The sequence below is a fragment of the Pelagerythrobacter marinus genome (genome assembly GCF_009827515.1).
Classification (GTDB): Bacteria; Pseudomonadota; Alphaproteobacteria; order Sphingomonadales; family Sphingomonadaceae; genus Pelagerythrobacter; species Pelagerythrobacter marinus.
In genome coordinates this window covers 167,501-222,515 of sequence record NZ_WTYO01000001.1, presented here as the reverse complement: position 1 = coordinate 222,515, position 55,015 = coordinate 167,501, and the positions used below count along the sequence as shown (strand labels likewise).

General features: G+C 68.7%; 52 protein-coding genes, 2 tRNA genes and 2 rRNA genes (2 of these 56 cut by a window edge). 24 read left to right on the top strand and 32 right to left on the bottom strand.

The window, feature by feature from the left end; translation table 11 throughout:
- Nucleotides 1-342 carry the start of an N-formylglutamate amidohydrolase gene (locus GRI72_RS01020; protein WP_160732074.1) on the bottom strand. The gene continues 549 nt to the left of window position 1, outside the view, so 342 of the gene's 891 nt are visible here — the first part of the coding sequence; its start codon is at nucleotides 340-342; the stop codon falls past the left edge of the window.
- 219 nt (nucleotides 343-561) lie between these two features.
- Here GRI72_RS01020 and GRI72_RS01015 point away from each other — a divergent pair, with 219 nt between their 5' ends.
- Nucleotides 562-1,617, top strand: coding sequence for an FUSC family protein (locus GRI72_RS01015; RefSeq protein ID WP_160732073.1), 1,056 nt, complete (start codon nucleotides 562-564; stop codon nucleotides 1,615-1,617).
- Here GRI72_RS01015 and GRI72_RS01010 read toward each other — a convergent pair.
- From GRI72_RS01010 to GRI72_RS00990, 5 genes are all read right to left on the bottom strand, one after another.
- Nucleotides 1,614-4,523: an insulinase family protein gene (locus GRI72_RS01010; protein WP_160732072.1), complete on the bottom strand. Its 2,910-nt coding sequence runs from the start codon at nucleotides 4,521-4,523 to the stop codon at nucleotides 1,614-1,616. The two genes, GRI72_RS01015 and GRI72_RS01010, sit on opposite strands and share 4 nt — an antisense overlap.
- Nucleotides 4,524-4,588: 65 nt before the next feature.
- Nucleotides 4,589-8,110, bottom strand: a complete 3,522-nt coding sequence (locus tag GRI72_RS01005) for a TonB-dependent receptor (RefSeq protein ID WP_160732071.1) — start codon at nucleotides 8,108-8,110, stop codon at nucleotides 4,589-4,591.
- Nucleotides 8,111-8,257: 147 nt separating this feature from the next.
- Entirely contained in the window at nucleotides 8,258-9,376 is a 1,119-nt protein-coding gene (locus GRI72_RS01000) for a FecR family protein (RefSeq protein WP_160732070.1), read from the bottom strand.
- Nucleotides 9,363-9,899, bottom strand: coding sequence for an RNA polymerase sigma factor (locus GRI72_RS00995; protein ID WP_160732069.1), 537 nt, complete (start codon nucleotides 9,897-9,899; stop codon nucleotides 9,363-9,365). Before GRI72_RS00995 ends, GRI72_RS01000 begins: the two co-directional genes overlap by 14 nt.
- A 190-nt stretch (nucleotides 9,900-10,089) precedes the next feature.
- Nucleotides 10,090-10,180, bottom strand: a tRNA-Ser gene (locus GRI72_RS00990).
- Nucleotides 10,181-10,441: 261 nt separating this feature from the next.
- On the opposite strand from GRI72_RS00990, the gene GRI72_RS00985 reads away from it, so the two are divergent.
- The gene (locus GRI72_RS00985) at nucleotides 10,442-11,551 is read left to right on the top strand and encodes a peptidylprolyl isomerase (RefSeq protein WP_160732068.1); all 1,110 of its coding nucleotides are present in this window, start codon (nucleotides 10,442-10,444) and stop codon (nucleotides 11,549-11,551) included.
- A gap of 163 nt (nucleotides 11,552-11,714) precedes the next feature.
- Here the strand turns inward: GRI72_RS00985 and GRI72_RS00980 are convergent, their stop codons facing one another.
- Nucleotides 11,715-13,805, bottom strand: a complete 2,091-nt coding sequence (locus tag GRI72_RS00980) for a RelA/SpoT family protein (protein WP_160732067.1) — start codon at nucleotides 13,803-13,805, stop codon at nucleotides 11,715-11,717.
- A gap of 96 nt (nucleotides 13,806-13,901) precedes the next feature.
- Between GRI72_RS00980 and GRI72_RS00975 the strand changes: the two genes are divergently transcribed.
- The 6 genes from GRI72_RS00975 (at nucleotide 13,902) to GRI72_RS00950 (ending at nucleotide 18,513) form a co-directional block, all read left to right on the top strand.
- The gene (locus GRI72_RS00975; RefSeq protein WP_129522828.1) at nucleotides 13,902-14,129 is read left to right on the top strand and encodes an AbrB/MazE/SpoVT family DNA-binding domain-containing protein; all 228 of its coding nucleotides are present in this window, start codon (nucleotides 13,902-13,904) and stop codon (nucleotides 14,127-14,129) included.
- Nucleotides 14,130-14,160: 31 nt separating this feature from the next.
- Nucleotides 14,161-14,523, top strand: a complete 363-nt coding sequence (locus GRI72_RS00970; protein ID WP_419880228.1) for a type II toxin-antitoxin system death-on-curing family toxin — start codon at nucleotides 14,161-14,163, stop codon at nucleotides 14,521-14,523.
- Nucleotides 14,524-14,618: 95 nt separating this feature from the next.
- A complete protein-coding gene (locus tag GRI72_RS00965; RefSeq protein ID WP_160732065.1) occupies nucleotides 14,619-16,064 on the top strand; it encodes a cytochrome ubiquinol oxidase subunit I in 1,446 nt (481 codons plus the stop codon).
- Complete coding sequence (gene cydB / locus GRI72_RS00960; RefSeq protein WP_160732064.1) at nucleotides 16,064-17,059, top strand: cytochrome d ubiquinol oxidase subunit II; 996 nt, start codon at nucleotides 16,064-16,066, stop codon at nucleotides 17,057-17,059. Before GRI72_RS00965 ends, cydB begins: the two co-directional genes overlap by 1 nt.
- Nucleotides 17,059-17,190: a DUF2474 domain-containing protein gene (locus GRI72_RS00955; RefSeq protein WP_160732063.1), complete on the top strand. Its 132-nt coding sequence runs from the start codon at nucleotides 17,059-17,061 to the stop codon at nucleotides 17,188-17,190. The genes cydB and GRI72_RS00955 overlap by 1 nt, the downstream gene beginning before the upstream one ends.
- A 753-nt stretch (nucleotides 17,191-17,943) precedes the next feature.
- Nucleotides 17,944-18,513: a GNAT family N-acetyltransferase gene (locus GRI72_RS00950; protein WP_237486658.1), complete on the top strand. Its 570-nt coding sequence runs from the start codon at nucleotides 17,944-17,946 to the stop codon at nucleotides 18,511-18,513.
- 30 nt (nucleotides 18,514-18,543) lie between these two features.
- Here the strand turns inward: GRI72_RS00950 and GRI72_RS00945 are convergent, their stop codons facing one another.
- The 3 genes from GRI72_RS00945 to hemF form a co-directional block, all read right to left on the bottom strand.
- A complete protein-coding gene (locus GRI72_RS00945) occupies nucleotides 18,544-20,463 on the bottom strand; it encodes a M1 family metallopeptidase (RefSeq protein WP_160732062.1) in 1,920 nt (639 codons plus the stop codon).
- A gap of 83 nt (nucleotides 20,464-20,546) precedes the next feature.
- Complete coding sequence (locus tag GRI72_RS00940) at nucleotides 20,547-21,572, bottom strand: hypothetical protein (protein WP_160732061.1); 1,026 nt, start codon at nucleotides 21,570-21,572, stop codon at nucleotides 20,547-20,549.
- 73 nt (nucleotides 21,573-21,645) lie between these two features.
- Complete coding sequence (hemF, locus tag GRI72_RS00935) at nucleotides 21,646-22,524, bottom strand: oxygen-dependent coproporphyrinogen oxidase (RefSeq protein WP_160732060.1); 879 nt, start codon at nucleotides 22,522-22,524, stop codon at nucleotides 21,646-21,648.
- A gap of 46 nt (nucleotides 22,525-22,570) precedes the next feature.
- Between hemF and pdeM the strand changes: the two genes are divergently transcribed.
- Entirely contained in the window at nucleotides 22,571-23,266 is a 696-nt protein-coding gene (gene pdeM / locus GRI72_RS00930; RefSeq protein ID WP_160732059.1) for a ligase-associated DNA damage response endonuclease PdeM, read from the top strand.
- Nucleotides 23,267-23,418: 152 nt separating this feature from the next.
- Entirely contained in the window at nucleotides 23,419-23,898 is a 480-nt protein-coding gene (gene infC, locus GRI72_RS00925) for a translation initiation factor IF-3 (protein ID WP_202388900.1), read from the top strand.
- Between the two features lie 51 nt (nucleotides 23,899-23,949).
- Here infC and GRI72_RS00920 read toward each other — a convergent pair whose 3' ends face one another.
- The gene (locus tag GRI72_RS00920) at nucleotides 23,950-24,621 is read right to left on the bottom strand and encodes a hypothetical protein (RefSeq protein ID WP_160732058.1); all 672 of its coding nucleotides are present in this window, start codon (nucleotides 24,619-24,621) and stop codon (nucleotides 23,950-23,952) included.
- A gap of 228 nt (nucleotides 24,622-24,849) precedes the next feature.
- Between GRI72_RS00920 and GRI72_RS00915 the strand changes: the two genes are divergently transcribed.
- The 3 genes from GRI72_RS00915 to GRI72_RS00905 all read left to right on the top strand — a co-directional run bounded on the left by GRI72_RS00915 (nucleotide 24,850) and on the right by GRI72_RS00905 (nucleotide 28,652).
- The gene (locus GRI72_RS00915; RefSeq protein WP_160732057.1) at nucleotides 24,850-26,268 is read left to right on the top strand and encodes an SLC13 family permease; all 1,419 of its coding nucleotides are present in this window, start codon (nucleotides 24,850-24,852) and stop codon (nucleotides 26,266-26,268) included.
- Nucleotides 26,269-26,433: 165 nt separating this feature from the next.
- Nucleotides 26,434-27,753, top strand: a complete 1,320-nt coding sequence (locus tag GRI72_RS00910; RefSeq protein ID WP_160732056.1) for a cystathionine gamma-synthase family protein — start codon at nucleotides 26,434-26,436, stop codon at nucleotides 27,751-27,753.
- Nucleotides 27,753-28,652 (top strand): ATP-grasp domain-containing protein, encoded by a 900-nt coding sequence (locus GRI72_RS00905; protein ID WP_237486656.1) that lies wholly within the window; start codon nucleotides 27,753-27,755, stop codon nucleotides 28,650-28,652. Before GRI72_RS00910 ends, GRI72_RS00905 begins: the two co-directional genes overlap by 1 nt.
- A gap of 278 nt (nucleotides 28,653-28,930) precedes the next feature.
- Here GRI72_RS00905 and GRI72_RS00900 read toward each other — a convergent pair whose 3' ends face one another.
- Nucleotides 28,931-29,464 carry a J domain-containing protein gene (locus tag GRI72_RS00900; protein ID WP_160732055.1) on the bottom strand — a complete coding sequence of 178 codons (534 nt, stop codon included), beginning with the start codon at nucleotides 29,462-29,464 and terminating at the stop codon, nucleotides 28,931-28,933.
- Nucleotides 29,465-29,666: 202 nt separating this feature from the next.
- Between GRI72_RS00900 and GRI72_RS00895 the strand changes: the two genes are divergently transcribed.
- A complete protein-coding gene (locus GRI72_RS00895; protein WP_160732054.1) occupies nucleotides 29,667-29,843 on the top strand; it encodes a hypothetical protein in 177 nt (58 codons plus the stop codon).
- A 63-nt stretch (nucleotides 29,844-29,906) separates the two neighbouring features.
- Here the strand turns inward: GRI72_RS00895 and pal are convergent, their stop codons facing one another.
- From pal to GRI72_RS00850, 9 genes are all read right to left on the bottom strand, one after another.
- Nucleotides 29,907-30,419: a peptidoglycan-associated lipoprotein Pal gene (gene pal, locus GRI72_RS00890; protein ID WP_160732053.1), complete on the bottom strand. Its 513-nt coding sequence runs from the start codon at nucleotides 30,417-30,419 to the stop codon at nucleotides 29,907-29,909.
- A gap of 73 nt (nucleotides 30,420-30,492) precedes the next feature.
- Entirely contained in the window at nucleotides 30,493-31,914 is a 1,422-nt protein-coding gene (gene tolB, locus GRI72_RS00885; protein WP_160732052.1) for a Tol-Pal system beta propeller repeat protein TolB, read from the bottom strand.
- Nucleotides 31,911-32,729: a TonB C-terminal domain-containing protein gene (locus GRI72_RS00880; protein ID WP_160732051.1), complete on the bottom strand. Its 819-nt coding sequence runs from the start codon at nucleotides 32,727-32,729 to the stop codon at nucleotides 31,911-31,913. The genes tolB and GRI72_RS00880 overlap by 4 nt, the downstream gene beginning before the upstream one ends.
- Before the next feature lie 10 nt (nucleotides 32,730-32,739).
- Nucleotides 32,740-33,183 (bottom strand): ExbD/TolR family protein, encoded by a 444-nt coding sequence (locus GRI72_RS00875; protein WP_160732050.1) that lies wholly within the window; start codon nucleotides 33,181-33,183, stop codon nucleotides 32,740-32,742.
- Nucleotides 33,183-33,878, bottom strand: a complete 696-nt coding sequence (gene tolQ, locus GRI72_RS00870; RefSeq protein ID WP_160732049.1) for a protein TolQ — start codon at nucleotides 33,876-33,878, stop codon at nucleotides 33,183-33,185. The genes GRI72_RS00875 and tolQ overlap by 1 nt, the downstream gene beginning before the upstream one ends.
- Nucleotides 33,875-34,336 carry a YbgC/FadM family acyl-CoA thioesterase gene (locus tag GRI72_RS00865; protein WP_160732048.1) on the bottom strand — a complete coding sequence of 154 codons (462 nt, stop codon included), beginning with the start codon at nucleotides 34,334-34,336 and terminating at the stop codon, nucleotides 33,875-33,877. The genes tolQ and GRI72_RS00865 overlap by 4 nt, the downstream gene beginning before the upstream one ends.
- A gap of 59 nt (nucleotides 34,337-34,395) precedes the next feature.
- Entirely contained in the window at nucleotides 34,396-34,773 is a 378-nt protein-coding gene (locus GRI72_RS00860) for a histidine triad nucleotide-binding protein (protein WP_160732047.1), read from the bottom strand.
- Nucleotides 34,773-35,087, bottom strand: a complete 315-nt coding sequence (locus GRI72_RS00855) for a phosphoribosyl-ATP diphosphatase (protein ID WP_160732046.1) — start codon at nucleotides 35,085-35,087, stop codon at nucleotides 34,773-34,775. The genes GRI72_RS00860 and GRI72_RS00855 overlap by 1 nt, the downstream gene beginning before the upstream one ends.
- 119 nt (nucleotides 35,088-35,206) lie before the next feature.
- Nucleotides 35,207-35,737 (bottom strand): DUF892 family protein, encoded by a 531-nt coding sequence (locus GRI72_RS00850; protein ID WP_160732045.1) that lies wholly within the window; start codon nucleotides 35,735-35,737, stop codon nucleotides 35,207-35,209.
- Nucleotides 35,738-35,955: 218 nt separating this feature from the next.
- Here GRI72_RS00850 and GRI72_RS00845 point away from each other — a divergent pair, with 218 nt between their 5' ends.
- The 4 genes from GRI72_RS00845 to GRI72_RS00830 all read left to right on the top strand — a co-directional run bounded on the left by GRI72_RS00845 (nucleotide 35,956) and on the right by GRI72_RS00830 (nucleotide 40,744).
- Nucleotides 35,956-36,606 carry an SRPBCC family protein gene (locus GRI72_RS00845; protein ID WP_160732044.1) on the top strand — a complete coding sequence of 217 codons (651 nt, stop codon included), beginning with the start codon at nucleotides 35,956-35,958 and terminating at the stop codon, nucleotides 36,604-36,606.
- Nucleotides 36,603-37,784 (top strand): zinc-dependent alcohol dehydrogenase, encoded by a 1,182-nt coding sequence (locus GRI72_RS00840; protein ID WP_160732043.1) that lies wholly within the window; start codon nucleotides 36,603-36,605, stop codon nucleotides 37,782-37,784. The genes GRI72_RS00845 and GRI72_RS00840 overlap by 4 nt, the downstream gene beginning before the upstream one ends.
- Nucleotides 37,785-37,786: 2 nt before the next feature.
- Complete coding sequence (locus tag GRI72_RS00835; RefSeq protein ID WP_160732042.1) at nucleotides 37,787-38,584, top strand: SDR family NAD(P)-dependent oxidoreductase; 798 nt, start codon at nucleotides 37,787-37,789, stop codon at nucleotides 38,582-38,584.
- A 66-nt stretch (nucleotides 38,585-38,650) separates the two neighbouring features.
- Nucleotides 38,651-40,744, top strand: a complete 2,094-nt coding sequence (locus tag GRI72_RS00830) for a catalase (RefSeq protein WP_160732041.1) — start codon at nucleotides 38,651-38,653, stop codon at nucleotides 40,742-40,744.
- On the opposite strand, the gene GRI72_RS00825 is transcribed toward GRI72_RS00830, so the two are convergent.
- The 7 genes from GRI72_RS00825 to GRI72_RS00795 form a co-directional block, all read right to left on the bottom strand.
- Complete coding sequence (locus tag GRI72_RS00825; protein WP_160732040.1) at nucleotides 40,731-41,639, bottom strand: sugar kinase; 909 nt, start codon at nucleotides 41,637-41,639, stop codon at nucleotides 40,731-40,733. The genes GRI72_RS00830 and GRI72_RS00825 overlap by 14 nt on opposite strands.
- A 25-nt stretch (nucleotides 41,640-41,664) precedes the next feature.
- Nucleotides 41,665-42,420, bottom strand: coding sequence for an SDR family NAD(P)-dependent oxidoreductase (locus GRI72_RS00820; RefSeq protein WP_160732039.1), 756 nt, complete (start codon nucleotides 42,418-42,420; stop codon nucleotides 41,665-41,667).
- 15 nt (nucleotides 42,421-42,435) lie between these two features.
- Nucleotides 42,436-43,734, bottom strand: coding sequence for an MFS transporter (locus GRI72_RS00815; protein ID WP_160732038.1), 1,299 nt, complete (start codon nucleotides 43,732-43,734; stop codon nucleotides 42,436-42,438).
- 2 nt (nucleotides 43,735-43,736) lie between these two features.
- Nucleotides 43,737-44,099, bottom strand: a complete 363-nt coding sequence (locus tag GRI72_RS00810; RefSeq protein WP_160732037.1) for a cupin domain-containing protein — start codon at nucleotides 44,097-44,099, stop codon at nucleotides 43,737-43,739.
- Between the two features lies 1 nt (nucleotide 44,100).
- Complete coding sequence (locus GRI72_RS00805) at nucleotides 44,101-46,314, bottom strand: alginate lyase family protein (protein WP_337191101.1); 2,214 nt, start codon at nucleotides 46,312-46,314, stop codon at nucleotides 44,101-44,103.
- Nucleotides 46,311-48,512, bottom strand: coding sequence for a chondroitinase-B domain-containing protein (locus tag GRI72_RS00800; protein ID WP_202388871.1), 2,202 nt, complete (start codon nucleotides 48,510-48,512; stop codon nucleotides 46,311-46,313). The genes GRI72_RS00805 and GRI72_RS00800 overlap by 4 nt, the downstream gene beginning before the upstream one ends.
- A 181-nt stretch (nucleotides 48,513-48,693) precedes the next feature.
- On the bottom strand, nucleotides 48,694-49,407 hold the full coding sequence (locus GRI72_RS00795) for a FadR/GntR family transcriptional regulator (RefSeq protein WP_251104185.1): 714 nt from the start codon (nucleotides 49,405-49,407) through the stop codon (nucleotides 48,694-48,696).
- Between the two features lie 257 nt (nucleotides 49,408-49,664).
- Here GRI72_RS00795 and GRI72_RS00790 point away from each other — a divergent pair, with 257 nt between their 5' ends.
- From GRI72_RS00790 to arsB, 4 genes are read left to right on the top strand one after another with little or no spacing between them, the layout of a single operon-like run.
- The gene (locus tag GRI72_RS00790) at nucleotides 49,665-50,015 is read left to right on the top strand and encodes an ArsR/SmtB family transcription factor (RefSeq protein ID WP_160732586.1); all 351 of its coding nucleotides are present in this window, start codon (nucleotides 49,665-49,667) and stop codon (nucleotides 50,013-50,015) included.
- Nucleotides 50,012-50,479, top strand: a complete 468-nt coding sequence (locus GRI72_RS00785) for an ArsI/CadI family heavy metal resistance metalloenzyme (RefSeq protein ID WP_160732034.1) — start codon at nucleotides 50,012-50,014, stop codon at nucleotides 50,477-50,479. Before GRI72_RS00790 ends, GRI72_RS00785 begins: the two co-directional genes overlap by 4 nt.
- Entirely contained in the window at nucleotides 50,476-50,883 is a 408-nt protein-coding gene (gene arsC, locus GRI72_RS00780) for an arsenate reductase (glutaredoxin) (protein WP_160732585.1), read from the top strand. The genes GRI72_RS00785 and arsC overlap by 4 nt, the downstream gene beginning before the upstream one ends.
- 60 nt (nucleotides 50,884-50,943) lie before the next feature.
- Nucleotides 50,944-52,008, top strand: coding sequence for an ACR3 family arsenite efflux transporter (gene arsB / locus GRI72_RS00775; protein WP_160732033.1), 1,065 nt, complete (start codon nucleotides 50,944-50,946; stop codon nucleotides 52,006-52,008).
- A gap of 30 nt (nucleotides 52,009-52,038) precedes the next feature.
- Here arsB and GRI72_RS00770 read toward each other — a convergent pair whose 3' ends face one another.
- The gene (locus tag GRI72_RS00770) at nucleotides 52,039-52,569 is read right to left on the bottom strand and encodes a hemerythrin domain-containing protein (RefSeq protein ID WP_160732032.1); all 531 of its coding nucleotides are present in this window, start codon (nucleotides 52,567-52,569) and stop codon (nucleotides 52,039-52,041) included.
- Nucleotides 52,570-52,785: 216 nt separating this feature from the next.
- Here GRI72_RS00770 and GRI72_RS00765 point away from each other — a divergent pair, with 216 nt between their 5' ends.
- Nucleotides 52,786-53,313 carry a copper chaperone PCu(A)C domain-containing protein gene (locus tag GRI72_RS00765; RefSeq protein ID WP_160732031.1) on the top strand — a complete coding sequence of 176 codons (528 nt, stop codon included), beginning with the start codon at nucleotides 52,786-52,788 and terminating at the stop codon, nucleotides 53,311-53,313.
- A gap of 47 nt (nucleotides 53,314-53,360) precedes the next feature.
- The gene (locus GRI72_RS00760) at nucleotides 53,361-53,687 is read left to right on the top strand and encodes a hypothetical protein (protein ID WP_160732030.1); all 327 of its coding nucleotides are present in this window, start codon (nucleotides 53,361-53,363) and stop codon (nucleotides 53,685-53,687) included.
- A gap of 130 nt (nucleotides 53,688-53,817) precedes the next feature.
- Here the strand turns inward: GRI72_RS00760 and GRI72_RS00755 are convergent.
- The 3 genes from GRI72_RS00755 to GRI72_RS00745 all read right to left on the bottom strand — a co-directional run.
- A tRNA-Met gene (locus GRI72_RS00755) sits at nucleotides 53,818-53,894 on the bottom strand.
- Between the two features lie 121 nt (nucleotides 53,895-54,015).
- Nucleotides 54,016-54,130: ribosomal RNA gene (rrf, locus tag GRI72_RS00750) — 5S ribosomal RNA — on the bottom strand.
- Nucleotides 54,131-54,294: 164 nt separating this feature from the next.
- Nucleotides 54,295-55,015 (bottom strand): 23S ribosomal RNA (locus tag GRI72_RS00745); it runs 2,071 nt beyond the window's last position.

The following is a 55,015-nucleotide window of genomic DNA, read 5'->3' as shown; positions in this document are numbered from 1 at the left end:
ATCCTCCGGATCGACGGTCACCGCCTTTTCGACCGGGCGATTGAGATCGAACTCGAAACGCGACCGGTTGCCGCGGACGATCGTGTCGCCGGCGGGCAGGAGGAGATCGGTCAGCGGGTCTTCCTCGCGCAGACGCTCTTCCTCCGCGATCGCGAGCCAGGGGCGCAGCTCCGGGCGGATCGTGTGGCCGGCATGGATCGCGGTGACCATCACCGGGCCGGGCTGGATCACGAGGTCCCAGGGCGGCGTTTCGACCGCCGGGGCTTCGGCGCCCTTCCCGGCGCCGCCGGTGTCGCTATCGGGCTTGCGGTCGGCGGAAGGTTCGATGTCGTGCTGGTACATGCCCAACGAACGGGACGGGCCCCAACCTGTTCCGGCACCCGGCACCCGGCACCCGGCCACGGCACCCGGCGGGAACGGATCGCGCGCGGCGATCTTGATGAAGGCGATGGCGGATTTCGCAGCTGTCCCCAGCCAATGGCCCGGCGACCGGCCCGATCACCGGCCCGATCACCGGCCGCACGCGCGGCCCGGCGGGAATGCCGGCGCGCCGGGCCCGGCATGACGCCCCCCTCGGCCCGGTCTTGGACCGTGCGCGATGCCGCGCGCACCTCGCTCCAGTCCGCGGCGGCGGGCGGCGCGACCTGGCTCGTCATGACCCGGCTCGCGCTGCCGCACGAATCCTGGGCCATCATCTCCGCGCTCTACGTCGTCAGCCAGAGCACCGACGGCACGTGGCGTTCGGCCATTGCGCGGGTCGCCGGGACGCTGGCCGGCACGGCGATCGGGGCTGCCAGCGTCTGGCTGCTGGGCGGCGAGGACACGACCGCGCTTCGCGTCGCCCTCGCCGCGCTGGCCGCCAGCGCGATGACCAGCTTCCGCCCCGGCTGGCGCTTCGGCATCGTCGCGGCCACGATCGTCGCCCTCGAACAGGGCGAAGTGGCGGCCGGCGGCACGCTGGACCGCGTGCTCGCGATCCTCGTCGGAACGACGACCGGGCTGCTGGCGGCGTTCCTCGTCTGGCCCGAGAGCGCGGTCCGGCGCGCGCGCCGGGCGATCGCGCAGGCTCTGCGATCGTGCAACGAACTGCTCGACGCGGGGCTCGACATCGCGATGGGCGCGCACGGCGAACTGGCCGACATCCACCGCCGTTTCCTGCGCCAGGCCGCGATCGCGCGGGCCGCCGCGGGCAGCGTCCGCCGCGGCGGCCAGCGCCGGGCCCTGTGCCGCCAGGTCGAGACGCTCGAACGGCTCTGGCACATGCTGATCGTGATCGATCGGCTGGCGACGCAGGACTGGGGCCTCGCCGCCGAGCGATCGGAGCAGTTGTCGCGCGTGCTGCCCGCCGTGCGCCGGCAGGCTGCCCAGGCGCTCGACGACATGCAGGACCCGTCGAAAACGGCCCCCGACCTCGACGCTCTCGACCACAGCGTCGAGGAGATCGCCCGGCTCGCGCGCGGCGACGGCGGCGGGCGCGAGGACGGCGGCGATCCGTCCGCCCTCGGCGCGCTGGCCTTCGCGCTGGTCGAAACGTGCAAGCACTTGCGCGAACTGCACGCGTTGAGGACGCCGGGCGAGAACCGGCCCCGCGCCGGCGGCGGGAGCGGCGCGGACTAGTCGGCGGCCTCGCCCCCGGCATCCACCGGCAGGATCGCCACCGGGTAGGCCCGCTCGCTGCGGAAGATCCGCTCCGCCAGCGCCGAGACGTCGTCGGCGGTCATCTCGCGGTAGGCCTGCTCGCGCGCGCGGAACCTGGCGAGGCCGACCCCGTCGGTCTGCGCATCGCCGAGGACGTTCATCCAGTACGCGTTGTGCTGCAGCGAACTGGCCAGGTCCTCGATCAGCGGCTGGATCGCGCGCTTGAACTCATCCGCCTCGACCCCCTCGGCGGCAAGCCGCGCGCCCACTTTCTCGGTCTCTGCGATCACGTCGAACGCGGCATCGGGCGCGGTCGTGACATGGGCGAAGATGTAACCGTATCCCTCCGCCTCGTCGCTCGCTTCCACGCCGACGCCGGGCGAATAGGTGCTGCCCAGTTCCTCGCGCAGGACGTCGGTCAGGCGGTTGCGCAGGATGCTGCGAAGCGCCTCGAGCCGGTAGACGGTGACCGGGTCGAACCCGTCGGGGCCGGGCCAGTAGACGCGGGCGAGCGCCTGGTCGGCAACGCCGGAATGGCGCAGCACGACCGGTTCGGCCGGGCGATCGGGGAACGCGAGGTCGCGCGCGCCGGGATAGTCGCCGGGCCGGTCCGCGCGTTCGGGAAGCGCGCCGAACGTGCGGGCGACCTGGTCGACGACGGCCTGCTTTTCCACGTCGCCCACCACGGTGACTTCGATCAGCCCTTCGCGAAGCTGCGGATCGAGCCATTGCCGCGCCTCTTCGAGCGTCGGGGTCATGAACGATTCGAGGTCGCCGTAGCCGTAGCGCTCGTCTCCCGAGCGGACGAGCCGCGGGATTTCCTTGTTCGCGATCGAGATCGGCGTGGAATCGTGCGTCGGGTACCAGGCCCTGATCTGGTCGCGGTACCGGTCGGCAATGGTCTGGCGATAGGACGGCGCCAGCGCATAGGCGGCCATCAGGTTCATCTGGTCGGCGAGGTCTGCGGCATCGGTCGCGCCGAGGATCTCGATCGCGTCCTCGCCCACGCGCAGCATCGGTCGCGCCCCGAGGCGGCGGCCGGCGAAGATCGTCCGCAGGTCTTCGCTCGTATGCGGCCCGACGCCGCTGCGCCCGAGCAGGTTCACGGCCAGCCGCCGCAGCCCCTCGTCGGCCCCCTGCGGCATCGAGAAGAACCCGTCGCCGACCCTGACCTGGACGTAGATCGTCCCGGCATCGAAATCGGTCTGCTTGAAGTTGAGCCGCACGTTGTTGGCGAACTTCACCAGGTGCGCGTCGGCATCCTTGACATGGCGATCCTCGACCACGGTGCCGGGGCCGCCGAAGTCGGTGAAGGCGAAATCGCCGATCTCGCGTTCGGCCGGGGCGCTGACCGGCAGCGTCCGCGCCTGCGCGAGCGCCTGCGAGACCTGCGCCTCGACATCGTCCAGCTCGAGCGCGGTCGAAAGGTAGATCGCGGGCTTGTCGTAAGCGCGCCATGCCCGGCGGAAGGCGGCCTCGACATCGGCCGGAGTCAGGCCCTCGGCAAACGTCTCGAACGCGGCGAGGTTCGCCTGGGGCGAGGTGAACACGCGCTCGCTGTCGAAGGCATCGACCAGCGCCTTAGCATGGTTGTACCCGCGCGAGGCATAGGTCTTGCGCGTGTCCGCCCGCTCGACCGCGGTTTCGAGGCTGCGCCGCCGGCGGGCCAGCTGCTCGTCCAGTTCCGCCTGCGTGAAGCCGAATTCCAGCGCGCGGCGGATCTCCACGTCGGCGGCGGCAAGGCTTTCCTGCCACTTGCCCTCCTCGCTGCGGACGCGCACCGCGACCCCGTCGACGATGTCGCGCTGCGAATAGCTGGCGAGCGAGCCTGCAAGGAACGGCGCCTCGCCTTCATCGACCATCCGGCTGAGCCGGCGCGAGACGATGCTGTTGCCGAGGTCGCGCAGGAAATTGGCCCGCCGCCGCGCGAGCGTGTCGGGCCCCTGTTCGTAGGGGTATAGCGAGGCGAGCGTGACGTAAGTCAGCACCTCCGGGTCCTGGTAGTATCCGATCCGGCCCGGCTCGATCGTCGCGGGGACCAGCGGCCGCGCGCTCCCGGCCGGCGGCGCCGGGCGCCAGTCGCCGAAATGGCTTTCGATCTTCGCGATCGCGACCGCCGGATCGACGTCGCCGACGAAGACGATGAAGGTGTTCTCCGGCCGGTAGTAATCGCGGTAGAAGCGGACGAACTCCTCGCGCGGCATCGAGGCGATCGTCTCGTCCACGCCGATCGGCAGCCGATCGACCCGCCCGCTGCCGTGGGTGAAGAAGGCCAGGTTGTCGACCGCGGAGCGGAAGCCGACCGAATCGCGCGCGCTTTTCTCCGACGCGATCACGCCGCGTTCGCGTTCGATCGCCTCGGCATCGAGCAGGAGGTTGCTCGCGGTCTCGCGCATCAGGAAGAAGGCTTCCTCGATCACCTCGTCGCTCACCGTCGGCAGGTTCAGCTTGTAGACCGTCTGGTCGAAGCCGGTGCTGGCATTGGTATCGGCGCCGAACGCCAGACCGTGCCGTTCCAGCCGCTTGACCATTTCCCCCTCGGGCACGTTGCGCGACCCGTTGAACGCCATGTGTTCCAGGAAATGGGCGATGCCGCGCTGTTCCTCGGTCTCGTTCCAGGAACCGGTGTCGATCCGCATCCGCAGCGCGGCCACGCCCTTGGGCGTCTGGTTGCGCATCACGGCATAGCGCAGCCCGTTGTCGAGCCGGCCGTAGATGACCCGGGGATCGGCCTCGAGGTCGCTCGCCTGCTGCGGGAATGCGGCCTCGGCCCCGGTCGGGGCGGCCTGCTGCTGTTCGCGCGCGCCGGCGGCCCCGGCGGTGAGGGTGAGCGCCGCCGCGGCGATCGCGAGGGCGGATGCGGTCTTGCGAAGCTTGCTGTTCACGGGTGAATTTTCCTTCAGATGTGGTCGCGGCCCGCCCGAGGGCGGGCCGGCAGGGGCCAGGCGGCTCAGAAGCGCGCCCGGATCCCCGCGGTGATCGTCCTGCCCCCGGTGAACTGGAAGCTGTCGGGGTAGAAGAAGTCGGCCGAACCGTCGTTGAACTGCGAGCTGATCGCGCTGCGCAGGCTGGGTTCGTCGGCATCGCGCAGCAGGTCGTCGCCCTGCAGGTAGACGGTCAGCCCGCCGAACGAGACCGGGATGTCGTAGCTGAGCCGGAGGTCCAGCGTCGCGTAGTCCGGCTCGATCGTGTCGAGACCGTGCACCTCGAACGACTTCACCGAGGCATCCTGGTAGGTATAGATCAGGCGCCCCTCGAACCCGCCGCTCTGGTAATTGAGCGACGCGTTGTAGACCCAGGCCGCCTGGTCGGCGAGCGCGCGGTCGATCGAGAAGGTTTCCGATTCCCCGGCATCGTTGCGGCCGAGGACCAGCGTCGGGAAATCGCCCTTGGTATAGGTCAGGTTGCCCAGGACGCCGAAGTTGCCGAGGAAACCGGGCAGGAAATCGAGCTGCCGGATAAGCTCGAGCTCGAAACCGTAGATCTTGCCACCTTCGCCGTTCTGCGGGCGATTGCGCAGGAACTGCGTATCGTCGTTGAACGCGACCAGTTCGGGCCGGGCGGTCGCGAGATCGCCGAAATAGTCGAGCACTTCCTGGCGAACGCTGGTGTCGTCGGCGTCGTTGAAATAGACATTGGTGAAGTTGTTGGAAGTCTTCTTGTAGAAGACGCCCGCCCGCACCAGGCCCGGCGTGTCGCGGAAATAGTACGCGACATCGAATTCGTAGTTGTCGGTCTTCGTCGGCTTGAGATCGGGATTCGCCTCGCGCAGGATGACCCGGTTCTGCGTCGGCCGCAGGTCGATATAGATCGCGCGCGGCCGCCGGATCAGGCGCAGGCTGGGGTTCACCGTGGTCTTGTTGTAGCTGAGCCGCGCGACGATATTGTCCGCCGGGCGATAGTTCAGCAGGGCGCTGGGGGTCCAGGTGGTCTGCGTACCCGCGAGTTCGCTGAACTCGACCAGGCCGGCTCCGACGAAAGTATCGCGCGGCTCCACCACGTTGTCCGCCGTGCGGACGGACGGCGCCGAAAGCGTGGTGCCCGAACGGCGGACGCGTTCCATCCGCACGCCGCCGATCAGGTCGAACCGGCCGAACTCCACCTTGCCTTCGACATAGGCGGCGAGGCGCTCCTCCTCCGTCCGCGCGGGCGTCAGCGCGTCGGGATTGAGGATCGGGTCGAGATCGCGGGTATCGGTATAGTTGAACCGCGCCTCGTCGAACGGGGTCGAGGGATCGTCCTGCGCCAGGCTGGGCAGGACCTCGAAGATCCGGTCGACCGAGCTGCCGAGCAGGAAGGGCAGCGTCAGCCCGCCGGCGCCGATGTCGCCGAGGGCGAGGTTGCCCGCCAGCCCGGACCCGAAGTAATCGATTCCCGTCTCCTTGCCGAAGATGCGGTAATAGCTCTCGATCGAGGCCAGGCTGCCGACCGAGGTGCTGGCGAACAGGTCGTCGGCGCTCTTGCGCGAGCTGCTGTCGTACTTCGCGCCGACCTCGATATAGTCGAGGATGCCCGACTGGGAGAGATAGCGCGCACTGCCTTCGAGCAGGTAGGATTCGGTCGGGCTGTTGGTGATCGTCCGCGTGGCGGAGGTCAGGTTGTACTCGCCCGGCGCGTTGAGCAGCTCGCTCCCGAACGCGGTCAGCGACGGCACGGGCAGGCCGTTGGGCAGGAAGACGAACGCACCGTCGACATAGCGCGACCCGCCCGCGCCGTCGGGATGGATCACCGCGCTATCGGGGTCGATGATCAGGTCGAGATCGGTCTGGGTATTGCCCAGCGCGCTGAGATTGGCGTTGTTCGATTTCGACCGGGCGAAGGCGTAGCCGGCCTTGTACCGGAAATCCCACCGGTCGAGCTGGGTCGTGCCGCGCAGGCTCAGCGTGTTCTGGGTCGTGCGGATATCCTTGCGGTTCAGCGCGAGGTTCGGGCGCAGCGATGCGAGCACCTGGCGGCGGCGCACTTCGCCGCCGAGTTCCTCGATCGGCATGTCCACCGCCGTGGCAAGGAACGAGGCGGTCGTGCGCGCGATATCGGTGAGCTGGTCCACCTGGATCCGCTGCGCGTCGAAGCGCAGCGTGGTCGTGTCGCTCACCTCCCAGGCCGCGTTGAACGAGACGGTGAGGTTGTCCTCCTCGCGCGAGCGGCGCAGGTAGCTGGTGCCGTTGACCAGGCGGCCCGACAGCGCCTCGTCGAAGGGAAACTTCATGCTTTCGGGGACGTAGAAGATGTAATTGTACCCCTCCGGCAGCACGGGGGGCAGGTAATCGCTGACATTGGCGTTGTAGTTGAGCCGGTCGGTCTTGCGATACTGGACGGTCGCGGCCACGCCGAAGCTCGGCGTCAGCTTCTTGGCCAGGACGGCGTTGACCTGGTATTCCTCGCCGAAATCGCGATCGAACCCGGTTTCACCTTCGAGCCCGAGCGAGAACTGGAAATCGCCGTAGTCGAGGCCCGACTTGGTTTCGATTTCCACCAGGCCGCCCGAACCGTTCGCCTCGTGACTGGGCAGGAGCGACTTGTGGATCGTCACCTGCGAGATGTTGTCGGCCAGGAAGCCGCTGAGGTCGATCGTGCGCTCGAACCCGGTGCCCTGCAGCTCCAGCCCGTTGAGCTGGATGTTGATCGCCTCCGAACTGAAGCCGCGAACCGTGATCCGCGACCCCTCGCCGCTGTCGTCGCCGCGGCCGAAGGCCACGCCGGGAACGCGCCGAAGCGCCTCCGAAACCGTCTCCGCCGGGAAGCTGCCGAGCAGGTCGGCGGAAACGACGGTCGAGTTGTTGGGCGCGTTCAGCTGCTGGTTCAGCGCCTTGGCCAGGCTGCCGCGAAAGCCCCGGACCACGATCTGTTCGGCCTCCCGCCCCAGCGCGATCGCGAAGCTGCGGCGCTGGTCCGGGTCCGCCGGCACCATCACCGTCTGCGGCGGCTGGCCGAGATACTCGACCCAGACCTCCCGCTCTCCGCCAGGGACGGCGGGGAAGTGGAAACGCCCGTCCTGGTCGGCAATCGCCTCCAGCGAAGTGCCGACGATGGTCAGCCGCGCGCCGGGAAGCCCGGCGCCCGATGCGGCGTTGATCACGCGCCCGCCGAAGGCGGAGGCGCGGCCCGCGTCACCCTGCCCGGCCGAAGTGCGCGCGGGCACCTGGAGGGCGAAGACGTTGCGCGAGACCTCGCGATGGACCAGCCCCGTCCCGCGCAGCAGCCGCTCCAGCGCCTGCGAGATCGTGAACCGGCCCTTGGCCCCGGCCGACTTGCGACCCTTCACCAGGTCCGGCGCATAGAGGATGTCCGCGCCCGACTGGCTGGCGAACTGCTTCAGCGCGGCGTCCAGCCTCTGCGCCTCGATATCGACGGTCACCGCCGTTTCGGCCGCGACCTCGGCAGTTTCCTGCCCGCTGGCGGGTGCCGCCGTCGCGATCGCCAGTCCTGCTGCGCCCGCCAGCAGAACGCCGTGAATGATCCCCTGTTGCATCGTGTCTTGCCCCCACAGTCTTCACCAGATCGCCGCCCGTTTCGGGTCGGCGAAAGGGTAAGACGCGCCACCGGGCATCTGCCTCAATAAAAACGTCACAAAATGTTGCGGCCGAAGGCGGCCGATACCCGCCCGGAGCCACCAACCCTATCTTTTCGCGGAACTTTCGGGCTGGGCGCGCAGGACGATCGCGCCCTCCTCCTCGTCGACCGAACTCGTGATCGGCAGGGCCACCGACAGCGCCCGTGCAAAGGTTTCGGCCGAGCCGGTCCGGAACGCGCCGCTCACGCGCATGTCGGCCAGCTCGGCATCGCCCAGCGTGATCTTGCGCGCGGTATAGCGATTGAGATCGGCAACGACATCGCCCAGGCGATCGTCGTCGAACACCAGCCGGCCCGATCGCCAGCCGAGCGCCTTGGCCTCGTCCAGCGCGGAGACCTGGAAGGCGGGCGCATCGTCGCGCGAGACGAGCTGCTGGCCGGCCGCGAGCCGCGCCGAACGGACCGCCGGCCCCGGCGCGCCGGGCGGCGCGTCCAGCCGGTCCACCTGCACCGCCCCCTCGATCAGCGACACGACGACTTCCCCCGCCCGCTTGCGGACGGAGAACACGGTGCCCAGCGCAATGACGCGTTCGTCGTCCGCGGTGACGACGAAGGGCCGGCCGGGGTCGCGTTCGACCTCGAACAGGGCCTCTCCGCGCACGAGGCGCAGCGCGCGCCGCTGGGGGCCGAAATCGACTTCGACCAGGGTATCGGTGTTGAGCTCGAGCGTGGACCCGTCGGGCAGGTCGATCCGCGACCGCTCGCCCACCGCGCTGCGATAACGCTGCGCGAACCGGCCCTGTCCCGCGCCGGCCTCGGCCGGGCCGGCGACGGGCGCGTCCGCCGCGGCGACCTGCGCGCCCTCGCGCCCCGCGTCCCGGCCTGTCCAGTACGACAGCGCGGCGAGGCCAACCGCGACCATCAGCGCGATGCTGGCGGCCAGGGGGACCAGCCAGGCCGGCCGGGATCGCTCCGGCTCGGCGGCCAGCGCCTCGAGACGCATCTGCATGATCGCGGGGTCGCCGGCCAGCTCGCCGAGCGCCGACCACTCCCCGGCGTAGCGGGTAAAGGCCGCCTCGTTGCGGCTGTCGGCGTCGCGCCACTCGCAGAACCTGCGCCAGTCCGCGTCGGAGCAGTCTTCCGCCTGCAGCCGGGCAAGCCATTCGGCGGCGCGCTGCTCGGGCGCGGCGCCGTCGGCTCCTTCTTTCGGCTCAGTCGTGACCATCGGTCTTTCCCATACGCTCGACCACGTGCCTGATCGCGGACATCATGTGCTTTTCGACCGAGCTGGCCGAAATGCCCAGACGCCGGGCGATCTCGCGATACTTGTACCCTTCGAAGCGGTGCAGGAGGAATACCGTGCGCGTCCGCTCGGGAAGCTCCTCCAGCGCAGCGCGCAAGGCCCTGACCGCCTGCTTACCCTGTAGGACGCGGTCGGGCGAAAGTTCCTCAACCTGATCTTTGTTGTCCAGCGCATATTGCCGGGTGAAGGCATCGCGGGTCATCGCCCGGCGCGCCCGGTCGCGCAGCAGGTTGGCCGCGACCTGGAACACGTAGGCCTGGGGATTTTCGGGCCGCTTGCCCTCCTCCAGCGTGCAGAGCCGGCAGAAGACCTCCTGCACGTGATCGTCGACTTCCTCCAGCGAATCGAGCCTGCGCGCGAAGAAGGCGCGCAGCGGCAGCCGGTAACTGCGGAAGAGATCCTCGTCCTCCCGGCCCGCCCCGCTGGCCCCGAGCCCGGCATTCACGGGCGCTCCCCCGGTCAATGGCTGTCTCCCGATCCCCGATCCACCGCCAGGGCATAGCGACTGCCGGCACGACAGGGAACCGCCCGATGGGCCGGGATCGTCTTCGCCGGCCCGGCGCCGCATCTGGATGGACGGCCCGGTTGGATGGACGGCCCGGTTGGATGGACGGCCCGGTTGGATGGACGGCCCGTGGCGGAGCGGGTGGGATTCGAACCCACGATACGGGGTTACCGTATACACACTTTCCAGGCGTGCGCCTTCGACCACTCGGCCACCGCTCCGCATGCCCGACGGGCAGAGGCGGGCACCTAGCGGGCGAAAGGGGGCAAGGCAAGGCATGGCGCCTCCGGCTTGCGACGAGAGGTTGCCGGGCGCGGCCGCGGGCCATGCGCGCGGCGGAGAATCGTGGTAAGGGAATCGGCGACGGCGGCGCTGCGCGGATCGGCATTCCCGGCGAACGCCGCCGCAGAAGCCCCTTTCCGCCCCCGAAAACGCGTGGAAAGGGGCTTTTGCTTGGCCGCCGCCGCTGGCAAGCTCGCCCGATGAGGACCGCCGCCACCGCGCTGGGCGCCGCCGCGCTCGCACTCGCCCTTCCCGCCGCCGCGCAGGATGCCGCGCAGAACGGGGCAGAGCCGCCGCCCGGCCCGGGCGGGATCGTCGCCGCGGCCGACCCTGCCGAATGGATCGCGATCGCGCCCGAAGACCTGCTGGTGATGACGCTCGCGCCCGGGGCGGACGGGGCAGAGCGCAAGGTCGTGATCCAGCTCATGCCGCCGCCGTTCTCGCAAGGCTGGGTGGAGAATATCCGCACCCTCGCCCGCGCCGGCTGGTACGACGGGATCGCCGTCACCCGGGTGCAGGACAACTACGTCGTCCAGTGGGGCGATCCCCATGCGGAGGACGAAGCCAAGGCGAAGCCGCTGCCGGACGGGCTGCGGGTGATGGCGGAGGCTGAATATACGACCGACACGCTGTTCACTCGCGAAATTGCGGCCGCCAACAGCATTGCCTGGCAAACCCTGGGCTATCACTTTCTGGTAAATGCAATGAACGCCGCCGATGTCGAAATGGCTGTTCCGCCCGGATATCGGGATGCTCTGGAAAGTGGAAACATCGACGACATTCCTGAACCGGAGTTGCCGGATGTCGGCGATCGCTACGCCGACGTGGCGAGCCATATTCTGGGTTGGCCAGTAGGCAATAACAATGTCATCGAGGATCAGAGATTCTGGCCCGTCCACTGCTACGGCATGGTCGGCGTGGGGCGCGGTTATTCACCCGATACCGGGTCGGGGGCGGAGCTTTATACGGTAATCGGCCATGCGCCGCGCCATCTCGACCGCAATATCGCGCTGGTCGGGCGGGTGGTCGAGGGAATCGAGCACCTTTCCAGCCTGCCGCGCGGGACCGGGCCGCTGGGCTTCTACGAAGACCCGGCGCAGAACGTCCCGGTCCGCTCGATCCGCGTCGCGAGCGACCTGCCTGAAGCCGAGCGGCCGCGGTTCGAATATCTTTCGACCGAAGGGGAGACCTTCGCCCGCTATGCCGAGGCACGGGCCAACCGGCGCGACCCGTTCTTCATCGTGCCCGCCGGCGGCGCGGATATCTGCAACATTCCGGTGCCGGTCCGGCGGGTGGCGGAAGACGGCTGAAGCGCCGGCCCCGAAACGCCGGCCAGAGGCGCCTCGCGATCCCGGAGGCGTTTTCATCGAGACGGCGCCGGCCTGCACCGGCCACCCATGGTATACCCTGCCGTTGGCTGCCGGGTGGGGGTGCGGGCCGGCGCCGCTTCAGCCTTGCCGAAAACGCCTCTTTCTAGATCCGCTCCGCCTGGGCCACGGCGTCGCTGGCGCGCAGGGCGCTGAGGATGCGGGTCAGGTGGGCGAGGTCCTGCACCTCCAGGTCCAGCTCGTAGGACTGGAACGGGGTGTCGCGCTGCACCTGGTCGAGCGCGACGACATTGGCGAGGTTCTGCGCGAAGATCGCCGCCATGTCGGCCAGGGTGCCCGGCCGGTCGTAGAGGATGACCCTCAGCCGGCCGACCGCCCCGGCGGAGCGCCGGCCCCACGACAGGTCGAGCCAGTCGGCATCGATCCCGCTCGCCAGTTCGAAACAGTCGATCGCGTGGACTTCCACCCCCTCCCCCGGCTTGCGCAGCCCGACGATGCGGTCGCCCGGGATCGGGTGGCAGCAGGTGGCGAGGTGGAAGCCGACCCCCGGGGTCAGCCCGCGGATCGAGATCGCGCGCTCGCGCTTCGGCCAGCCGGCATCCTCTGCCATTTCGGCGGTGCAGCCGGGCACGAGGGCTTCCATCACCTCGCGATCGTCGAGCTTGGCCGAACCGATCGCGTACATCAGGTCTTCCTCGTCCTCCAGCTCCAGCCGGGCGACCGCGTCGCGGATCGCCTTCTTGCCGATCTTGGCCGGGACGCGGGCGGCGATCTCGTCGAACAGCTTGCTGCCGATTTCCGCCACTTCGGCGCGTTCCTTCAGCCGCACCGCGCGGCGAACCGCGGCGCGCGCCTTGCCGGTGACGACGAAGCCGAGCCAGGAGAGCTGCGGTTCGGCGTTCTTGCCCTTGATGATTTCCACCACGTCGCCGTTTTCCAGCTGCGTGCGCAGCGGCATGTGGCGGCCGTTGATCTTCGCGCCGACCGTCTGCGCGCCGAGGTCGGTGTGGACCGCGAAGGCGAAATCGACCGCGGTCGCGCCGATCGGCAGCTGGAACAGCGCGCCCTTGGGCGTGAAGGCGAAGATGCGATCCTGGTAGATCGCCATGCGCGTGTGTTCGAGCAGCTCCTCCGCATCGTGGCTGGCATCGACGATCTCGATCAGGTCGCGCAGCCAGCCGACCTGCCCGTCGGGGCGGTCGCCCTGCTTGTAGGCCCAGTGCGCGGCCAGGCCGAACTCGTTGGTGCGGTGCATCGCGCGGGTGCGGATCTGCACTTCGACCCGCATCGAGTTTTCATAGATCAGCGAGGTGTGGATCGAGCGGTAACCGTTGGTCTTGGGGGTGGAGATATAGTCCTTGAACTTGCCCGGAATGAACTGCCACGTCGTGTGCAGCACGCCCATCGCGGCGTAGCAATCGGCCTCGCTCTCGCAGATCACGCGGAAGGCCATGATGTCGCTGACCTGTTCGAACGGCAGGTGCCGCTCCGCCATCTTGCGCCAGATCGAATAGGGGTGCTTCTCGCGGCCCGAAACCTCGACCTGCAGCCCGGCTTCGGCCAGCGCCTGCTTGATCGTCAGCGCGATCGCATCGACCTGTCCCCCGCCCTCCCGGCGGATCTGTTCCAGCCGGCCGGTGATCGTGCGATAGGCCTCCGGCTCGAGCTGCTCGAACGCCAGCAGCTGCATCTCGCGCATGTATTCGTACATCCCGACCCGCTCCGCCAGCGGGGCGTAGATATCCATCGTCTCGCGCGCGATGCGGCGGCGTTTTTCCGGGCTCTTGATGAAATGGAGCGTGCGCATGTTGTGCAGCCGGTCGCCCAGCTTGACCAGCAGGACGCGGATGTCCTCGCTCATCGCCAGCAGGAACTTGCGCAGGTTTTCCGCCGCGCGCTCGTTCTCGGGCATGGCCTCGATCTTCGAAAGCTTGGTCACCCCGTCGACCAGCCGCGCGACTTCCTGGCCGAAGTTCGCCTCGATATCGTCGATCGTCGCCAGCGTGTCCTCGACCGTGTCGTGCAGCAGCGCGGTGACGATCGTTTCCTGGTCGAGCTGCAGGTCGGTCATCAGCCCGGCGACCTCGACCGGGTGGCTGAAATAGGGATCGCCGCTGGCGCGTTTCTGCGTCCCGTGTTTCTGCACGGTATAGACATAGGCGCGGTTGAGCAGCGCCTCGTCGGCGTCGGGGTCGTATTCCTTGACCCGTTCCACTAGTTCGTACTGGCGCAGCATCGCGCCAACGATGTGAGGATTACGCGGGTCGCCGCAAGTGTTTTCGTGTGAGCGCAGTGGATTGCGATTCCGTGCGACAGGCGTTATAACACGAGTATGAACGCGACACTCAAGATCACCCGCATCGGCAATTCCGCCGGAATCATCCTGCCGAAGGAGGTGCTCGCGCATCTCGAGGCGGAAATCGGTGCCGATGTTGCGGTTGTGACCACGCCTCGCGGCATTGAACTGAGCCGGCCAGACGACGATTTCGAAACGCAAATGGCAACTGCGCGCGAAGTGATGATGCGGCGCAAGCGCGCGCTTCGCGAACTCGCAAAATAGGCTGATGGCAGGTCAACCGACGTGGGTTGCGATGGCTGTCGCGCAGGCTGCACACGCTGAGCAACTTGCAGAGCACGGCGGCGGTGAAGGAGTGCGCGACCTTCAGTTGCTCGAAAGCGCAATGGCTCGGCCGCGAAACCTCGCTACTTGCGGCCAACCCGATATCGCAGCTCTAGCGGCAGCCTATGCCTATGGAATTGCGCGCAACCATCCGTTCGTCGACGGGAACAAGAGAACGGCAGCGGTCGTAAGCGAGACCTTTCTCGCTCTGAATGGGCATGCGCTCAATGCGACCGATGCGGAACTCGTAGTCGCATTTCTCGCACTTGCAGCAGGCGAACTCGCCGAGGAAGAACTGGCGGACTGGTTCCGAGAGCGGGTGGTCACCGGCTGAACGTCGCCGTCTGCAAAGTTGCACCGGGCGCAACCGTTGTTTCCCGGAAGCGCGATATACGCCGCCGGCTATCTTCGCTATGTCTTCCAGCCGCGATGTTGCAGGAACTCGACGCCATCCTCCTCGCGAGGATCCAGTTCGCCTTCACGGTGAGTTTCCACTTCATTTTCCCGGCCTTCTCGATCGGGCTCGCGAGCTATCTCGCGGTGCTGGAAGGGCTGTGGCTGAAGACCGGCGAGCAGCGATACCATGACCTGTTCAAATACTGGGTGAAGATCTTCGCGGTCGCCTTCGCCATGGGCGTCGTCTCGGGCATCGTCATGTCCTACCAGTTCGGCACCAACTGGGCGGTCTTCTCCGACAGGGCCGGGCCGGTGATCGGGCCGCTGATGGCCTACGAGGTGCTGACCGCCTTCTTCCTGGAGGCCGGGTTCCTCGGCGTCATGCTGTTCGGGATGGAGAAAGTGGGGCGCAAGCTGCACTTCGCCGCGACCTGCATGGTCGCGCTGGGCACGTTCATCTCCGCCTTCTGGATCCTCAGCGTCAATTCGTGGATGCACACGCCGACCGGCTTCGTGATGGGCGACAACGGGCAGTTCCTGCCGGGCGAAAGCTGGTGGGACATCGTGTTCAACCCCAGCTTCCCCTATCGCCTGGTGCACACGGTGATCGCCGCCTACCTCACCACCGCCTTCGCCGTCGGCGGCGTGGGCGCCTGGCACCTGCTGAAGGACCGCACCAACGCCCATGCCCGGACGATGTTCTCGATGGCGATGTGGATGGCCGCGCTGGTCGCCCCGGTGCAGATCTTCGCCGGCGACATGCACGGGCTGAACACGCTGGAGCACCAGCCGGCCAAGGTCATGGCGATGGAGGGGCATTACCGGAGCCATCCCGAGGGCGCGCCGCTGATCCTGTTCGGCATTCCCGACAGCGAGGCGGAGACGGTCAGCTACGCGATCGAGATTCCCAAGGCATCCTCGCTGATCCTGAAGCACGACCCCGACGCGCCGCTCGCCGGGCTCGACACGATTCCCGAGGAAGACCGGCCCCCGGTGGGGATCGTGTTCTGGTCGTTCCGGGTCATGGTCGGGATCGGCTTCGCCATGCTGGGCATCGGGCTGTGGAGCCTCGTCGCGCGCTGGCGGGGCAGGCTCTACGACTGGCGCTGGCTCCACCGCGGCGCGCTGGCGATGGCGCCTTCGGGCTTCGTCGCGGTGCTCGCCGGGTGGATCACGACCGAGGTCGGACGCCAGCCCTGGACCGTCTACGGCCTGCTGCGCACCGCCGACAGCGCCAGCCCGCTCGACGCGCCGGCGGTGGCGACGTCGCTGGTCGCCTTCGTCGTCGTCTACTTCGCGGTCTTCGGCGCGGGGACCTGGTACATCCTGAAACTGATGGCGAAATCGCCGCACCCGGGCGAACGCGGGGTCAAAATCGGCGAGCGCGGGCCGATCCGCACCGCCGGCATTACCCCCGGGCCGACGCAGAACCCGGGCGATCCCGACAGCCTGCCGCGCAACCGGAAGGAGGCCGAGTGATGGACCTGCCGCTGATCTGGGCCTTCATCATCGCCTTCGCCGTCTTCGCCTATGTCGTGATGGACGGGTTCGACCTCGGCATCGGCGTGCTCTTCCCCGGCTTCGCGGTGGGGGAGGAACGCGATAGCGCGATGAACTCGATCGCGCCGGTGTGGGACGGGAACGAGACCTGGCTGGTCCTGGGCGGCGGCGGCCTGTTCGCCGCCTTCCCGCTCGCCTACGCGGTCGTCCTGCCGGCGACGTACCCGCTGATCATCGCCATGCTGCTGGGCCTGGTCTTCCGCGGGGTCGCGTTCGAGTTCCGCTGGCGCGACCCGGCGCACCGCGCGTTCTGGGACCTTGCCTTCACCGGCGGCTCCCTGCTCGCCGCGATGACGCAGGGGATGATCCTCGGCGCGCTGTTGCAGGGGATCGAGATCGACGGGCGCAACTATGCCGGGAGCTGGTGGAACTGGCTGACGCCCTATACCCTGCTGACCGGGCTGGGCACGGTGGCCGGCTATGCCCTGCTGGGCAGCACCTGGCTGGTGTGGAAGCTGGAAGGCCCGGCGCAGGACCATGCCCGGCGCATGGCCTTTCGCGCCGCGATCGCAACCCTCGCCATGCTCGCCGCGGTCAGCCTCTATACCGTCTTCCTCGACGCGCAGTATTTCGACCGCTGGTTCTCGATGCCCAGCGTGCTGTTCGCGGCCAATGTCCCGCTGCTGACCGCGATCATCGCCTTCCTGCTGTTCCGCGGGCTGGCGAAGGGGTGGGAAGTCGCGCCCTTCTGGCTCAGCCTGGGATTGTTCTTCCTCGGCATGGCGGGGCTCGGCCTGTCGATGTATCCCTATATCGTGCCCGACCAGATCACGATCTGGGACGCCGCCGCGCCCGACAGCAGCCAGGTCTTCATGCTGGTGGGCGTGGCGATCACCCTGCCGCTGATCCTGGCCTATACCGGCTGGGCCTACTGGGTCTTCCGCGGCAAGGTCGGGCACGAGGGATATCATTGATGGATGAACCGGGGCGCGAGGCGGAGCGGCGGCCGCTGTGGCAGCGGCTGGCCTGGCTCGCGGCGATCTGGATCGCCAGCGTCGCCGTGCTGGGCGCGGTCGCCTGGGTGCTGAGGTTGTGGATCACCTGACCCGGGCCCCTGCTTGGCCGGTCGGCGGGCGAAGCGCGGGAGCGCGGCCACACCCCGTCCTCCGGCGGCGAACCCGGATCGATCACGCCTGGCACTCGGATCGCGCGGCCGGTGCGACACGCCAGGGGCGTGTACGCGCGGGGCGGGCGGTTGGCGGTATTGTCTTCGCGAGCGACCGACGGGCGCGCAAGCCGGCGTGAGGTGCGCCGGCCCGGCCCGCTTGCCTCCCCGCCGCCACGGCCGGAGGCCCGGTTCGATCCTGCGGTCCCGGGCGGGCGGGCAAGAGCGGCCAGGACTCGCCAGAAGTCCGCCCTCGCCCCGTGGCTGATCGGCCACGCCAGCGGGCGATGCAGGCTGCCCCCGGGGCCGGCCCGCTTCGATGCAGGCCGGCATGGGTGGGCAGGACGCGCACCGCCATCATCCCTGTCCCGGCTTCCGGCGGAAGGGAGCGAGCTTCCGGCTCCTGTGCAGGTACGCACCCGCAGCCGATTTGCGTCGCACGCCAGCCGCACCGGCCGCGCCGCCGTGACGGGAAGGCAAAGGCCGGCCCGCCCGGCGGAAGAGAGGCCTGCGCGCCGTCGACAAGACGCCGGGCCCCGATCCTCGTTCGCCCGGCGTTGAGGTCCACCGGGCGACGGGAGTGATAACCTATATGGTTTTAAATGTCAAGATCGGTGTGCCGTATCCGCTCGCGCGGGCCGGGCGAAGCGCCGCGCGCTTGCCGGGCCGCGGCGGCCGCGGCACAAGCGCGGCATGAGTATGGCGCACGATGACAGGGTGGACGACGGCAGCGGGAAGCCCGTACTGGCCCCGATGGGCGGCGCGGACGTGGCCGAGGCGCTGGCGATCCAGGCGCGAATCTACCCGCCCGCGCTGGTCGAGAGCGAGGCGGTCTTTCGCGACCGGATCGCGCTGCCGGGCGGGTTCTGCCTCGCCGCGCGGATCGCGGGCCGGCTGGCCGGCTACCTCCTCGCCTATCGCTGGCGCGCGGGTTCGCCGCCGCCGATCGACGCGCTGGCGGGCGGCGCGCCGGCGGATGGCGGGGCCCTGCGCGAAGTGTTGTTCATCCACGATCTCGCGGTGGACCCGGCCGGCCGCGGGCTGCGCCTCGGCACCCGGATGGTCGAACGCGCCCTTGCCGCCGCAGCGGACGCGGGCCTGCGCGAGGCGCAGCTGGTCGCGGTCGAGGGGGCGCACCGCTACTGGCAGCGGATGGGCTTTACCCAGCCGGCGCCGACCGGCGCGCTGCGCGCCAAGCTGGCGAGCTACGGCCCGCAGGCCCGGTGGATGACGCGCCCGATCTCCCCCGGCGGCGGCCGCTGAGCGCGGCCCGCGCGCCCGGCGGGGCGGGGATCACTCCTCCCAGCCGAGCACCCGGTCCACGCTGCCGCGCGTCACCGCGTGGTAGCCGGGGCGGGTTTCGGCGTAGATGCGCCGGGCGATCGCCTGGCCCCAGTCGCCTTCGCCCATCAGGGTGACGAACAGCGGGCGGACGAACTTGGCCCGGCCGACTTCGGCGAGGAAGCTTTCCGCCTGCGGCACGGCGGGCGCGTAGCGGTTGGCCAGCGCGAGATCGAGCCACAGGAACAGTTCCTCGTTGTTGCCGGTCGCGGCGAGGCCGAGCTGCCGGTCGAGCGCGGCGAGCTGCTGCGCCGTGCGGTCGCGCGGCACCTGGCGCAGGAAGCGCTGCCGCTCGGCCGAAGTCCAGCCGCGCCAGGTCGCGGCCGCGGGGATCGTCGCTTGCCCCGCATAGGCGGCCGACGCGGCATCGACCGCGGCGAAGGCCGCCGGGTCGGGCTTCGCCACGTTCGCGGGCAGGCCGGGTTCGAAGATCCATTCGCGCAGCATCAGCCGCTCCGCCTCCGCCGCATTGCGCGCGAGGTTGGTGCGCATGTCCTCGTAGATCATGTTCGAGGTCGCCGGCTGGAAGGCGTGGTTGTCGAACCACTGGCGCAGCCAGGCGTCGAAGCGTTCGCGCCCGACCTCGCGCTCCAGCGTGCGCAGGAAGGCCGCGCCCTTGTTGTAGACGATCGCGCTGCCCGCGCTGTCGGTCCCTTCCGGGTGGTGCAGCGCGGTGCCGGGCGCGTCGCGGCCGACCTCCTCCAGCGTATCGAGGATCGCCATGTAATCGAGCGCGACCTCCTGCCGGGCGCGCTTCTCGCCGTAGATCGCCTCGACGATCCGGTTTTCGAAATACGACGTGACGCCTTCGTTCAGCCAGCCGTCGCCCCAGACGGCATTGGTCACCAGGTTGCCCGACCACGAATGGGCCAGCTCGTGCGCGACCAGCCCGGTCAGGCTGCGGTCGCCGGCGATGAAGGTCGGGGTCAGGAACGTCATGACCGGGTTTTCCATCCCGCCATAGGGGAAGGCCGGGGGCAGGACGATCATGTCGTAGCGGCCCCAGCGGTAAGGGCCGTAAAGCTCCTCCGCCGCTTCCACCATGTCCTCGGTATCGGCGACCTCGTGGTGCGCGCGGTCGAGCACCTCGGGCTCCGCCCAGACGCCGGTACGCGGGCCGATCGCGCGGAAATCGATGTCGCCCGCGGCGATCGCGATCAGGTAGGGCGGGACAGGCTTGTCCATCAAGAAGGTGAAGGCGCGGCGCCCGTTACCGAGCGCCTCGGGCTCGCCCTGCGCGACGCCCGACATGACCACGTCGAGCGGTTCGGGCGCGGTGATCCGCGCGCGCCAGGTCTGGCGGATGCCGGGGCTGTCCTGGGTCGGGATCCAGCTGCGGTTGAGGATCGCCTGCCCCTGGCTGAACAGGAACGGGTGCTCGCCCCCCGCGGTCTGTTCGGGCGCGAGCCACTGCAGCGCGTTCGCCTGCGGGTTGGCGGCATAGTGGATCACGACCTGCCGCGCCTGCCCCTCGTCGGTGCGAAGCGAGACGGTGACCGGCTCCCCCTTCCCCTCGACCCGGTCGCCGACCTCGAAGGCCAGCGCCCGGCCCTGCCCGTCGGTGACCCGGTCGATCACCAGGCCATTGCTGTCGAGCACGATTTCCCCGGCATCCGCGCGCGCGAGCACGTCCAGCGTGGCGGTGCCGGCGACGCGCTTGCGCTCGAAATCGAGTGCCAGGTCGAGATCGACGTGCGTGACCCGCGCGACCTGCGGCCGGGCGAACGTGGCGCTGTCCACCGCGTCGGGCGTGGTCAGGATCGGCGCCACCAGCCGCTCAGCCTGCGCGGCGGCGGGGGCCTGCGCCTCCAGCGTCGGGGTGCAGGCGGCGGTGGACACGGTGGCAAGCAGCAGGGGCAGCGCGAAACGCATGGGGGAAACTCCGGCCTGGGGGGAGGGAAACGGTGGCGGCGGGGTTAGTCCATTTCCATCGGCCACGGCAAGCCGCCCGGCGATCAGCCGGTTCGCGCGCGCAAGGCCGCGAGGAAGGGGGACGCGTCGTCCAGCCGCAGGCCGATCGTGGTCACGCGACGCGGCGGGCCGAACATCGTTTCGCGCGCAAGGGGCCGCGCGAGGTGCAGGACCGCGTTCGGGGTGGAGAGGATCGACAGGTCGAGAACGCCCTTCCCTTCCGGCTTGCAGCCCGTCCAGCCGCCCTCGACGCGAGCGATCGTCTCGTAAGGCACGAAGATCTCGACCACGAAGCCCGACCGCACGAGAACGCCGGAACCGAGCAGCAGGACCGGCCGCAGCCGCAGGCTCTTGAGGAAGGCCACGACAAACAGCAGCCCCCAGGCCCCGAGCGCGAACAGGACCCAGGCGGCCAGGGTATTGAGCTGCATCACGACGAAATGGACGACCGCGATCTCCAGCACCTGGAGAACGGCCAGGGCCGCGATCACCGGGACGGCATAGCCGTGGCAGGCGAAACCCTTGGCGTTGTCGGGGCAGTGCGGCGCGCGGTTCCAGGCGAACAGCGCGATCCCCAGCATCTCGGCCTCGCGCCGCACCACCCGGAGCAGCCCGGACGGAAGGATCGCCCCGGCGGCGGCGCCCAGGCGCTGCGCCGCAGTGCCCGCCGCCGCGCGGTAGGCGGAAAGCGCAAGGGCCGCCTTCCAGCCGCAGAACGCCAGCACCGTCAGCGCCATCGCCACGCGCAGGGCCGCGACATCGAGCAGGGCGCTGCGAACCGGCCCGGCCGATACGAGCGGCACGATCACGCAGGCCAGGGCCGCCGCGGTCAGGACGAAACCCGCCCCGGGCCGGCAGCGGGGCGCGCGAAGGATCAGCGTGAAGCCGATCGCCTCGCAGCAGAGCCACAGGAACAGCGCGGCGTAAGGCAGGGGGTTGGCCGCCGCCCACTCGCCATGGCTGAAGATCCGCCCGGCGAGGACGACCGCAAAGGGCAGGAGGAGGATCGCAGCGCGCGCGGGCACCCGGGGGATGCCGCGGGAAAGGTCCGGCGCGATCGATCCGCTCATGCCCCGATCATAGGCCCGGGGCCGGGCGGGCACAATCGCGGATCGCGCGGCGCCGGATCGCCCCGCCGCGGGCTCAGCGCCAGACGGCCTGCGGCGGCAGGCTCATCAGGATCGCGTCGATATTGCCGCCGGTCTTGAGGCCGAACAGCGTGCCGCGGTCGTAGACGAGGTTGAATTCGGCATAGCGGCCGCGCCATTCGAGCTGGGCCTGGCGGTCCGCCTCGGTGAAAGGCTCGTCCATGCGCCGGCGCACGATCCGCGGGAACACGTCGAGGAAGGCGCTGCCGACATCGCGTGTGAAGGCGAAATGGCGTTCCCAGGCCGCGGCCTCGCCGCCCTCCTCGCCGTCCTGCGCCGAACATTCGAGGTGGTCGTAGAAAATCCCCCCGACCCCGCGATGCACCCCGCGGTGGGGGATGAAGAAATAGTCGTCGGCCCACTTGCTGAACCGTTCGTAATAGGTCGGGTTATGCGCGGCGCAGGCGGCGCGCAACGCGGCGTGGAATTCCTCCGTGTCTTCCGCCCGCGGAAGCGGGGGGTTCAGGTCCGCCCCGCCGCCGAACCAGGCCTTGGCCGTGGTCAGGAACCGGGTGTTCATGTGCACGGCCGGGACATGCGGGTTGGCCATGTGCGCGACCAGGCTGATCCCGGTCGCGGTGAAGGCGGGGTTTTCCTCCGCCCCGTGGATCGTGCGCGCGAACTCGGGCGCGAAAGTGCCGTGGACGGTGGAGACGTTCACGCCGACTTTCTCGAACACCTTGCCTTTCATCACCCCGCGCACGCCGCCGCCGGGGTTGTCGTTCCCCTCCTCCTCCCGCTGCCAGGGAACGTATTCGAACGCGGCCTGCGACCCGGCCTCGCGCTCGATCGCCTCGAACTCGGCGCAGATGCGATTCCGCAGGTCCTCGAACCAGTCCTTCGCGCGGGCGGTGTGGGGCGTCCAGTCGGTCATCGCCCCGACCCTTGCCAAGCGCGGCGGCGTGGGGCAAGAGCGGACCATGGTTCCCTTTTCGTTCGCAGGCGAGGAATTTGCCCTCACGCGCACCAACGCGCTCTACTGGCCGCGCGAGCGGGCGCTGCTGGTGGCCGACCTGCACCTTGAAAAGGCGAGCTTCTACGCCCGGCACGGGCAGATGCTGCCGCCTTACGACAGCCGCGAGACGCTGGAACGCGTCGCGCTGGCGATCCGCGAGACCGGTGCCCGGCGCGTCTACACCCTGGGCGACAATTTCCACGACAGCCAGGGCAGCACCCGGCTGGAAGATCACGCGGCGGGAATGCTCGCCGCGCTGACCCGCGCGACCGACTGGGTCTGGATCACCGGCAACCACGACCCGGCGATGGAAGCGCGCAGCGGCGGCACGATCGCGCAGGAGCTGGAAATCGCCGGGATCGTCCTGCGCCACCAGGCCCGCGCGGGCGAGACGCGGGCCGAGCTGTCGGGCCACTATCACCCGCGCCTGCAGGTCACCGTGCGCGAACGGCACATCCGCCGCCCCTGCGCGGTCCTGTCCGAAGGGGGCGAAGGCGGCGGCGGGCGGATGATCCTGCCCGCATTCGGCGCGCTGACCGGGGGCATGAACGCGGCCGATCCGGCGATCCGCGCGGCGATGCAGCCGGCCCGGCGGATCGACGCGGTCCTGCCGCTGCGCGGGCGGCTGGCGCGCTTCCCGCTGTGGCGCCAGGCGGCCTAGCCGCGCCTCGCGCCAAGGCCCCTAGCGAATCCCGGCGTTTCGGCTTACATGGGGCGCTTCGACAACGGCAAACACCAGGAGACTGCCCCATAGCCCGTCCACCCCGGCGCTCATTCCAACCGCCCGTGAAGAGCGGCCCGCGCTTTGACAAGATGATCCAGTCCGACAAGGTTCGCGTGATCGATCACGAGGGCGAAAACCTCGGCGTGATGTATACCCGCGAAGCGATCGAGCAGGCCGCCGACGTCGGCCTGAACCTTGTCGAGGTTTCGCCCAACGCCGACCCGCCGGTGTGCAAGTTCCTCGACGTGGGCAAGTACCGGTACGAGGCGCAGAAGAAGGCGAATGCCGCGCGCAAGACGCAAAAGACGCAGGATATCAAAGAGATAAAGATGCGTCCGAACATCGATGACCACGATTACGATGTGAAGATGCGCAACGTGAACAAGTTCATCGAGAACGGCGACAAGGTGAAGGTCACCCTGCGTTTCCGCGGTCGCGAGATGGCGCACCAGCAGCTCGGCATGAACCTGCTCCGCCGCGTCCAGGAAGACGTGGAGGAAATCGCCAAGGTCGAGGCTTTCCCCCGCCTCGAAGGGCGCCAGATGCTGATGGTCCTGGCACCGAAATAGGCGCGACGCCGCCGCTCCCGGCCGGGCCGGGGCGGCGCGGGAGGACGCCTTCTATTCGACCCGGAAATCGAGAATCGTGAAGCGCGCGGGCGCGGTCGCATAGACGCCGTGCCCGCGGCCGCCGCGCGAACCGAAGACGAAGCCGACCCGTGCCGCGTTGTCGAGCGCATCGGCAAAGGCCCCGGGCGCGGTGTGGCTCGTGGCCCCGAGCACGGCGACCCAGTTCGCATCGAGCGGCACGCGCACTTCGTGCGTGCCCGGCGTCACCGGCCCCATCATCCCCTCCGGCGCATACCAGCGATAGGTGGCATAGCGGCCGCGCGCCTTCCAGTTGTCGCCCCGGCGCTGGAAATAGAGCGACAGCGTCGCCTTGCGGTCCGGATGCTCCTGCGGGTGGAAGCGCACGCCGCGCTCCCCATCGATCCGGTAACGCAGGACGATTTCCCGCGCCCCGGTCAGCGGGCCGGTCGGCCGCGTGACGTAATGGACATGGCCGGCGCGCGCATCGGGCCAGGGAAAGTCGAAATAGGCCGTGTCCCCCGCCTGCACCGCGCGCGCGGGCATTCCCGGCGACCGGCTGCGCCCCTTGTAGAAAGGGCCGATTTCCCAGCCTTCCGCCCGCTGGCGCACCAGTTCGGCGAACTGGGCCCCCGCGGGGGTGGGAACGAGCGCGGCCAGCGGCAGGATGGCGAGCGTTGCGGCAATGGCAATCGTGCGGATCATGCCGCCGGGCATAGCAGGCGGGGGTTTAGCATTGGCTGAACGCGCACCTGCCATTCCCCGGCCGCCTGCCCTCCTGCCCCGCCTGCTCGGGCAAGGTCGCCCCTTGCCGGAACGCGACGACCGGTCGCGGTGCCAGATTGCGGTTGCGCCCGCGCTGCGCGCCCTGCACTCTGCCGGCAACGGGATGGCGCCCCGGCAAGGGGCCACGAGGAACGGGAGCTGGGGGTTTTGAGCGCAGGGCGTATCGGGCTGGCCGTGGGTGCCGCGGCCCTGGCGGGGAGCGTGTTCGCGCCCCTGCCCGGCGGAATGCCGCGCGAGGCGATGATCGTCGCCGGGCTGGTCGTGCTGATGGCGGCCTGGTGGATGACCGAGGCGATCCCGCTGACCGCGACCGCGCTGATGCCCTTTGTCGTCCTGCCGCTGGCCGGGATCATGACCGCGAAGGAAGCGGCCAGCGCCTATTACGAGCCGATCCTGTTCCTCCTGCTGGGCGGGGCCTTCATCGCGCTGGCGATCGAACGCACCGGCCTGCACCGGCGGCTGAGCCTCGCGATCCTGAAAAGCGTGGGCGGCAGCGGCCGCGGCGGCGCGGGGCGCCTGCTGCTGGCCTTCATGGTCAGCGCCGCCCTGCTCTCGATGCTGATATCGAACACCTCGACCGCGCTGATCATGATGCCGATGGCGCTGGCCGTGCTCGCCGGCGGGGGCCTTCCGGGCGAAGACCGCGAGGGGCTGGCCGGCGCGCTGCCGATGGGGATCGCCTTCGCCGCCAGCATCGGCGGGCTGGGCACGATCGTCGGATCGCCGACCAACGGGATCGCGGTCGCGCTGGTCGACACGATGACGGGGACGCGGATCACCTTCGCGCAATGGATGCTCTACGGCGTGCCGGTCGTCCTGCTGGGCGTGCCGCTGGCCGCGTGGATCGTCGGCCGGGTGCAGAAGGTCGCCGATCACCCGTTCGACATTGCCGCCGCGCGCGCCGCGATCGACGACCGCGCGCCCTGGACCGCGGCGGAAAGGCGGCTGGTCCCGGTCATCGCGATCACGTTCCTCGCCTGGCTGACGCAGCTGCTGGTCGCGCCCTTGCTGCCCCCGGGATCGTGGACCGACGGGACGATCGCGATCATCGCCGCGCTGGCGCTGTTCGTCCTGCCCGACGGGACCGGGCGGCCGATGCTGCTGTGGAAGGAAGCCGACCGCGCGCCCTGGGGCGTCATCATGATGTTCGGCGGCGGGCTGGCGCTGGCGGCGGGGATGCAGGCATCGGGTCTCGCCGACTGGCTGGGCCAGGCGCTGCTGCCGCTGGAGGCGCTGCCGCTGATCGTGATCGCGCTGGCCATCGTCGCGCTGGTCGTGCTGGTGACCGAATTCGCCAGCAATGTCGCGACCGCGAGCGCGATCGTCCCGGTCGTCGCCAGCCTCGTGGTCGCGCTGGGCGCCGATCCGGTCCTGCTGGCCATGCCCGCCGCGCTGGCGGCCAGCTGGGGCTTCATGCTGCCCGCGGGCACCGGCCCCAACGCGATCGCCTGGTCCACCGGGCACATCCGCATCACCCGCATGGTCGGCGCCGGCGTGCTGCTGGATATTGCCGGGATCTTCCTGATCGTCGCCTGCGTATGGGGAATGGCCGCGATCGTCGGCTGAGCGCCTGCCCATGCGAGTTGAAACCGCGCAGGCGCGGCGGTATTCGCGGCGATGTTATCGGCACCGGGCGGAGATGCGTTCCTGCGGAGGTTAGGAACGGGCGCCGCGCGGTCGCCATTTCGGCTCCTGCCTTCCTGGGAGCGTGACGCAAGGAAGGACATTCCCATGCCCGACGCGATCGATTCGACCGACAAGCCCACCCCGCGCCGCAACCCGAAGCCGGAACCGACGCGGATCGACGGCCGCCAGCTCAAACCCAGCACGCTGATGATGGGCCACGGTTACGACCCGGCCCTGTCCGAAGGTTCGCTGAAGCCGCCGATCTTCCTCACCAGCACGTTCGCCTTCGAGAGCGCGGCCGCGGGGAAGCGCCATTTCGAAGGGATCACCGGCCTGCGCCCCGGCGGGGCGGAAGGGCTGGTCTATTCGCGCTTCAACGGCCCCAACCAGGAAATCCTGGAAGACCGGCTGGCGATCTGGGACGGGGCGGAAGATGCCCTGTCCTTCTCCAGCGGGATGACCGCGATCTGCATCCTCATGCTCGCCTATGTCTCGGCCGGCGACGTGATCGTCCATTCGGGCCCGCTCTACGCCGCGAGCGAGGGGTTCGTGGCGAAAGTCCTGTCGCGCTTCGGCGTCACCTATGTCGATTTCCCCGCCGGCGCCACGCGCGAGGAACTGGACGACGTGCTCGCCCGCGCCAAGGCCCAGGCCGATGAACAGGGCGGCAAAGTGGCGATGATCTACCTCGAGAGCCCGGGCAACCCGACCAATGCCCTGGTCGATATCGAGGCGGTGCGCGATGCGCGCGATGCCGCGCTGGATGGCGACGTGACGCCGATCGCGATCGACAACACCTTCCTCGGCCCGCTGTGGCAGCGCCCGCTCGACAACGGGGCGGACATCGTCGCCTATTCGCTGACCAAGTACGTCGGCGGTCATTCGGATCTCGTCGCCGGCAGCGTGGCCGGGGCGAAGCGCTGGATGGACCCGGTCCGGACCCTGCGAAACACGATGGGCGGGATCGCCGATCCCAACACCGCGTGGATGCTGCTGCGCTCGCTCGAAACGGTCGAACTGCGGATGCAGCGCGCGGGTGAGAACGCGGCGAAAGTCTGCGAATTTCTGGCCCAGCATCCGAAGGTCGTCGGCCTCGGCTATCTCGGCATGATCAAGGACGCGCGGCAGAAAGACATCTACCAGCGCCACTGCTTCGGCGCGGGGTCGACCTTCTCGCTGTTCATCGAGGGGGGCGAGGCCGAGTGCTTCCGCTTCCTCGACGCGCTGAAAGTCGCCAAGCTGGCGGTCAGCCTGGGCGGGACCGAAACGCTCGCCAGCCACCCGGCCTCGATGACGCACCTCTCGGTGCCCGAAGGACGCCGGGCGGAACTGGGCATTTCGGACAACCTCGTGCGGATCTCGATCGGGATCGAGGATGCGGACGACCTGATCCGCGACTTCAACCAGGCGCTGGAAGCCGTCTGATGATCCAGGTCGGTTTTCTCGCCTGCGCCGATACCCTGCCCGGCGACGGGCCGCGGCGCGGCGACGCGTTCGAGCACGATCTCGAGGTCGCGGCGCTGCGCCCGGCCCTCGCCGCGCGGGGGATGGAACTGGTGGAGATCGACTGGCGCGCGCCGGTCGAACGCTTCGCCCGGATCGATGCCGTCCTGCTGGGCACGGCCTGGGACTACCAGGACCGCGCCGACGCGTTCCTCGCCCGGCTGGAAGACCTCGAGGCGCGCGGGCTGGCGGTCCACAACCCGCCGGCGGCCGTGCGCTGGAACCTCGACAAGCGTTACCTGCGCGAACTCGAGGCGGCCGGCGCGACGACCGTGCCGACGCTCTGGCACGACGATGCCGGCCGGGCCGAAGTGGCCGCGGCGATGGACGCGCTCCAAACCGACCGGGTGGTGGTGAAGCGGCGAATCGGCGCCGGCGGGCTGGGCCAGCACAGCTTTACCCGCGACACCCTGCCCGAAGACGGGTGGACGATGGGCCGCGCGGCGATGATCCAGCCGTTCCTGCCCGCGATCCTGGAGGAAGGCGAGTTCACCTTCGTCTTCGTCGGCGGGCAGTTCTCCCACGCGGTCAACAAGCGCGCGGCCGCGGGCGAATACCGGATCCAGTCGCTCTATGGCGGGACGGAGACGCCCTATGCCCCGGGGGCCGACGATCTCGCGCACGCGGCGGCGGTGGTCGCCGCCCTGCCCTTCGACGACCTGCTCTACGCCCGGATCGACATGGTGCGCCTGCCCTCGGGCGAACTGGCGGTGATGGAGGCGGAGCTGATCGAGCCCTACCTCTATCCCGAGCAGGGGCCGGAACTGGGGGAGAGGCTGGCTGCGGCGCTGGAGGAACGCCTGGCGGTGGGCGCGGCCTAGGACGGACCGTCATTGTCTTCTTCGGACAGCTGCGCTTCCAGCCCTGACGGCCTGCAAATGGCAGCTTTTCGGCTCACCATCATCTGAATGTCGATCCGTCTAGTCACCTGGAACTGAAGCCCATCGCACCAAAGCATCGTCATGCTGAACTTGTTTCAGCATCCATCGCGCCTCCCAGAACCTTCGGTGCGGGAGGGGAAATGGACCCTGAAACAAGTTCAGGGTGACGAGCTTTTCAATGATGTGAACTTCGTTTCCACCATACTAGACTCAGAAACCTACCCCCGCCACTCGCGGCGTTCTTCCGCCTTGCGCAGCACCTCGTAGGCGACCTGGAGCGCCTGGAACCGGCGCGCGGCCTCGGCATCGCCGGGCTTGACGTCGGGGTGCACTTCCTTGGCGCGGTTGCGGTAGGCCTTCTTGATCGCGGCGAAATCGGCGTCGGCCTCCAGGCCCAGCAGGTCGAGCGCGCGCATTTCGTCGGCCGAGCGCGAACCGTCGCCGCTGCCGCTCCAGCCATAGTGCTGCGCCTCGGCATAGCCGGCGTTCTCCGCCCGCTCCGCCTTGGCGCGCGCTTCCTTCTCGGCCTTGTCCAGCCCTTCGAAATAGTCCCACTTGGAATTGTATTCGGCGGCGTGGCGCTGGCAGAAATACCACCGGTCGGGGCTGTTGGGCGCCTTGGGCGCAGGGCAGTCGCCCGGCTCCTCGCACCCGTGGCGGTCGCACAGGCGCACGGTCGTCGCCTCGCGCGCGGAGCCATATCCGCGCCAGCGGGGAAACCCCCAGTCGAGGGATCGGCGGGCGCGGCTCATGCCGGGCCCCGGAAAGACGTTCGTCGAATGGTCATCGCTGCCAGTCTAGGCATGGTTGCACCGGGTGGGAAGCGCGGGGGACATGGCGGGACGCGGCATTTTTTTGCTGCAATGCAACAAACCGTTCATCTGCGCCCGGCTAGGGCGCGAGCCGAGCCGGCGATCCGGTCGCCGCCGACACGATCGAGGAGCCTTGCGAACGATGAGCCGCCAGTTGACCTTTTCCGCCGTGGTGAGCGTGCTGGTCATGGCCCTGTTCGCGATGGCCAGCACCCCCGGCCCGCTTGCCGCCCCGCACCGGGACGCCGGGCCAGACGCGGCCGGTTTCGCGACCGGTTTCGCGACCACGGGCGCGATCCAGCCGGCCATCGCGCAGTAAGCCGATCCGGCCGCGCCGCGATGCACCGGTATGCCGATGCCGCGGGCGCGACCGAGCCGGGCCTCAGTTGACGACGACGCTGACCGCGCGGCGGTTCTGCGCCCAGGCCGCCTCGTTCGAACCGAGCGCGACCGGGCGTTCCTTGCCGTAGGAAACCGTGCGGATGCGGCTGGCCGCCACCCCCAGGCTGACGAGGTAGTTCTTGGCCGCGTTGGCGCGCCGTTCGCCCAGCGCGAGGTTGTATTCGCGCGTGCCGCGTTCGTCGGCGTGCCCTTCGATCGTGATCGAGATGTTCGGGTGCTGCGCCAGGTATTGCGCCTGGGTCTGCAGTGCGGCCATGTCGGCACTGTCGATGTTGTAACGGTCCGTGTCGAAATAGATCACGTTCTGGCCGTTCACCGCGTTTTCGAAATGGGCCTGCGTGCCCAGGACCGGGCCGGCCGGCTGGGTCGGGCCGGTCGGCGCGCTGGTCGTCGGCGCCGGTTCGGGCGGCAGCGATTCGGGCGGTTCCTTCTTGCAGGCGGCCAGTGCCGCGGTGCCGGCGAGAAGGGCGACGGTTGCAAAGCGTAGTTTCATCGGCGTTTCCTCATGCCAAGATTGGGTTGCGACCCCAACGACCCGTCAAAGGGTGACACAGCAAAGAATGCACTCAGGGAAGAATCGGTCCCCAGGCCGGGTCCGACGCGTCCACCGGCGTCGGCAGTCTCCTTTCGTTGCGGCCGGTGAGATCCACCTGCCAGAGCGACGTCCGCCCCGAACCGCGCTCGGTGCGGAAGAACTGGATGATGCGGCCGTTCGGGCTCCAGGTCGGCGCCTCGTCCTGCCAGCCGTTCGTCAGCGTCCGCAGGTTGCGGCCTTCCGGGCTCATCACCGCGATGTTGAAATCGCCGGCGATGCGGGTGAAGGCGATCTGGTCGCCGCGCGGGCTCCATTCCGGCGTCGCCGCGCGCCCGCCGAAGAACGTCAGCCGCCGCTGGTTCGAACCGTCGGCGTTCATCACGTAGACCTGCTGCGATCCCGAACGGTCGCTTTCGAACACGATCTTGCTGCCGTCGGGCGAATAGGACCCGCCGATGTCGATCCCCGGCGCATTGGTCAGCCGCACGCTGGGCCCGCCTTCGGACGAAACGCGGTAGATGTCGGTATTGCCGCCGACCGCCATCGAATAGAGGATCCAGCGCCCGTCGGGGCTCCAGCGCGGGGCGAAAGTCGGGTTGCTGTTCTCGGTCACCAGCGTCTGCCGGCCCGAGCCGATGTCGTAGACGTAGATCCGCGGGTTGCCATCGACGTAGGAGAGATAGAGCAGCCTGCGGTAATCGGGCGAATAGCGCGGCGTCAGCGCGGTCGAACGGCCGGTGGTGATGAAACGGTGGTTCGCCCCGTCCGAATCCATGATTGCGAGGCGCTTGACCCGGTTATCCTTGGGGCCCGTCTCGGCGATATAGGCGATCCGGCTGTCGAAGAACGGGTCTTCGCCCGAAAGGCGCGAATAGACGAGATCGGCGCACTTGTGCGCTGCGCGCCGCCAGTCCGCCGGCGGGACGACCCAGCCTTCGCGCACCAGCTCGCTCTTCAGCGCCATGTCGTAGAGATAGCAGCCGACCACCAGCTTGCCGTCGCCGCGCGCGCGGACATAGCCGTGGACGAGCATTTCCGCCCCCCGGCTGGACCAGGTCGGCCAGTTGGGCGCGGTGATCTGGGTGAAGGTCGGCTGGGGCAATGCATCGGGCCCGACCGGGCGGAACAGCCCGTTGTTCTTCAGGTCGTTATAGACCACCCGCGCCAGTTCCCTGCCCAGCGCGGCCGTGCCCGAGGCATTGGCCGGCGTCGGCGCGTCGCGGTCGGTCGCGAAACCCGGGATGGCAATGCCGAGATCCTGCCACTCGCTTTCGTCGGTGACGGTGAAGGTCAGGCCGCCTTCCTCCGCCTCGGCATGTTCGATCGTCTCCACTTGCCCGCCGGTGGGCACGGGCGTTCCGAGATCGCTGGCCGAGGGGGTCGGCGGGGCATCCTGCGCCGCCGCGGGCGCGGCGGCAAGGGCGAGCGTGAAAAGGGCAAGGATCGGTTTCATCGCGAAAGGTTCCTGTCGAATCTGGCGCCGTCGATGGATTTCCAGGCGTTGTAGTATTCGGGCGGCAAGTCGAACGGCGCCGCGAGCTGGACCGCGCGGATCGCGCGTTCGGCGTGGAGCGCCTTCTGCGGCCGGTTGGCCGCCGTTTCGCCCGACTGGCTTACTACGCGCGGGGTGCCCGCAAGGCTCCCGTCCTCGTTGAGGCGGAAGGAAAGAACCGTGACCAGCCGGTCCGCGTCCACCCCCTGCGGCGCCGACCAGTGCGGCTTGATCTGGCGGGTGATGGCCTGGATCAGCGACGCCTTGGCGCTGGCGCCGATCCGGCTGGCGGGAATGCGGGTTTCCTCGGTCGTCGTGCTCGATCCTGCGCCGCCCAGGAAATCGCTGCCTATCCGGCTGCCGCCGCTGCGCTGCGGCTCGCTGCGTTCGGGCGGGCTTTCGCGCCGGGGCTGTTCGCGGGGGGGCCGCTCACGGGACGGCCGCTCGCGCGCGGGTGGAGCCTCGGCCCGCGGCTGGGGGCGTTCGGGCGGGGTCGGCCGCTCCAGTTCCGCCGGGCGCGGGATTTCGAGCGGCGGCGCGGGCACCGGCAGCTCGCTCAGCCTCGGCGCGATCGCCGCGCGGCTTTCCGCCACCGGGTCGGGCGCGACCGACACCGGGCCGACGTCTTCGGCTAGGCTCACGACCATGCGTTCGGGGATCGGCGGCGGGTCCGATGCGCGCGGCTGGACCAGCAGCACGGCGACCAGCGCGGCGTGCAGCACGACGGCAAGGCCGAGGCCGATCTTCTCGTCGCGGGTCAGGGCGAAGCTTGCCATTTCGGACCAGCTATGGGGCCGAAACTGAACCGTGGGTGACCAGCGCGATGCGGTTGCAGCCGGCCCGGTTCAGTTCCCCCATAACCGCCATGACGCGCCCGTAATCGAGTGCGCGATCGGCGCGCAGGGTCATCTGCCGTCCCGCCCCGACGCCGCAGCCCAGGTTGGCCAGCCGGTCGGGCAGCTCGCCCGGGGCGAGCGGGCTGTCGTCGAGGTAGATCGTGCCGTCGCCGGTGATCGAGACGGTCACTTCCTGCCGGTCCTGCGGCAGGGCATTGGCCCGGCTGTCGGGCAGGTCCACCGGCACGCCGGCGGTCAGCATCGGGGCGGTGACCATGAAGATGATCAGCAGCACCAGCATGACGTCGACCAGTGGGGTGACGTTGATTTCCGCCATCGGCGCGCGGCGGCTGCCCCGCGCGCGCCGCGCCGGGCGAACGAGCCCCATCGCCATTACATCCGCTCCAGTTCGCGGCTCAGGCTGGCGTGGAAGCGGTCGGCGAACCGCTGCAGGTGCGCCTCGAACGCGTTCACCGCGTGGCTGAAGCGGTTATAGGCGATGACCGCCGGGATCGCCGCGAAGAGGCCGATCGCGGTGGCGAAAAGCGCCTCCGAAATACCGGGGGCGACGACCGCGAGCGAGCTCGATTCCTGCGCCCCGATCTGGAAGAAGCTGTTCATGATGCCCCAGACCGTGCCGAACAGGCCGACGAAGGGCGCGACCGACCCGACCGTGGCGAGGAAGTTCAGCCGGCGGGCGAGGTCGTCCGCCTCTTCGGCCACCTGGCCTTCCATCGCCAGCGCGACCCGGCCGCGAAGGCCCTCGCGGTCCTTGACCCCGCCCTTGGTCGAGCGGCGCCATTCGGCCATCCCGGCCCCGGCGATCCGCGCGATCGGCACGTTGCGCTTGGCATGTTGCTGCATGAACCCGTCGAAATCGTCGGTGCGCCAGAAATCGGCCTCGAACGCGTCCGCCCGGCGGCGCACGCCGGCCATGCGCATGGAGAAGGAGACGATGATCATCCAGGTCCAGATGGAGGCGGCGAGCAGCCCGACCATGACGAGCTGGACCACGATGTCGGCATCGAGGAACAGTTGCACCGGGTCGAGCCGGTTCGGCGCTGCCGCCGCGAGTTGCGATAGGATCATTGCGGTTCTTCTTCGCTGGAGAGGAGGGACTTGAAAGCTTCCTGCCACGCGCGCGGCTGGCGCCGGGGCCGGCCGTCGGGGGCGACGAAGCCGACCCTCAGGTCGGCCTCGGCCAGCAGCTCGTCGCCGCGCAGCGCGCGCTGGTGCATGCGGCAGCTCGCGGCGCGCAGCTGGGTGCAATGGGTCTCGATCACGATGTCGTCGTCCAGCCGGGCCGGGCGCAGGTATCGGATCGAGAGGTCGGCCACCGCATAGGCGCCTTCGCCCGATTCGACCGCGGCGCGCTGGTCGATGTCCAGCCGGCGCAGCAGGTCGGACCGCGCGCGTTCGAACCAGCGCAGGTAATTGGCGTGATAGGCGACCTGCGACAGGTCGGTATCCTCGTAATAGACGCGCACGGCGTAGAGGTGCCGGGTGCCGTCGATCAGGCCGTCGGGCGGGGTGGGACGCAGCGTCATCGTGGCGCGCGCCTTAGCGGATCGCGGACTCGCCAAGCAAACGAAACTGTCAGCCGTGGCTATTTCGCGATCATCCGCCCCAGCGGCTCGCCGCCGAAGACATGGACGTGAAGGTGGGGCACTTCCTGCCCGCCGTGCCGGCCGAGGTTGGCGAGCAGGCGATAGCCGGGCTCCACCAGCCCCTTGTCCCGCGCGACCTTGCCCACCGCGCGCACGAAACCGGCGATCTCGGCATCGCTCGCGCGCTGGCTGAAATCGTCCCAGCTGACGTACTTGCCCTTGGGGATCACCAGCGTGTGGACCGCCGCCTGGGGGGCGATGTCCTCGAAGGCATAGGCCCATTCGTCCTCGTAGACCCTGGTCGAGGGGATTTCCCCGCGCAGGATCTTGGCGAAGATATTGTCGTCGTCGTAAGGCTGGGTCGCGTCGATCGGCATCATTCGCTCCTGGAAGCTTTTTCGTCGAGGCCCGAAACCCCCTCGCGCCGGTCGAGTTCGGCCAGGACGTCGGCCAGGGCGATATCGCGCGCGGAGAGCAGGACCAGGAGGTGGAACAGGACGTCGGCCGCCTCGCCCACCAGTTCCTCGCGCGAGCCGGAAAGGGCCGCGACGGCCGCTTCGACGCCTTCCTCCCCCACCTTGCGCGCGATCACCGGCAGGCCGCGATCGTGCAGGCGGGCGACGTAGCTGGCATCGGGATCGGCGTTGCGCCGCCGGGCGATCGTGCGTTCGAGACGGGCCAGTGCATCCATGCGGCCATGCCATGCGGATGGCGGCGCGCGCGGTCAATCCCGCGCGGGCGATCGGGGGCCGGTTTGCACCGGGCTGCAAGTGTGAAAGCGGCCTTGTCCGGGCCAGCGTCCGGGCGAGCCTAGCCCGCGGCCCCTACCCGGCGTCGGCGGCCCCTCGCCCCGCCCCGGCCGCCGCGCGCGGCCTGGGCCGCGAGGCGATCGAGCAGGTCGGCCAGTTCGCGATCGTGAACCTCGGCCTCCGCCCGCGAGAGCTTGAGCGCGGCGCCGCTGGTCGAATCCTCCAGCGCCCGCGCGGTGGCATGGGCGGTGTCGATCGAGGCAAGCTTGGCCTGGAGCGCCTTGCGAACGGCGCCCACGATCGCGAGGTCGAGCAGCGGCCCGGGGGCGATCGTGCGCGTGTCGCGCTCCGCATCGTCGAGAATGCCCGCCATCCACAGGTTGTCCGGCCCGGAATGCTTGCCGCCGGTCATGAACAGGCGATCGGCGCACATCCCCGCGACCGATGCCAGTTCGCTGAGCACGAGTTGCAGGCCCGCGTCCTCGGCATTTTCGGCGACGCCGGGAAGACGCCGGTAAAGTTGCCGCGCACCGGCGGCGATGTCCCACATGCAAAGCTGCAGGAACTGGTCGAGATCTTCGGGCGAAGACATGCAACAAGGAATGGAAACGGGCACCGAACGTTCCCGTTTTTCATGGCCGCCGAACATATATTGCACGCCGCCGGCGCGCCGCGGCGGGCCTGTTGCAGGGTTTTTCGATCCCGTCCTGTCCCGGCCACGCTTCGTCGCATCGGGCAGCTGCCGCCGGCCCGGGCCCGGAACGGATCGTGCCGCTCTCGCCTCTCTTGGTCAGACAGGAGACGATCGACATGACTGACAGCAAGCGACAGATCGCCGGGGCGGCGGCCGGCCTCGGCCTCGCGGTCGGCGGGCTCGTGCTCGGCCTGCGCGCCCACCGGCGCCGCCAGGGCAGCGACCGCGCCCCGGGCTATACCGCCCGCCACGTCCACGGCCCGCTGGACATTGCCGGCCGGTCGGTGACCATCCGCCGGCCCCGCAACGAACTCTACGCCTTCTGGCGTTCCTTCCCCAACCTCGTGGACGTGATGGAGAACGTCGAGCGGATCGTCGTGAAGGACGACGACGGGAAGCGTTCGGTCTGGACGATCAAGGCCCCGGGCGGGACCACGGTCGATGTCGAGACCGAGGTGGTCGAGGACACGCAGGACGAACGGATCGCCTGGCGATCGGTCGAAGGCTCCGACATCGAGACGCAGGGCGAGGTTTCCTTTGCCGACGCCCCCGGCGACCGCGGCACCCGCGTCACCCTGGTCGTCGCCTATGACCCGCCGGGCGGAAAGGCGGGCAAGGCGATCGCCAAGCTCTTCATGCGCGAACCGCAAGTGCAGGCGCGCCACGATCTCAAGCGGTTCAAGATGCTGATGGAAACGGGCGAGATCGCCACGTCCGCATCGCGCAAGGAAAACACCCGCGCAGCCGAGAAGGAGAAGGCGGCATGAAGGCACTGACCTGGCATGGAACCAAGGACGTGCGCGTCGAAAGCGTGCCCGATCCGGAAATCGTCAACCCGCGCGACGCGATCGTCGAAGTGACCGCGACCGCGATCTGCGGTTCGGACCTCCACCTCTACGACGGGGTCATTCCCGGCATGAAGGCGGGCGACGTTCTCGGCCACGAGTTCATGGGCGTGGTGGTCGATACCGGCAGCAAGTCCACGCTGAAGAAGGGGCAGCGCGTCGTCGTGCCCTTCACCATCAGTTGCGGCGGGTGCTTCCACTGCGCGGTGCAGCAGTATTCGGCCTGCGAGAATTCCAACCCTGCGGAAAAGCAGGACATGTCGGCCACGCTCTACGGCCACCCGATGAGCGGGCTGTTCGGCTATTCGCACCTGACGGGCGGCTATTCGGGCGGGCAGGCGGAATATGTCCGCGTGCCCTTTTCCGACGTCGGCCCGATCGCGGTGCCCGATCACCTGGAGGATGAGAAGGTCCTGTTCCTTTCCGACATCCTGCCCACCGGCTGGATGGCGGCGGAGAACGCGCAGATCCAGCCGGACGACACGGTCGCGGTCTGGGGCTGCGGCCCCGTCGGCCTGTTCGCGATCCAGTCCGCCATCGTCATGGGCGCGGCGAAAGTCATCGCGATCGACCACTACCCGCACCGGCTGGAGCTGGCGCGCGAGCTGGGGGCGGAAACGATCGATTTCCGTTCCACCGACGTGCGCGAGGCGCTGCTGGAAATGTCGGGCGGGATCGGCGTCGACGCGGTGATCGACGCGGTCGGGATGGAGGCGCACGGCTTCGCCGTCGACAACATGCTCGACATTGCCAAGCAGACCGTCGGCATCGGCGCGGACCGCGCGCGCGTGATCAAGCAGGCGCTCCTCGCCGTGCGCCCCGGCGGGCGCGTCTCGATCCCAGGCGTCTATGGTGGGATGACGGACAAGTTCCCGCTCGGCGCGCTGATGGAAAAGGGGCTGCAGGTCCGCTCGGGCCAGACCCACGTGCAGAAATACACCGGCGAACTGCTCGACAAGATCGAGGACGGCACGCTCGATACGACTTTTCTCATCAGCCACCGGCTGCCGCTGGAGCAGGCGGCCGACGGCTACAGGAACTTCAAGGAACAACAGGACACCTGGACCAAGGTCGTGCTGAAGCCCGGGATGGAGCACTGACGATGGCGGACAGGATCGAACGGCTGGCCGGCTTCGTCCTCGTCACCGGCGCTTCCAGCGGGATCGGGCTGGAACTGGCGCGGCTCGCCGCGCGCGACGGGTGCAGCCTGCTGCTCGCGGCGGACCGGCCGCTCGACGAGGCGGAAGCCGCCGCGCGCGACGCGGGGGCGCCCTCGGTCGAAACGGTGCAGGCCGACCTCGCCACGCGCGAGGGCCTGCAACAGCTGATGGCCGCGATCGGGGATCGCGAGGTGGACGTGCTGATCGCCAATGCCGGGCACGGGCTGGGCCGGGCCTTCGTCGAACAGGACTGGGCCGACATTGCCCACGTGATCCACACCAATGTCACGGGGACGACCTGGCTTCTTCACGCGATCGGGCGGAAGATGGTGGCCCGCAACGCCGGCCGGATCCTCGTGACCGGGTCGATCGCCGGGCACATCCCCGGCGCCTATCAGCTCGTCTACAACAGCACGAAAAGCTACATCGACTATTTCTGCTTCGGCCTTCGCAACGAGCTGAAGCACACCGACGTCGCGGTCACCTGCCTGATGCCGGGGCCGACCGACACGCGCTTCTTCGCCCGCGCGGGGATGGAAAACACCGACGTCGGGCAGGACGACGACAAGGCCGACCCGGCCAAGGTCGCGCAGGACGGATACGAGGCGCTGCTGGGCGGCGACGCGCACACGGTCAGCGGATTCATGAACAAGGTGCAGGATACTCTCGCAGGGATCATCCCCGATACCGTGCTGGCGCAGATGCACCGCCGGATGGCGGAGCCGGAGGATGCGCGCTGAGACCTTCCTGCCCTCCATACTCCACGGCGCACCGGGTCGCCCCCCACCCTACGAGCGGAGACGAACATGAGCGATGATTTCAAGCTGTCGAAAGGCGGCGCCAACCACCAGGAGCCGCGCGGCGACGACGACGTGATGACCACCGCGCAGGGCGCGCCGGTGGCCGACGACCAGAACTGGCTGACCGCCGGCCCGCGCGGGCCGCAGCTGGTCGAGGACCAGGTCGCGCGCGAGAAGATCTTCCATTTCGATCACGAGCGCATTCCCGAGCGCGTGGTCCACGCCCGCGGATACGGGGTTCACGGCCATTTCGAGCTGAAGAAGGCGATCCCCGAATATTCGCGCGCGGCGATCTTCAACGAGGTCGGGGTCAAGACGCCCACCTTCACGCGCTTCTCCACCGTCGCGGGGAACAAGGGTTCGCCCGACCTGGCGCGCGACGTGCGCGGCTTCGCGACCAAGTTCTACACCAGGGAAGGCAACTGGGACCTCGTCGGCAACAATATCCCGGTCTTCTTCATCCAGGACGCGATCAAGTTCCCCGACCTGATCCACGCCGCCAAGCCGGCGCCCGACCGCGGCTTCCCCCAGGCCCAGACCGCGCACGACAATTTCTGGGACTTCATCTCGCTCTCCCCCGAATCGATGAACATGGTCATGTGGATCATGTCCGACCGGACGATCCCGCGTTCCTTCCGCTTCATGGAAGGTTTCGGCGTGCACACGTTCCGCCTCGTCAACGAGAAGGGCGAGGCGCATTTCGTCAAGTTCCACTGGAAGCCGCGGCTGGGGCTGCAATCGGTGATCTGGAACGAGGCGCTGAAGGTCAACGGGATGGACCCGGACTTCCATCGCCGCGACATGTGGGACGCGATCGAGGCGGGCGATTTCCCGCAATGGGACCTGGGCATCCAGGTGTTCGACGAGGAATTCGCCGAGCAGTTCGAATTCGACGTGCTCGACGCGACCAAGATCATTCCCGAGGAACAGGTCCCGGTCGAGATCATCGGCACGCTGACGCTCGATGCCAATGTCGACAACTTCTTCGCCGAGACCGAACAGGTCGCCTTCTGCACGCAGAACATCGTGCCCGGCATCGATTTCACCGAGGACCCGCTGCTGCAAGGGCGCAACTTCTCCTATCTCGACACGCAGCTGAAGCGGCTGGGCAGCCCGAACTTCACCCATATCCCGATCAACGCGCCCAAATGCCCGGTGCGCCATTTCCAGCAGGACGGGCACATGGCGATGCACAACCCGAAAGGGCGTGCCAATTACGAGCCGAATAGCTGGGGCGATACCGACAAGCCGAACGAGGGCCGCGGCCCGCGCGCCTGCCCGGAGCGCGGCTTCACGTCCTACCCCGCGGATGTGGGCGGGCCGAAGGTCCGCGTGCGGAGCGAGACCTTTGCCGACCACTACAGCCAGGCGCGCCAGTTCTACGTCTCGCAGACCCCCGTCGAGCAGACGCACATGGCCAATGCGCTGACCTTCGAACTGTCGAAGGTGGAACGCATGGATATCCGCAAGCGCATGATCGGCCACCTGCGCCATATCGACGAGGGGCTGGCGCAGGAGGTGGCCGACGGCATCGGCCTGGAACAGCTGCCCGAGAAAGTGCCGGCCGCGCGCGAACCGATCACCGACCTGCCCGAGAGCCCCGCGCTGTCGATCGTCAGGAACGGCCCCGACAGTTTCGAGGGACGCAAGCTGGGCATCTACATCGCCGAAGGCGCCGATGCCGATGTCGTCGCGGCCTTGAAGCAGGCGGCGCAGGATGCTGGCGGCATGGTGGAAATCGTCGCCCCGCACGTGGCCGGGGCCAGGCTGTCCGACGGCAGCATGATGGAAGCCGACGAGAAGATCGATGGCGGCCCCTCGGTCACCTATGACGCGGTGGCCGTGGTGATGAGCGAGGAATCGGCCCGCCGCTACAACACCGACAAGCCGAGCGTCGATTTCGTCTACGACGCCTTCGCCCACGCCAAGTTCGTCGCCTATGTCCCCACGGTCCAACCTCTGTTCGAAACGGCCGGGGTGTGGAACTGGATGGACGACGGTTTCGTCGATGTCTCATCGGGCGAGAAGGCAGCGAAGGCCTTCATCGAGAAGTGCGGCCAGCTGCGGTTCTGGGACCGCGAGAGCGTCAAGCAGGATTGAGCGCGCGGCGGCGGCCGACTTCGATCGCGCCGAGATGGCCGAGCGTTTCGGCCGCCAGCGCCTGGCCGGCCGCGATCGCGCGGTCGCGGTCGGCGCCGGTCAGCCGGGCGTGGAGGTAGCCGGCATTGAAGGCGTCGCCCGCGCCGCTCGAATCCACCACGCGCACCGGCGCGACCGGGAAAGCCTGCGCGCAGTCCGGCCCGGAATGGAAACAGCCGCGCTCCCCCGCCTTGACGATCACCTCGTCGCAGCCCGCGGCGTGCCAGCGCGCGGCGATCGCCGGCTCGTCCGCCGCGTCGGCGAACAGCTCCCGCTCGTCGACGTTGGTCGGCAGGCCGATGGTCGCCGCCCCCGCCGCCGCCAGCGAGGCCGCCTGCGCCTGGCCGGCATCGGGCCAGAGGCGCGGGCGGTAATTGCTGTCGTATGCGACCGCCCGCCCCGCCGCCTTGCGCGCGCGTGCCAGGCCGAGCAGCGCCTCGCGCCCGGCATCGCCGATCACCGCGAGCGAGATCAGGCTGAAATAGACAAGGTCGCAGTCCTGCGCTGCCGCCAACGTGCGCTCCATGCCGGGTAGCGCGAACATCTCGCGCGCGGCGCTGGCGTCGCGCCAGTAGAGGAAGCTGCGCTCCCCCGCCGCGTCGAGATGGATTGCGTAGATGCCGGGCGAACGGTCGGGATGGCGGTGGACGTGGGTGACGTCGATCCCCTCCTCTGCCCAGGCCCGGACGAGCGCGTCGCTGACCGGGTCGGTCCCGACCGCAGTGACATAGGCCACGTCGAGGCCGCGCCGGGCCATGTGGATCGCGGTGTTCAGCGTATCCCCGCCATACCGCAGCCCGGTGCCCCCGTGACTGTGGTATTCCAGCATGGCCTCGCCGACGATGAACGTCTTCATCCCGTCCGTTCCCCAGCCTTCCCGCTCAGGAGAAGAACGTGCCGCCGTTGATGTCGATGTTCGCGCCGGTGACGAAGGCGGCCTCTTCACTGGCGAGCCAGGCGACGGTGGTGGCGACTTCTTCCGAGTTGCCCTGGCGGCGCAGCGGGGTGGCCGCGGCGACGTTGGCGCGCACTTCGTCCTTGGTGAAGGTGTCGTGGAACGTGGTCGCGATCATGCCCGGACACAGCGCGTTGACGCGAATGCCCTTCGGCCCCAGTTCCTTCGCCATGGCGCGGGTGAAGGTCATCACCGCGCCTTTCGACGTGGCATAGGCGCAGGCGCCGGGCCCGCCGCCGTCGCGCCCGGCCTGGGAGGCGAAGTTCACGATCGCCCCGCCTTCGCCCATGTGCGGCACCGCCGCCTTGGTAACGAGGAAGGCCGACGTCGCGTTCAACTGCATGACGTGGTTGAAGAAATCCTCGTCCATCGCATCGAGCGGGCGACGTTCGACCATCCCGCCGGCGACGTTGACGACGATGTCGATCGCCCCGCCGAAGGCTTCGCGCGTCTGCGCGACCATGGCATCCACCTCGGCCGCCACGGTCACGTCGGCGCGCACTTTCACGGCTTCGCCGCCGGCCTGGCGGATCGCCTCGACCACCGCCTCTGCCGCCGCCTCGTCGGAGCGATAGTTGACCGCCACCCGCGCGCCGCACTTGCCCAGCTCGATGGCCACCGCCTGGCCGATGTCGCGGCTCGCGCCGGTCACGATGGCCACCTTGTTCGTCAGATCCGTCATGTTTCGATTAGCCTTTCACGAAGGGGTAACGGCGCTGGGCCGCCCCGTTTTGGGATTGAGGGGTTTGATCCGCGGGCACAGGAAGAAGACCGATGCCACGGTCAGGATCGCCAGCGCCGCGCCGACCGCGAAAGCGGGGGCGTAGCTGTCGGCGGTGATGATCGGGATCAGGAAGTTCAGCCCGACCACCGCGAGCTTGGCCGCGGTCCCGGCATAGCCGGCCAGGGTGCCGACCGACTTGCCCGAATAGAAATCGCTCGGCAGCGTCTGGATATTGCCGACCGCCGTCTGGAAGCCGAACAGGATCGCCGCCATCAGCAGGACCGCGACCAGCGGGGTCGAGGCCTGGATCGTGAGCAGGAGCGAGACGAGCATGATCGCCCCGCCCAGCGCGATCACGCTCTTGCGGGTGCGGTTGACCGACCAGCCGGCCTTGATCCGGTTCTGCGCCAGGATGCCGCCGAACCAGGCGCCAAACATCGCGCCGACATAGGGCACCCAGCCGTAGAGGCCAATTTCGGCGACCCCGAAGCCGTAAGTCTCGGCCAGGTAGAGCGGCAGCCAGCCGACGAAGAGCCACCAGATCGGATCGAGGAAGAACGAGGCGAGGATCACGCCCCAGCTTTCCTTGCGCGACAGGATTTCCCCGGCCGAAGGCGCGTAAGTGACGACTTCGTTGGTTTCCAGGTCGCGCTGGCCGGTCAGGATATAGTCGCGCTCTTCCGCGCTCAGCCAGGGATGCGCCTCGGGCCCGGTCTTGTAGACGATCAGCCAGGGCACCAGCCAGAGGAAGCCGAGCGCGCCGATCGCGATGAAGGTCGCCTGCCACGATTCGAGGAAGACGAAGAGATAGGCGACGACCGGCGCCGAGACGATTCCGCCGATCGCGGCCCCCGAATTGAAGATCCCCTGCGCCAGCGCGCGCTCGCGGATCGGGAACCATTCGGCATTGGCCTTGGTCGCGCCGGGCCAGTTGCCGGCCTCGGACACGCCCAGCAACGCGCGAAACAGCGCGAAGCTGAACAGGCCGCGGGCGAAGGCATGGAGGATCGTCGCCGCCGACCAGACGACGATCGACAGGACAAAACCCAGCCGGGTGCCGATCCAGTCGAAGATCTTGCCGAACAGCGTCTGGCCGAAGGCATAGGCGAACGTGAAGACGTTGAGGATGATCGCATAGTCGAGCTTGCTCATCCCCAGGTCCTGCGAGATCTCGGGCCAGAGCAGGCCGAGCGCACCGCGGTCGATATAATTGATCACGGTGGCCACGGCGACGAGTGCGACGATGGTCCAGCGGAAGCGGTTGCGAAGCATGGTCAGCCCTCCTCGCCCAGGAAATCGGCACGCGCCGGGTTGAAGGTGTCGAGCAGGCAGCCCGCTTCGAGGCAGACCGCCCCGTGGTCGAGGAACGGCGCGACGTAGAAGCCGTCGCCGGCCTCCAGCTCGCGCTCCTCGCCGTCGATCGTCACGCGGAAGCGGCCGCTCTCGACGTAGGAAGACTGGCTGTGCGGATGCGAATGGACCTGGCCGATGGCGCCCTGTTCGAACCATACCCGGCAGACCATGAGATCGGGGCCATGGCCCAGGATCTGGCGGCGGATGCCGGGATCGACCTGTTCGATCGCGGCTTCGGCCGCCGGGGTGAAGGCCGGCGAGCGGCGCTGGATATCCCGGTACATGTCAGTTTCCTCCCCGCCCGATCTCGACGATCGCGGCAAATCCCGACCAGGCGATCTCGCGCCCGTCGACCGTCGCGCTGTGGCGCGCGCCCGGATCGGGGTCGTGCGAAACGGCCAGCGCGACCTGCCCGCCGTCCTTCAGCGTCAGCACGACGATGTCCTTCCCGCCCTGCCGCTCGTGACGCATGGCGGCCACGCGGCTGCGGCTGGCGACGGTCTGTTCCGCCGCCCCGTCGTAGCGGCCGTGGCTTTCCAGCAGGGTGGCGAACGTCGTCCCGCCCGCGCTCTCGCGGCACAGCAGGACCAGCGGCTCGCGGCGCAAGTTGAAATCGGGATCGTTGGCCCCGACCTGCCCCAGGACCGCGCGGGTCGCGCCGTCGGTGGCGAAGCGATAGGTGTAGAAACGCCCGTCGAGCAGCCAGGTCAGCGCGCCGTCGCCCGCCGCCGGCGTGGCCTCCGCATCGACCCAGACATGCTGGTAGCCGTGGCCTTCGCCCAGCACCGGGCGCGCGGCGACGTGGCTTTCGACCGGGAAGCCCAGTTCGATCACCGCGCCCTGGTAATGCAGCGGCAGGTCGTAGGAATGCGTGCCCTCGCTCTCCGCGGTGACGAGATCGAACACCACCGGGCTTTCCAGCCCCGGTACGTCGGTCATCACCAGCGTGCGGACGATGCCCACCCCCGGATAGGCGCCATCGACGCGGGCACTGGAAACCTGCAGGCCGGGTTCGACCGAGAAATGGAGCTGTTCGGGCGCGACCGCGCTCGCCGCCCTGACCTTGCCGTCGAAGTGGCTGCGCCCGTCCACGACAAGGGTGTTGTGCGCCAGGGTCTGCTTGGCCCAGGTCTCGTTCTCGGGCAGGTAGCGTCCGCCCTCCTTGGCCTCGATATTGAGGAACCGCGCCGCGCCGTAATCGCGCACGATCTCGTGCCCGTTGTCGTAAAGCTGCCAGCTGAGCTTGTCGAAATGGCCGTGGCCCATGCCTTGCGACGAATTCTTCGCCACCAGCGCGGTGTGTCGTGGCCCCTCGCCTTCGCGCAGGATCGCGACCGCCCCCTGCTCGCCCTCCGGCCCGTCGCGCAGCAGCATCGAGCGGAAGGGAAACGGCTCCGCCCGCCCGGCGGCAAGGTCCGCCGCGACCATCCGCCCCGCCGGGGTCAGGACCGTGCGATCCTGCATCCGCGCGATCGAGAGGAGGCTCGGGTCGCGGGTCTGGGCATAGGCGATGGCGATGCCGTGGTAGAGTTCCTCGGTCCGCAGGCTCTTGTCCTTCAGCGCATCGTTGAAGGGGAAGAAATAGCCGCCGTATGTCAGCTGGATCGTCGTCCGCAGGGCCTTGAGGAGAATGCCGTCGCGATGTTCGAAGATGCGCCGCTGCGGATCGTTGCGCGCGATCGCGTCGGCGAAGACCATGAACGGCATCAGGGCATAGCGCTGGTAATAGGGGCCTTCGGCGTAATAGCCGTCGGGGGAGAAGAGCAGCTCGGTCTGGCGCAGGAACCCGGCCTGGCCGCTCTTGTCCGAACCCAGCAGCGCGCGCTCGACGAGGTCGCGGTCCCCCAGCAGGTAACCGGTCATCCCGACGCCGGCGGTCGCCCAGGTCGCGTGGTTGTGGATACGGTCGAACGTGGCCTGCGATTCGACCGAGAGGAAATGCGCGGCGCGGCGGAAGACCTGGCTGTCGATCCGCTCGCGGTCGGCGGCGCTCAGCGTATCGCGGATCTCGGCATAGCCCTGCACCGCGTGGACCAGCCAGACCGCGTCGTTGAGCACCTGCCAGAACAGGCGGCCCGCGTTCTGGTTGCTGCGCGCCGGGTGGTCGCCGAGCGTGGGATAGAGATCGGCATAGGCGAGCAGCATCGCGCGCACGTAGTCGGCATAGGCCTGGTCCCCGGTGATCCGGTAAAGCTGCCCCGACAGCAGGATCGCGCGGTAATTGCGCTTGTGCTGCTCGTGCGTGTAGCCGCCGCCCGGGTCGCGCGGCTGCGGCACGACCACGCCGGCTTCCATCATCCCGGCGACGAAAACGCGCGCCCGCGCGAACTCGTCGGCATAGAGCGGCGGCAGGTCCGCCGCGGGCGTCGCCGGCGCCGATGCCGCATGCTCCGGCGCGACGGGCGCCTGGGCGTGGGCCGGCGCGGCGGGAAGGGCCAGCGCCAGCGCGCTCGCCGGTACCGCCGCCAGCAGGGCGGCGCGGCTGGTCAGGTGGTTCACAGGCTTTCCTCCGGGATCGTTTCATTGTCGCGCAGCTCGGCCCGCGGCTCGCCCGGGAAGACCAGCTCGCGCACGACCGGCGGCGGCGTCTGCGCAAAGCGGTTGCCGACGATCGCGGTCGCCGGCGTCCCCACCGTATGCTCGACCACAGGCGGAGCCGCGTTCTCGAAGCTGTTGCCCGCGAGCGAGGCAACCTGGACGCCGTGGAGATGGAGCGACGCGTCCTGCCCCGCCCCGGTGCGGCCGACATTGCGGAAGGTATTGCCGGAAACGGTGACGATCGGGCCGAACGTGCTCTCGTCGGTGCCCCCGCGATAGACGGCCGCCGCGGGGCCGCCGACGTCGGCGAACGTGCTGTCCGCGATGTCGAGATACTCGACGTTGTAGCGGCCGAAATCGTCGGTTTCGGCCTGGGCGGAGACGATCGGCCCGGTGATGCCGGCGAAGAGGCTGTCGCGGATAATCACGCGGTCGGCCAGCGCGCCCTTGCCGATCGCGAGCACGGCGAAGGACTTGTTGACCACGAGATCGCGGACCGTCACCGCGTCCAGCTCGACGCGGAAGTTCGCCTTGAGCGGGAAGGCGCTGGTGCGGATCACCGCGTTGCCGACCGAATCGGGGGCCAGCGCGCCGTCGATCACCAGGTTGGCGAGGCGCAGGTTGCCGCCCTCGCGCAGCTCGACCAGCGACGGGCGGGTGAAGCGGACGATCGCGCTTTCGCGTCGCTCGGCACCGGCTGCCTCGGGCCCGCGGATGGTCAGCATCTTGTCCACCGCGATCACGCGGTTGGCGATGTGGACGCCCGGCTCCAGCAGCAGGACGTCGCCCGGCGCGGCCGCGGCCACCGCGCGGGCCAGCGTGTCCTCCCCCGGAGCGACGCGGGTGACGGTGCCGGAAAAGCCGAAGTCTGCCTGCGCGCCGGGTTTCGGATACCAGTCTACCCCGACGTCCGAGAGCGCGATCGGCGCCAGGTCGCGCGGGGCGCCCACGTCGGCCAGCGCCGGATCGACCGGGTAGAGCAGGCCGTTGGCGGCCCGCTCCATCCGGGCCTGGACCTTGCGCAAGTGCGCGGCGGCGCTGTGCACCTCGCCGCGGACCACCGCGTTGCGATCGACGGCAATGCCCGAGATGTCCGAATCGACCTCGACGAAAGTGCCCTCGCCCGCCCCGCCGAGCAGGTTGCCGGCGAAGACCGAGTTGACCGGCGCGGCCGAACGCTCCTCGTCGGCGCCCGCGCCCAGCGTGATGCGGGCGCTGTCGATCACCGTGTTGCGCTCGATCCGCGCGTTGTCGACCTGGACGTAGCGGTTGACCGGCGAATTGGGCACGCCGTTCATCACCGTCAGCGCGCTGGCGAAACCGCTGCCGCGCAGCCCCTCCATGTAATTGAAGCGCACCGTCTGGTTACGGTTGATCACGCGGATGCCGCCGGTGTGGTCCTTGCCCCCGCCGAGGAAGACGTTGCGTTCCACCAGCGTGTCGTCGCCGTGGCGCAGGGTCAGCGCACCGCGCGAATTGAGGAAAAGGTTGCCGCGATAGACATTGCCGTTCGACTTGTTCGAGATGATCTCCACCTCGCCGTCGCACCGGTCGAACACGTTGTTCTCGACGATCGTGCCCGAACGGAACATCGAGTACTTGCTGGTCCCGATGCGGATCGTCTCCCCGCCGTTGGAGCCGAGCACCGGGCGCGGCCCGAAGTAGTTGTGATCGATGCGGTGGCCGTTCTCGCGGCTTTCGGGCGCGTCGAGCCGCACCGCCAGCGTCACGCCCTGGTTGGTCTTGCCGACCAGGTGGCTGTGATCGAAGCGGTTGTTCCGGCCGTAGATTCCCACCCAGTAATCGGATTCGAACCGGTCGGGCTTGTTGAAACGGTCGATCACGACCTGGGTGACGCGGCTGTTGCGCGCGAGGTCGTCCTTCGTCCGGCGAAACGAGATCACTTCGCCGCGCGGGCTGTATCCGTCGCGGAAGACCAGGCCGGAGACGACGACGTGCTCGCCGCCGATGCGAAGGCTCGATTGCCCGGTCAGGAACACCGTGCCAGGCCGCTCGGCGACGACCGCGATCGGTTCATCCGCCGTGCCGCGGCCGGTCACCACCATGTCGAAATCGCGCCATTCGCCGCTGGCGAGGACGATCACGTCGCCCGCCTCGACGCGCGACAGCGCCGCGGCATAGCCCTCCTGGTCGCGCACCAGGTGGCGCTCCGCCTTCAGCGGACTCGCGGCCGCAACGGCTGGCAATAGCCACAGACCGACCCGTCCAAGCATCATCGTCCCCTCGCCCGTTGTTATTGGGCGCGACTATAGGGGCGGCGACGATGCTGTCAATCAATCTGGCATAGGCGCGTCAGATTTTTCTGTAATACCAATTTGTCTAGCTCATCCGGGCGGCCACGAGGAAGCGCTCGCGGCTCTGCGACGCCTTCTGCTGGACCTCCTCCAGCGCCATGCGCTCGGTCGCGTCGAGCATGGCATTGATCAGGCGGTGGAAATGCTCGCGCATCGCGGCCCGCGCCGCCGCCGCGTCGCGATCGCGCAGCGCCTCGAAGACCGCGCGATGTTCGGCCGTGCGCGATTCGGCATCGTCCACGCAGACCGCCTCGTAAGTCGCCTTCACGTCGGGCAGGTCCTCGCGCATGCGCCACAAGGTGCGAATGGTATGGACCAGCGCGGCGTTGTTGGACGCCTCGGCAATGGTCTGGTGGAACAGCGCGTCAGCCTCGTTCGCGGCATCGTGATCGCCGGTCCGCATCTGCTCGATCAGTTCCTCCAGCCGCGCGACGCCTTCCTCGGTGATATTGTGCGCGGCGAGCGCGGCCGCCTCGGATTCGACCAGCAGGCGCGCCTCGGTCACTTCGAACGCGCTCGCCTTGGGCAGGGGTGCGTGGGCCGCCGGCTGCGCCTCGCTGACGTAGACGCCCGACCCGGTCTTGATCTCCAGCCGTCCGACGGCCTGGAGCGCGATCTCCGCCTCGCGGATCGTCACCCGGCTCACCCCGAGCCGCTCGGCCAGTTCCCGCTCCCCGGGCAGGCGCGTTCCGGGCGGGAACGCACCCTCGTCGATCAACTGGGCGATCTGTTCCGCCACCGATTGGAAGAGCCTTTTCCCGGCCATATCAACGCATCCCGTTATTGCCTGCACACTCTACTGTACCGATTTCTTAAACAATGCCTAGCGTCTATGCCAGTTTGCTTGCGGCGAGCGCCATTATCGGCCGCGCCGGGCACGCTTTTCGGGCCGGCCCGCGCCCTGCGCCCGACAGGACGGTGCGCTCACCATTTCGATGATCGTCGAAATTTCTATTGACCGCTCTCGCCGCTGCTATTATTTCGACAATTATGGAAATGACACCTGACAGGATGGTGGCCGCCCTCGGGGCCCTCGCGCATGAACACCGGCTCGCGCTGTTCCGCCTGCTGGTCCAGACGGGGGAAGACGGGATGCCGGCGGGCGCGATCGCGCAGGCGCTGGACCTGCCGAATTCCTCGCTGTCGTTCCACCTCGCCCACCTCACCCGCGCGGGCCTGATCGCCCAGCGCCGGCAGGGCCGATCGCTGATCTACAGCGCCGACTACCCGGCGATGAACGCGCTGGTCGGCTACTTGCTCGAAAACTGCTGCGGGGGCGCCGGCTGTGCTCCCGACACCGACGCGGCGCCCGTGCGCCGCCCCCTCGCTGAAAGGAAAACGGCATGAAGCGCCTGCACATCCATGTCGGAGTGGACGATCTCGAACGGTCGATCGGCTTCTATTCCACCCTTTTCGGGGCCGAGCCCACGCTCACGCGCGACGACTACGCGAAATGGATGCTCGACGATCCGCGCGTCAACTTCGCGATTTCGTCGGGCAATGCGCACAAGGGGGTCGAGCATCTCGGCATCCAGGTCGAGGACGCGCAGGAACTGGGCGAGGTCTTCGCCCGGCTGAAGGCGGCCGACCGCCCGCTCGTCGAGGAAGGGCAGACGACCTGCTGCTATGCCCGGTCGGAAAAATCCTGGGTCGCCGATCCGCAAGGGGTGATGTGGGAAGCTTTCCTGACCACCGGCGAATCCACCGTCTATGGCGACACGCCGGACCTGGCCGCCCTCTCGCCCGGCGCGGCGGACGGGGCCTGCTGCGCCCCCGCGCTCGCCCCCGACGCGCCGCGGTGCTGCGCGTGACGGTCGCGATCTACCACAACCCGGCCTGCGGCACGTCGCGCAACGCGCTCGCGCTGATCCGCGCCACCGGGGTCGAGCCGCAGGTGATCGAATACCTGCAGACCCCGCCGGGCCGCGCGGAGCTGGAGCGCCTGATTGCCCGGATGGGCATTGCCCCGCGCGCGCTGCTGCGACGGAAAGGCACCCCCTACGAAGAGCTGGGCCTCGACGACGAAACGCTGGACGACGACGCGCTGGTCGAGGCGATGCTCGCCCATCCGATCCTGATCAACCGGCCGATCGTCACCACGCCGGCCGCGGCGCTGCTGTGCCGTCCTTCGGAACGGGTCCTCGAGCTGCTCGGCCCGCTGCCGCGCGATTTCACCAAGGAAGACGGCGAGATCGTCAGGGCCCGCCCGGCCTGAGCGCGGCGCACCGCCATTCCATCACCAGGCACCATCACTTCATCACGGGAACGCACACCGATGGCCTCGATCGCCGATAACCGCCCTGCCGCCGAAGCGCTCGGTGCGTTCGAACGCTGGCTCTCGCTCTGGGTCGCGCTCGCCATCGGCGCGGGGATCGCGCTCGGCAATCTCGCGCCCGGGCTGTTCGCCAGCCTCGCCGCGTTCGAATATGCCTCGGTCAACCTCGTCGTCGCGGTGCTGATCTGGGCGATGATCTACCCGATGATGGTGGCGGTGGATTTCGCCAGCCTGCGCGATCTCGGGCAACGGCCCAAGGGGCTGGTGTTGACGGTAATCGTCAACTGGCTGGTCAAGCCGTTCACGATGGCCGCGCTGGCGGTGCTGTTCTTCGAGGTGGTCTTCGCCGATCTCATCGCGCCCGGCGACGCCCGGCAATATATCGCCGGGCTGATCCTGCTGGGCGCGGCGCCGTGCACGGCGATGGTCTTCGTCTGGTCGCAGCTGACCCGCGGCGACCCGGCCTATACCCTGGTGCAGGTCTCGGTGAACGACGTCATCATGGTGTTCGCCTTCGCCCCGATCGTGGCGCTCCTGCTCGGCGTGGCGGAGATCGCCGTGCCGTGGCAGACGCTGCTGCTGGCGACGGGCCTCTACGTCGTGCTCCCACTGGTCGCCGGCGCGCTCACCCGCCGCTGGCTGGTGCGCCGGGCGGAGGGCGACGACGCGGCGGTGACGCGGTTCGTCGCGCGGCTGAAGCCGCTGTCCATTCTCGGCCTTCTGCTCACCGTGGTCCTGCTGTTCGGGTTCCAGGCGCAGGTGATCGTCGCACGGCCGCTGCTGATCGCGCTGATTGCCGTGCCGATCGTGATCCAGAGCTACGGCATCTTCGCCCTCGCCTATCTCGCCGCGCGCGCCTGGCGGATCCCGCACCCGATCGCCGCGCCCTGCGCGCTGATCGGAACCTCGAACTTCTTCGAGCTGGCGGTGGCGGTGGCGATCGGCCTGTTCGGGCTGGGCAGCGGCGCGGCGTTGGCGACGGTGGTGGGCGTCCTGGTCGAAGTGCCGGTCATGCTCTCGCTGGTCGCGATCGCCAACCGGACAAGGGCCGGCTTCGCGCCCTGACCGCCCCTGCGGGGCGGCCGGCGCGGCGGGTCAGTCGCAATAGCGGGCGTATTCCTGCGCGTATCGCTGGTTGAGGAAGGCCTTGTCCTCGGCCGAGGCTTTCTCGACCAGGTCCGGCAGCCAGCTGTCTTCTTCCTGGTAGATATGTTGCTGAACCGCGCTGCACACGTGGTCGAGCTTCTCGCGCCACTCCTCGCCCATCGGGTCCATCCGTTCGAGCTTGGCAAGCTGCACCTTGGTCATCGCGTGTTCTTCATAGGCCATGGCCGCATGGGTCTTGCCGCTATCCTCGGACACGACCGGATAGACGATCGCTTCCTCCGCCATGGCATGGCCGGTGAGTTCCTTCGCCAGCGCGCGCACGGCCTCGCGGCGCCCGGCGGCGTCATGGGCGGTCCGGGCCTGGTCGAAAAGGCTCTCGATCCGCTGGTGCTGCTGCACGATCATCGCCAGCCAGTCTTCACCCGCGGCAAGCCCCTGGATCTTGCGCCGGGCCTCGGCGCGCTGATCGTCGGTCGCGGCGGGGGTCACGGCGGCGGCGATCTTGTCGAGAAATGACATGTCGGTTTCCTTTCGCGAGATGCGGGGACATGTCGGCTCGACGCGGCGGACGCACCGCTCGTTCCCGGCCCCGGCGGATCGCTGCGCCCGATTGCGACGAGAGGTGGTCGGGCTGCGATCGGATGGCACGCTGCGCGCCGCGGGGAACCCTCGCGACGCCAGCCTATTGATTGGGCACGCCCTCGATCGATCAGGAAACCAGTGGAGCGCAGGCAAATGAAACATCGCAAGTTGATCGGCCTCGTCATTGCAGCCGGTGCCGTGATCGCCGGCCTGGCCCTGTTCGGGCCGCTCGGCGAATGGCTGGCCGACGACGATTCGCAGCCTTCGGCGGCGGGCGAATTCGGGTCGGTCGTTTCGGTCAGCGACGTCGAGATCGCCCTTCCGCAGCAAGCAGGCGGCGCGGCAGCGATCTACTTCACCGCCACCAATCGCGGCGATCGCGGAGTCTATATCTCGGAAGTGCTTGTCGAGCACGGCAGCCGCGCCCAGTTCTTCGACCTCGAACGGCAGGTGCCCGACCAGACGGCCAATATCGACATTCCCGCCGGCGAAACCGTGCAACTGGAACCGGGGGATCCGGTCGCGCTGCTGACCGATTACGACGCAAACATCGTCCCCGGCGCGCAAGTCGACGTCCGGTTCGACTTCGGCACCGGGACGCCGGTGACGGTCCCGGCCACCGTGATCGCCGCGCGGGCCGACACGGGCGTCGACCGGCGACAGGACGTGAATGACGAGTGACGCCCGCCGGCCATGACCGGCACAGCGTTGGGTAGAGGAGAGAAGCAATGAGCGACGACGCCAGGCATACCCAGGCGATGCCGCCAAAAGACGCGCCGAGCGGCGAATCCGCGCGAGGCGAGCGCGACGATCGTCCCGCCGAATCCCGGCGGACGGGGGGCAGCGACGACGGCGCGCCCTACACCGGTCCGAGCGGCGACAAGCCCCGATCCGATGGCGAGGGCTTTGCCGACGGCTTCCAGTCGCACGGCGGGCAGTCGGTCAACAGCTATCACGGCACCGGACAGCTGGGCCGCGACAAGCAGGGCGGCGGCAACCGCAACGCCGGCTCGCGCGAAGACGACGGCAGGGCGGACAAGCGCTCCGAAGACTGAACCCGCGGCGCGCACGCTGCGATGGGCCGGCACGCGAGGGCGCAGCACACCCGGAGGGCTCGACCCCACCAAGGGGCCGAACTGCCGCGCGCACGGCCGGCGAATTCCGCGCAAGGGGATGTGGTAAGGTTGGTTGCGGGGGTTGGATTTGAACCAACGACCTTCAGGTTATGAGCCTGACGAGCTACCGGACTGCTCCACCCCGCGGCACCGATTTTTCTGCGTCCTTCGGAGACGCAAAAAGGGCCTCGAAGGCCCTCCTTGATCCGGGCCCTGAGGCCCGTTGACTTGTGAATGGGTTTATATCCGCGTGCCCGCCGGCTGCAATGCCTGGCGACGACCTACTCTCCCAACGCTTGAGCGTTAGTACCATCGGCGCTGTCCGGTTTCACGGCCGAGTTCGAGATGGGATCGGGTGGGTCACGGACGCTAAGGTCACCAAGCAATGAAGCAGGCGGACCGTGAACGATCGAAGACGTTGCTTCGAACGAACACGTTGCGGGTTTAAATCGATGCACCCTTTATCAGGGTATCAGGGCGTTATCCGGCTGTAGACATCCTCCACATCGAGGACAGCCTTGCAGGACTGTCGTTGATGGTGGGATTCAACAAGCGCGAACAGAACTATTAGGACCGGTTAGCTCCACGCATTACTGCGCTTCCACACCCGGCCTATCAACGTGATGGTCTATCACGGTTCGATGATTGCTTATCTTGAGGGAGGCTTCCCGCTTAGATGCTTTCAGCGGTTATCCCGTCCATACATAGCTACCCTGCTGCACCGCTGGCGCGATGACAGGTACACCAGAGGTATGTTCACCCCGGTCCTCTCGTACTAGGGGCAACTCCTCTCAACAATCGACGCCCACGGCAGATAGGGACCAAACTGTCTCGCGACGTTCTGAACCCAGCTCACGTACCACTTTAATTGGCGAACAGCCAAACCCTTGGGACCTGCTCCAGCCCCAGGATGTGATGAGCCGACATCGAGGTGCCAAACGATTCCGTCGATATGAGCTCTTGGGAATCATCAGCCTGTTATCCCCGGCGTACCTTTTATCCGTTGAGCGATGGCCCTTCCACGAGGGACCACCGGATCACTATGACCGACTTTCGTCTCTGCTCGACTCGTCAGTCTCGCAGTCAGGCAGGCTTATGCCATTGCACTCTTGCAGCCGGTTTCCAACCGGCCTGAGCCTACCATCGCGCGCCTCCGTTACTCTTTAGGAGGCGACCGCCCCAGTCAAACTACCCGCCACAGAGGGTCCCTACACCGGCTAACGGTGCGAGGTTAGACATCAGAAAACAACAGGGTGGTATTTCACCTA

What these genes read in the sequence shown, in the direction of transcription:
- GRI72_RS00975 (WP_129522828.1), top strand. Translation starts at nt 13,902, where the DNA reads ATGAACGCGACACTCAAGATCACCCGCATCGGCAATTCCGCCGGAATC.
- GRI72_RS00945 (WP_160732062.1), bottom strand. Translation starts at nt 20,463, where the DNA reads ATGCGTTTCGCGCTGCCCCTGCTGCTTGCCACCGTGTCCACCGCCGCC.
- GRI72_RS00865 (WP_160732048.1), bottom strand. Translation starts at nt 34,336, where the DNA reads ATGACGCTGCGTCCCACCCCGCCCGACGGCCTGATCGACGGCACCCGG.
- GRI72_RS00815 (WP_160732038.1), bottom strand. Translation starts at nt 43,734, where the DNA reads ATGCTTCGCAACCGCTTCCGCTGGACCATCGTCGCACTCGTCGCCGTG.
- GRI72_RS00920 (WP_160732058.1), bottom strand. Translation starts at nt 24,621, where the DNA reads ATGATCCGCACGATTGCCATTGCCGCAACGCTCGCCATCCTGCCGCTG.
- pal (WP_160732053.1), bottom strand. Translation starts at nt 30,419, where the DNA reads ATGAAACTACGCTTTGCAACCGTCGCCCTTCTCGCCGGCACCGCGGCA.
- GRI72_RS00950 (WP_237486658.1), top strand. Translation starts at nt 17,944, where the DNA reads ATGAGTATGGCGCACGATGACAGGGTGGACGACGGCAGCGGGAAGCCC.
- GRI72_RS00835 (WP_160732042.1), top strand. Translation starts at nt 37,787, where the DNA reads ATGGCGGACAGGATCGAACGGCTGGCCGGCTTCGTCCTCGTCACCGGC.
- GRI72_RS00940 (WP_160732061.1), bottom strand. Translation starts at nt 21,572, where the DNA reads ATGAGCGGATCGATCGCGCCGGACCTTTCCCGCGGCATCCCCCGGGTG.
- GRI72_RS01000 (WP_160732070.1), bottom strand. Translation starts at nt 9,376, where the DNA reads ATGGTCACGACTGAGCCGAAAGAAGGAGCCGACGGCGCCGCGCCCGAG.
- GRI72_RS00900 (WP_160732055.1), bottom strand. Translation starts at nt 29,464, where the DNA reads ATGAGCCGCGCCCGCCGATCCCTCGACTGGGGGTTTCCCCGCTGGCGC.
- hemF (WP_160732060.1), bottom strand. Translation starts at nt 22,524, where the DNA reads ATGACCGACTGGACGCCCCACACCGCCCGCGCGAAGGACTGGTTCGAG.
- GRI72_RS00790 (WP_160732586.1), top strand. Translation starts at nt 49,665, where the DNA reads ATGACACCTGACAGGATGGTGGCCGCCCTCGGGGCCCTCGCGCATGAA.
- GRI72_RS00825 (WP_160732040.1), bottom strand. Translation starts at nt 41,639, where the DNA reads ATGAAGACGTTCATCGTCGGCGAGGCCATGCTGGAATACCACAGTCAC.
- GRI72_RS00955 (WP_160732063.1), top strand. Translation starts at nt 17,059, where the DNA reads ATGGATGAACCGGGGCGCGAGGCGGAGCGGCGGCCGCTGTGGCAGCGG.
- GRI72_RS00880 (WP_160732051.1), bottom strand. Translation starts at nt 32,729, where the DNA reads ATGGCAAGCTTCGCCCTGACCCGCGACGAGAAGATCGGCCTCGGCCTT.
- GRI72_RS00860 (WP_160732047.1), bottom strand. Translation starts at nt 34,773, where the DNA reads ATGCCGATCGACGCGACCCAGCCTTACGACGACGACAATATCTTCGCC.
- GRI72_RS00770 (WP_160732032.1), bottom strand. Translation starts at nt 52,569, where the DNA reads ATGTCATTTCTCGACAAGATCGCCGCCGCCGTGACCCCCGCCGCGACC.
- GRI72_RS00985 (WP_160732068.1), top strand. Translation starts at nt 10,442, where the DNA reads ATGAGGACCGCCGCCACCGCGCTGGGCGCCGCCGCGCTCGCACTCGCC.
- GRI72_RS00905 (WP_237486656.1), top strand. Translation starts at nt 27,753, where the DNA reads ATGATCCAGGTCGGTTTTCTCGCCTGCGCCGATACCCTGCCCGGCGAC.
- arsB (WP_160732033.1), top strand. Translation starts at nt 50,944, where the DNA reads ATGGCCTCGATCGCCGATAACCGCCCTGCCGCCGAAGCGCTCGGTGCG.
- GRI72_RS00965 (WP_160732065.1), top strand. Translation starts at nt 14,619, where the DNA reads ATGTTGCAGGAACTCGACGCCATCCTCCTCGCGAGGATCCAGTTCGCC.
- GRI72_RS00785 (WP_160732034.1), top strand. Translation starts at nt 50,012, where the DNA reads ATGAAGCGCCTGCACATCCATGTCGGAGTGGACGATCTCGAACGGTCG.
- GRI72_RS00765 (WP_160732031.1), top strand. Translation starts at nt 52,786, where the DNA reads ATGAAACATCGCAAGTTGATCGGCCTCGTCATTGCAGCCGGTGCCGTG.
- GRI72_RS00810 (WP_160732037.1), bottom strand. Translation starts at nt 44,099, where the DNA reads ATGTACCGGGATATCCAGCGCCGCTCGCCGGCCTTCACCCCGGCGGCC.
- GRI72_RS00855 (WP_160732046.1), bottom strand. Translation starts at nt 35,087, where the DNA reads ATGGATGCACTGGCCCGTCTCGAACGCACGATCGCCCGGCGGCGCAAC.
- tolB (WP_160732052.1), bottom strand. Translation starts at nt 31,914, where the DNA reads ATGAAACCGATCCTTGCCCTTTTCACGCTCGCCCTTGCCGCCGCGCCC.
- pdeM (WP_160732059.1), top strand. Translation starts at nt 22,571, where the DNA reads ATGGTTCCCTTTTCGTTCGCAGGCGAGGAATTTGCCCTCACGCGCACC.
- GRI72_RS00850 (WP_160732045.1), bottom strand. Translation starts at nt 35,737, where the DNA reads ATGTCTTCGCCCGAAGATCTCGACCAGTTCCTGCAGCTTTGCATGTGG.
- GRI72_RS00875 (WP_160732050.1), bottom strand. Translation starts at nt 33,183, where the DNA reads ATGGCGATGGGGCTCGTTCGCCCGGCGCGGCGCGCGCGGGGCAGCCGC.
- GRI72_RS00830 (WP_160732041.1), top strand. Translation starts at nt 38,651, where the DNA reads ATGAGCGATGATTTCAAGCTGTCGAAAGGCGGCGCCAACCACCAGGAG.
- GRI72_RS00840 (WP_160732043.1), top strand. Translation starts at nt 36,603, where the DNA reads ATGAAGGCACTGACCTGGCATGGAACCAAGGACGTGCGCGTCGAAAGC.
- GRI72_RS00760 (WP_160732030.1), top strand. Translation starts at nt 53,361, where the DNA reads ATGAGCGACGACGCCAGGCATACCCAGGCGATGCCGCCAAAAGACGCG.
- GRI72_RS00910 (WP_160732056.1), top strand. Translation starts at nt 26,434, where the DNA reads ATGCCCGACGCGATCGATTCGACCGACAAGCCCACCCCGCGCCGCAAC.
- GRI72_RS00820 (WP_160732039.1), bottom strand. Translation starts at nt 42,420, where the DNA reads ATGACGGATCTGACGAACAAGGTGGCCATCGTGACCGGCGCGAGCCGC.
- GRI72_RS00970 (WP_419880228.1), top strand. Translation starts at nt 14,161, where the DNA reads ATGGCTGTCGCGCAGGCTGCACACGCTGAGCAACTTGCAGAGCACGGC.
- tolQ (WP_160732049.1), bottom strand. Translation starts at nt 33,878, where the DNA reads ATGATCCTATCGCAACTCGCGGCGGCAGCGCCGAACCGGCTCGACCCG.
- cydB (WP_160732064.1), top strand. Translation starts at nt 16,064, where the DNA reads ATGGACCTGCCGCTGATCTGGGCCTTCATCATCGCCTTCGCCGTCTTC.
- GRI72_RS00980 (WP_160732067.1), bottom strand. Translation starts at nt 13,805, where the DNA reads ATGCTGCGCCAGTACGAACTAGTGGAACGGGTCAAGGAATACGACCCC.
- GRI72_RS01005 (WP_160732071.1), bottom strand. Translation starts at nt 8,110, where the DNA reads ATGCAACAGGGGATCATTCACGGCGTTCTGCTGGCGGGCGCAGCAGGA.
- infC (WP_202388900.1), top strand. Translation starts at nt 23,419, where the DNA reads ATGATCCAGTCCGACAAGGTTCGCGTGATCGATCACGAGGGCGAAAAC.
- GRI72_RS00845 (WP_160732044.1), top strand. Translation starts at nt 35,956, where the DNA reads ATGACTGACAGCAAGCGACAGATCGCCGGGGCGGCGGCCGGCCTCGGC.
- GRI72_RS00895 (WP_160732054.1), top strand. Translation starts at nt 29,667, where the DNA reads ATGAGCCGCCAGTTGACCTTTTCCGCCGTGGTGAGCGTGCTGGTCATG.
- GRI72_RS01015 (WP_160732073.1), top strand. Translation starts at nt 562, where the DNA reads ATGACGCCCCCCTCGGCCCGGTCTTGGACCGTGCGCGATGCCGCGCGC.